53 protein-coding genes (2 of these 53 cut by a window edge) are annotated in these 57,671 nt (G+C 34.1%); 8 read left to right on the top strand and 45 right to left on the bottom strand.

Annotated features, from left to right (window positions below):
* The 13 genes from MHI00_RS05940 to opp3b all read right to left on the bottom strand — a co-directional run.
* A protein-coding gene (locus MHI00_RS05940; protein WP_015076943.1) for a response regulator transcription factor crosses the window boundary here: on the bottom strand, positions 1-396 show its start. It extends 1,092 nt beyond the left edge of the window; only the first 396 of its 1,488 coding nucleotides appear in the window; the start codon lies at positions 394-396; the stop codon falls past the left edge of the window.
* Positions 397-2,112: a sensor histidine kinase gene (locus MHI00_RS05935; protein ID WP_056999595.1), complete on the bottom strand. Its 1,716-nt coding sequence runs from the start codon at positions 2,110-2,112 to the stop codon at positions 397-399.
* 60 nt (positions 2,113-2,172) lie between these two features.
* Positions 2,173-2,790, bottom strand: coding sequence for a YesL family protein (locus MHI00_RS05930; RefSeq protein ID WP_010050735.1), 618 nt, complete (start codon positions 2,788-2,790; stop codon positions 2,173-2,175).
* A gap of 115 nt (positions 2,791-2,905) precedes the next feature.
* The gene (locus MHI00_RS05925; protein ID WP_056999596.1) at positions 2,906-4,378 is read right to left on the bottom strand and encodes an ABC transporter substrate-binding protein; all 1,473 of its coding nucleotides are present in this window, start codon (positions 4,376-4,378) and stop codon (positions 2,906-2,908) included.
* A 23-nt stretch (positions 4,379-4,401) separates the two neighbouring features.
* Complete coding sequence (locus MHI00_RS05920; RefSeq protein ID WP_010050732.1) at positions 4,402-5,319, bottom strand: carbohydrate ABC transporter permease; 918 nt, start codon at positions 5,317-5,319, stop codon at positions 4,402-4,404.
* Positions 5,320-5,337: 18 nt separating this feature from the next.
* The gene (locus MHI00_RS05915) at positions 5,338-6,243 is read right to left on the bottom strand and encodes an ABC transporter permease (RefSeq protein WP_050815396.1); all 906 of its coding nucleotides are present in this window, start codon (positions 6,241-6,243) and stop codon (positions 5,338-5,340) included.
* 243 nt (positions 6,244-6,486) lie between these two features.
* Positions 6,487-7,884, bottom strand: coding sequence for a sensor histidine kinase (locus MHI00_RS05910; protein WP_332489554.1), 1,398 nt, complete (start codon positions 7,882-7,884; stop codon positions 6,487-6,489).
* Positions 7,881-8,564 carry a response regulator transcription factor gene (locus tag MHI00_RS05905; protein ID WP_119906515.1) on the bottom strand — a complete coding sequence of 228 codons (684 nt, stop codon included), beginning with the start codon at positions 8,562-8,564 and terminating at the stop codon, positions 7,881-7,883. The genes MHI00_RS05910 and MHI00_RS05905 overlap by 4 nt, the downstream gene beginning before the upstream one ends.
* 175 nt (positions 8,565-8,739) lie before the next feature.
* Positions 8,740-8,922, bottom strand: a complete 183-nt coding sequence (locus MHI00_RS05900; protein WP_010050725.1) for a hypothetical protein — start codon at positions 8,920-8,922, stop codon at positions 8,740-8,742.
* Positions 8,923-9,096: 174 nt separating this feature from the next.
* Positions 9,097-10,038 carry an ABC transporter ATP-binding protein gene (locus MHI00_RS05895; protein ID WP_010050724.1) on the bottom strand — a complete coding sequence of 314 codons (942 nt, stop codon included), beginning with the start codon at positions 10,036-10,038 and terminating at the stop codon, positions 9,097-9,099.
* Entirely contained in the window at positions 10,028-11,137 is a 1,110-nt protein-coding gene (locus MHI00_RS05890; protein ID WP_010050723.1) for an ABC transporter ATP-binding protein, read from the bottom strand. Before MHI00_RS05890 ends, MHI00_RS05895 begins: the two co-directional genes overlap by 11 nt.
* Positions 11,138-11,151: 14 nt before the next feature.
* The gene (opp3C, locus tag MHI00_RS05885) at positions 11,152-12,192 is read right to left on the bottom strand and encodes an oligopeptide ABC transporter permease (RefSeq protein WP_010050721.1); all 1,041 of its coding nucleotides are present in this window, start codon (positions 12,190-12,192) and stop codon (positions 11,152-11,154) included.
* Positions 12,192-13,133, bottom strand: coding sequence for an oligopeptide ABC transporter permease (gene opp3b, locus MHI00_RS05880; protein WP_010050719.1), 942 nt, complete (start codon positions 13,131-13,133; stop codon positions 12,192-12,194). Before opp3b ends, opp3C begins: the two co-directional genes overlap by 1 nt.
* A 267-nt stretch (positions 13,134-13,400) precedes the next feature.
* Here opp3b and MHI00_RS05875 point away from each other — a divergent pair, with 267 nt between their 5' ends.
* Together MHI00_RS05875 and trpS are read left to right on the top strand one after the other, a co-directional pair.
* The gene (locus MHI00_RS05875; RefSeq protein WP_010050717.1) at positions 13,401-13,754 is read left to right on the top strand and encodes a DUF3899 domain-containing protein; all 354 of its coding nucleotides are present in this window, start codon (positions 13,401-13,403) and stop codon (positions 13,752-13,754) included.
* Positions 13,755-13,860: 106 nt separating this feature from the next.
* Entirely contained in the window at positions 13,861-14,862 is a 1,002-nt protein-coding gene (gene trpS, locus MHI00_RS05870) for a tryptophan--tRNA ligase (RefSeq protein WP_010050716.1), read from the top strand.
* Positions 14,863-14,915: 53 nt separating this feature from the next.
* Here the strand turns inward: trpS and MHI00_RS05865 are convergent, their stop codons facing one another.
* The 3 genes from MHI00_RS05865 to hemG all read right to left on the bottom strand — a co-directional run bounded on the left by MHI00_RS05865 (position 14,916) and on the right by hemG (position 18,228).
* Entirely contained in the window at positions 14,916-15,923 is a 1,008-nt protein-coding gene (locus MHI00_RS05865) for a lipoate--protein ligase (protein WP_057000723.1), read from the bottom strand.
* A 21-nt stretch (positions 15,924-15,944) separates the two neighbouring features.
* Positions 15,945-16,691 (bottom strand): MBL fold metallo-hydrolase, encoded by a 747-nt coding sequence (locus MHI00_RS05860; protein ID WP_341111924.1) that lies wholly within the window; start codon positions 16,689-16,691, stop codon positions 15,945-15,947.
* A gap of 130 nt (positions 16,692-16,821) precedes the next feature.
* On the bottom strand, positions 16,822-18,228 hold the full coding sequence (gene hemG, locus MHI00_RS05855; protein WP_056999602.1) for a protoporphyrinogen oxidase: 1,407 nt from the start codon (positions 18,226-18,228) through the stop codon (positions 16,822-16,824).
* A gap of 457 nt (positions 18,229-18,685) precedes the next feature.
* On the opposite strand from hemG, the gene MHI00_RS05850 reads away from it, so the two are divergent.
* Positions 18,686-19,186, top strand: coding sequence for an antibiotic biosynthesis monooxygenase family protein (locus tag MHI00_RS05850; RefSeq protein ID WP_010050707.1), 501 nt, complete (start codon positions 18,686-18,688; stop codon positions 19,184-19,186).
* 74 nt (positions 19,187-19,260) lie between these two features.
* Here MHI00_RS05850 and MHI00_RS05845 read toward each other — a convergent pair whose 3' ends face one another.
* The 6 genes from MHI00_RS05845 to MHI00_RS05820 form a co-directional block, all read right to left on the bottom strand.
* Entirely contained in the window at positions 19,261-20,028 is a 768-nt protein-coding gene (locus tag MHI00_RS05845; RefSeq protein WP_010050706.1) for a DUF975 family protein, read from the bottom strand.
* 13 nt (positions 20,029-20,041) lie between these two features.
* Positions 20,042-21,124 (bottom strand): M42 family metallopeptidase, encoded by a 1,083-nt coding sequence (locus MHI00_RS05840; RefSeq protein WP_010050705.1) that lies wholly within the window; start codon positions 21,122-21,124, stop codon positions 20,042-20,044.
* Positions 21,125-21,466: 342 nt separating this feature from the next.
* Positions 21,467-21,655, bottom strand: coding sequence for a hypothetical protein (locus MHI00_RS05835; RefSeq protein WP_010050704.1), 189 nt, complete (start codon positions 21,653-21,655; stop codon positions 21,467-21,469).
* 149 nt (positions 21,656-21,804) lie between these two features.
* On the bottom strand, positions 21,805-22,995 hold the full coding sequence (dapG, locus tag MHI00_RS05830) for an aspartate kinase (protein WP_056999603.1): 1,191 nt from the start codon (positions 22,993-22,995) through the stop codon (positions 21,805-21,807).
* Positions 22,996-23,072: 77 nt separating this feature from the next.
* Complete coding sequence (asnB, locus tag MHI00_RS05825; protein ID WP_010050702.1) at positions 23,073-24,968, bottom strand: asparagine synthase (glutamine-hydrolyzing); 1,896 nt, start codon at positions 24,966-24,968, stop codon at positions 23,073-23,075.
* Between the two features lie 196 nt (positions 24,969-25,164).
* Positions 25,165-25,758, bottom strand: coding sequence for a DUF3267 domain-containing protein (locus MHI00_RS05820; protein ID WP_010050700.1), 594 nt, complete (start codon positions 25,756-25,758; stop codon positions 25,165-25,167).
* A 109-nt stretch (positions 25,759-25,867) separates the two neighbouring features.
* On the opposite strand from MHI00_RS05820, the gene MHI00_RS05815 reads away from it, so the two are divergent.
* Complete coding sequence (locus MHI00_RS05815) at positions 25,868-26,509, top strand: copper homeostasis protein CutC (protein ID WP_056999605.1); 642 nt, start codon at positions 25,868-25,870, stop codon at positions 26,507-26,509.
* A 53-nt stretch (positions 26,510-26,562) separates the two neighbouring features.
* Here the strand turns inward: MHI00_RS05815 and MHI00_RS05810 are convergent, their stop codons facing one another.
* From MHI00_RS05810 to MHI00_RS05785, 6 genes are all read right to left on the bottom strand, one after another.
* Positions 26,563-27,615: a polysaccharide deacetylase family protein gene (locus tag MHI00_RS05810; RefSeq protein ID WP_341111910.1), complete on the bottom strand. Its 1,053-nt coding sequence runs from the start codon at positions 27,613-27,615 to the stop codon at positions 26,563-26,565.
* 258 nt (positions 27,616-27,873) lie between these two features.
* A complete protein-coding gene (locus MHI00_RS05805) occupies positions 27,874-28,086 on the bottom strand; it encodes a hypothetical protein (RefSeq protein WP_010050696.1) in 213 nt (70 codons plus the stop codon).
* Between the two features lie 203 nt (positions 28,087-28,289).
* Positions 28,290-30,365 carry an LTA synthase family protein gene (locus tag MHI00_RS05800; protein WP_287430611.1) on the bottom strand — a complete coding sequence of 692 codons (2,076 nt, stop codon included), beginning with the start codon at positions 30,363-30,365 and terminating at the stop codon, positions 28,290-28,292.
* Positions 30,366-30,541: 176 nt separating this feature from the next.
* Positions 30,542-31,414 (bottom strand): homoserine kinase, encoded by an 873-nt coding sequence (thrB, locus tag MHI00_RS05795; protein ID WP_341111901.1) that lies wholly within the window; start codon positions 31,412-31,414, stop codon positions 30,542-30,544.
* Between the two features lie 108 nt (positions 31,415-31,522).
* Positions 31,523-32,809 carry a homoserine dehydrogenase gene (locus MHI00_RS05790; protein ID WP_015076961.1) on the bottom strand — a complete coding sequence of 429 codons (1,287 nt, stop codon included), beginning with the start codon at positions 32,807-32,809 and terminating at the stop codon, positions 31,523-31,525.
* 318 nt (positions 32,810-33,127) lie between these two features.
* Positions 33,128-33,361, bottom strand: a complete 234-nt coding sequence (locus MHI00_RS05785) for a YkuJ family protein (protein WP_010050689.1) — start codon at positions 33,359-33,361, stop codon at positions 33,128-33,130.
* Positions 33,362-33,753: 392 nt separating this feature from the next.
* On the opposite strand from MHI00_RS05785, the gene MHI00_RS05780 reads away from it, so the two are divergent.
* Positions 33,754-34,935 carry a pyridoxal phosphate-dependent aminotransferase gene (locus MHI00_RS05780; RefSeq protein WP_010050688.1) on the top strand — a complete coding sequence of 394 codons (1,182 nt, stop codon included), beginning with the start codon at positions 33,754-33,756 and terminating at the stop codon, positions 34,933-34,935.
* A gap of 65 nt (positions 34,936-35,000) precedes the next feature.
* Here MHI00_RS05780 and MHI00_RS05775 read toward each other — a convergent pair whose 3' ends face one another.
* The 8 genes from MHI00_RS05775 to MHI00_RS05740 form a co-directional block, all read right to left on the bottom strand.
* Positions 35,001-35,894, bottom strand: a complete 894-nt coding sequence (locus MHI00_RS05775) for an NAD(P)-dependent oxidoreductase (protein ID WP_015076962.1) — start codon at positions 35,892-35,894, stop codon at positions 35,001-35,003.
* Between the two features lie 90 nt (positions 35,895-35,984).
* The gene (locus MHI00_RS05770; RefSeq protein ID WP_010050684.1) at positions 35,985-37,013 is read right to left on the bottom strand and encodes a lysylphosphatidylglycerol synthase transmembrane domain-containing protein; all 1,029 of its coding nucleotides are present in this window, start codon (positions 37,011-37,013) and stop codon (positions 35,985-35,987) included.
* Entirely contained in the window at positions 36,986-38,044 is a 1,059-nt protein-coding gene (locus MHI00_RS05765; RefSeq protein ID WP_015076963.1) for a glycosyltransferase family 4 protein, read from the bottom strand. Before MHI00_RS05765 ends, MHI00_RS05770 begins: the two co-directional genes overlap by 28 nt.
* A gap of 18 nt (positions 38,045-38,062) precedes the next feature.
* Positions 38,063-39,238: a glycosyltransferase family 4 protein gene (locus MHI00_RS05760; protein WP_015076964.1), complete on the bottom strand. Its 1,176-nt coding sequence runs from the start codon at positions 39,236-39,238 to the stop codon at positions 38,063-38,065.
* A 395-nt stretch (positions 39,239-39,633) separates the two neighbouring features.
* The gene (gene ptsP / locus MHI00_RS05755; RefSeq protein WP_010050680.1) at positions 39,634-41,355 is read right to left on the bottom strand and encodes a phosphoenolpyruvate--protein phosphotransferase; all 1,722 of its coding nucleotides are present in this window, start codon (positions 41,353-41,355) and stop codon (positions 39,634-39,636) included.
* Positions 41,355-41,621 (bottom strand): phosphocarrier protein HPr, encoded by a 267-nt coding sequence (locus MHI00_RS05750; protein WP_010050677.1) that lies wholly within the window; start codon positions 41,619-41,621, stop codon positions 41,355-41,357. Before MHI00_RS05750 ends, ptsP begins: the two co-directional genes overlap by 1 nt.
* Before the next feature lie 171 nt (positions 41,622-41,792).
* Positions 41,793-41,993, bottom strand: a complete 201-nt coding sequence (locus tag MHI00_RS05745; RefSeq protein WP_010050675.1) for a hypothetical protein — start codon at positions 41,991-41,993, stop codon at positions 41,793-41,795.
* 52 nt (positions 41,994-42,045) lie between these two features.
* On the bottom strand, positions 42,046-42,906 hold the full coding sequence (locus MHI00_RS05740; protein WP_229251432.1) for a hypothetical protein: 861 nt from the start codon (positions 42,904-42,906) through the stop codon (positions 42,046-42,048).
* 192 nt (positions 42,907-43,098) lie between these two features.
* Here MHI00_RS05740 and MHI00_RS05735 point away from each other — a divergent pair, with 192 nt between their 5' ends.
* Positions 43,099-45,345, top strand: a complete 2,247-nt coding sequence (locus MHI00_RS05735; RefSeq protein ID WP_010050670.1) for an ATP-dependent Clp protease ATP-binding subunit — start codon at positions 43,099-43,101, stop codon at positions 45,343-45,345.
* Between the two features lie 49 nt (positions 45,346-45,394).
* On the opposite strand, the gene MHI00_RS05730 is transcribed toward MHI00_RS05735, so the two are convergent.
* Entirely contained in the window at positions 45,395-46,768 is a 1,374-nt protein-coding gene (locus tag MHI00_RS05730) for a TrkH family potassium uptake protein (RefSeq protein WP_332630040.1), read from the bottom strand.
* Between the two features lie 238 nt (positions 46,769-47,006).
* On the opposite strand from MHI00_RS05730, the gene MHI00_RS05725 reads away from it, so the two are divergent.
* Entirely contained in the window at positions 47,007-47,288 is a 282-nt protein-coding gene (locus tag MHI00_RS05725) for a DUF1827 family protein (RefSeq protein ID WP_010050667.1), read from the top strand.
* Positions 47,289-48,038: 750 nt separating this feature from the next.
* On the opposite strand, the gene MHI00_RS05720 is transcribed toward MHI00_RS05725, so the two are convergent.
* From MHI00_RS05720 to MHI00_RS05695, 6 genes are all read right to left on the bottom strand, one after another.
* Positions 48,039-49,616 carry a peptide chain release factor 3 gene (locus tag MHI00_RS05720; RefSeq protein WP_010050666.1) on the bottom strand — a complete coding sequence of 526 codons (1,578 nt, stop codon included), beginning with the start codon at positions 49,614-49,616 and terminating at the stop codon, positions 48,039-48,041.
* 345 nt (positions 49,617-49,961) lie between these two features.
* Entirely contained in the window at positions 49,962-51,272 is a 1,311-nt protein-coding gene (locus tag MHI00_RS05715) for a hemolysin family protein (RefSeq protein ID WP_010050665.1), read from the bottom strand.
* A 138-nt stretch (positions 51,273-51,410) separates the two neighbouring features.
* The gene (locus MHI00_RS05710) at positions 51,411-51,968 is read right to left on the bottom strand and encodes a thermonuclease family protein (protein ID WP_057000710.1); all 558 of its coding nucleotides are present in this window, start codon (positions 51,966-51,968) and stop codon (positions 51,411-51,413) included.
* A 357-nt stretch (positions 51,969-52,325) separates the two neighbouring features.
* Complete coding sequence (locus tag MHI00_RS05705; RefSeq protein WP_010050659.1) at positions 52,326-53,681, bottom strand: FAD-dependent oxidoreductase; 1,356 nt, start codon at positions 53,679-53,681, stop codon at positions 52,326-52,328.
* A gap of 279 nt (positions 53,682-53,960) precedes the next feature.
* Positions 53,961-55,088, bottom strand: a complete 1,128-nt coding sequence (locus tag MHI00_RS05700; RefSeq protein WP_010050658.1) for an AI-2E family transporter — start codon at positions 55,086-55,088, stop codon at positions 53,961-53,963.
* A 165-nt stretch (positions 55,089-55,253) separates the two neighbouring features.
* Positions 55,254-56,291: a M42 family metallopeptidase gene (locus MHI00_RS05695; protein ID WP_010050657.1), complete on the bottom strand. Its 1,038-nt coding sequence runs from the start codon at positions 56,289-56,291 to the stop codon at positions 55,254-55,256.
* Positions 56,292-56,469: 178 nt separating this feature from the next.
* Between MHI00_RS05695 and MHI00_RS05690 the strand changes: the two genes are divergently transcribed.
* Complete coding sequence (locus tag MHI00_RS05690) at positions 56,470-56,904, top strand: GNAT family N-acetyltransferase (RefSeq protein ID WP_315529330.1); 435 nt, start codon at positions 56,470-56,472, stop codon at positions 56,902-56,904.
* Between the two features lie 10 nt (positions 56,905-56,914).
* Here MHI00_RS05690 and MHI00_RS05685 read toward each other — a convergent pair whose 3' ends face one another.
* Both MHI00_RS05685 and MHI00_RS05680 read right to left on the bottom strand, forming a co-directional pair.
* Entirely contained in the window at positions 56,915-57,169 is a 255-nt protein-coding gene (locus MHI00_RS05685) for a hypothetical protein (RefSeq protein ID WP_056999617.1), read from the bottom strand.
* A 5-nt stretch (positions 57,170-57,174) separates the two neighbouring features.
* Positions 57,175-57,671: the 3' end of a ComEC/Rec2 family competence protein gene (locus tag MHI00_RS05680; RefSeq protein WP_056999618.1), read on the bottom strand. The gene runs 505 nt beyond the window's last position; only the last 497 of its 1,002 coding nucleotides appear in the window; its start codon lies beyond the right edge, outside the window — the gene reads right to left on this strand; its stop codon occupies positions 57,175-57,177.

Here is a 57,671-nt window from a genome sequence, read left to right as displayed (position 1 = left end):
GGTTTGTAATTGTTCTGCTTCACTATTTAATTCTTTTATTATTTTCTCTAATGTCTCAATTAATTCAACTTTATCGACAGGTTTAATTAAATAGTTGTCAGCGCCCATTCGTAAGCCTTCTTTGACATAATCAAATTCTTGATAGCCTGAAAGAATTAAAAAATGAAAATAAATATCTTCGCTTTGAGCCTGTCTAATAAATTCTATTCCTGAAAGTAAAGGCATCGTCACATCAGAAATAACAATATCTACAACATTGTTTCTCACAAAATCTAATGCTTCTTGACCATTTTTTGCTGTACCAACTATTTCTATCCCTAATTCTTGCCAAGGAATAAGTTTTTGTAATCCTGCTAAAATCATATACTCATCATCAACTAGCAACATCCGATACATCTAAACTTCCTCCTTTTCTTTTTCAAATGAGATTGAAATGGTAACGCCGTGTGCTTGTGTTTCTTGAATACACATCCGATAACTTTCCCCAAAGTAAGAACGCAAACGTTCATTAACATTTAAAATCCCAATTGATCCTCCAAATTTACTATGGGATTCCATTAAAGATTGGTTCAAATCCTTAATTTTTTCTGAAGACATTCCTTTTCCATTATCACGAATGAGAATCGTAATTTTATCTTCTTCAATATTCGCTTTAACACTGATGACATTATCAATCCGCATATAATCAATACCATGGACAAAATAATTTTCAATTAGTGGTTGGATTGAAAATTTGGGAATAACTAAATTCTCGATGGCTGAATCAATTGCAAAAGAATAGGCGATGTTGCCTGGATACCGCATTTGATAAAGGTAAACATATTTTTCACAAAACTCCAATTCCTTCTTAAGCGTTGTTGTTTTTTCTTGAGATGTATTATTTCGAAGCAACGTTGCAAAAGTATAGACAACGTCTGCTAGCTCTTCAGCCCCCTCACTCACAGCATACATCCGAATATACTCTAGCGTATTGTATAAAAAGTGAGGATTAATTTGTGATTGCAGCGCACGCATATGTGCATCTTTTTGTTTAATCTCTAATGTATAAATATCTTCAATATATTGATTAATTCCATCTAACATTTGATTGATACCCGTTGAAATATCCTTTAATTCAGCTTCTTTGTCTGCAGTTGTAATCCGCCAGTCCAACTTACCACTAGAAACTTGACTAACAGAAGCAACAATATCTTCAACTTGATAAGCATATTTACGGAAGATTCGATATAAAAAATAAAGCAAAAATAAATTAATTAAAGCACTTCCTAATAAAATAAAAAAAATAGCATTAAACGATTGAATAGCCACACTTTTTTTAGATACTGCTGTTAAAACCTGCATACCACTTGCAGTTTCCGAGCCATAAATATAATACTGCTGACTTAAGCTAAGAAAATCAATCTCAGAATTTTTAGTAATCCCCTTTTCGATTTCAGCTTGGAGCATTCCGTTATTACTCGGAATTTTATTTGCATATAACTGTTTCATTCTATCTGAAAAAATAAATGTTTGAAGTTGATTCTTTGCACCAGAATTATCAATAATTGTATTTAATTCTTGCTTTGAAAAGGTAACATATAATGTACCAATTTGTTCCGATGTATTCGGATTCATCAACGTTTTCGAAAGTGTCAGTTGATTCTTCAAATCCGGCATGCGCTTTTCCTTACTCCCCATTTTCTTTTGCTCATTAGAATATAGAATTTCTTGATAGTTTTTCAAATCAATCGCAATAGATTCAATTTTATCATCCGCATAATAAAGATTAGCAATTTTTTGGGGAAGATAAATGCTGCTGATCCCACCTTCAATTCCTTCACGGCTCAAACTTTGACTTAAATAGTCACTATAACTCAACTGAAAATAATCAAATAAATTAGCAACTTTTTCTTGATTATTCGTCAATTCAATTGCAATTCGATTAATTTTATTTTCATTTTCTGATAAAATATCAGCTAAACGACTGGCGGTTTGCTGAGTCACTTTAGCAGTATCCTTGCGATTTCGATCAAATGTTGCATAACTCACCGTAACAGCAAAAGAAGTGATGACTAGAATCATCACTAACGAGTATACTTTTAATAACGAATAAATTAAATTCTTTTGCTTCAACCTTATTCCTCCTTTAATTCACCTAAATTTAACAGAAGAAAAAAGATTATTTCTACATAATCAACTTTCTAAACTCACCAATTGTTCATCTAATTTGGTAAACAGTGGTTGAGAAACATTGGCAACAAAAATAATCCAAAAACCGATGCTACCAAATAAAATCAAACCTGGAAACTTATACGTTATCATAATCAATACCACTCCACCAATTGTTAAAACCAACGTATTTTTAAAACTCATAAACGATAAAATGGCCGCTAATTTAAGCGTGTCTTTTAAAGAACAATCATATTGACTTTGGATCAATATTGCAAACCAAAAAGCACTACTTAAAATAACTAAAGCAAAAATAATTAGGAAATCAATCATTAAAAATAATAGCCCTGTAATTTGTACGGACAAGTATAAATTATAAGCTAAGAAAACACTAATTGCACCAAATATATAAAATAAAATAGTACTTTTTTTAAAGTTTTCTTTATAGATTTTCCACCATGTGGCTTTGTTCATTTGCTTATATTCCCAGCGATATTCTAGAAATAAACTAGCGATTGTTACTAATGCTGGACCAATACCAAAAATTAGCCCACCCGTAAAACTTAATCCCCAAAAAATTAAGCTTAGTTTGATAAATAAATAACAACGATTGAAAAAAGTTTCCAAATATTTTCCTAACATAAAAATCCTCCTCCAACTGCTTGCTTTGCATAATACAAAGCTATGTAAAGAGGCAAGAATAAAAATTCTTAACCTCTTTTATACCTCAATCTAACAGACATTGATAAACGTGCGTTTATTCTTTTCGGAATGCATCATATTGCTTTTGCATTTCAGTTTGAACTTTATCAAGTCCTGCTTTTTCTAACTTCGCATTCATTTCAGGAATTGCTTTATCAGGATCTAATGTACCAGTATTTAAACCATCAATATATTGATTCATTACATTGGCAATATTTGTAATCTCTGATTTCACTGATTCTGTATTGAAGTTAAAACCTAAAATTGGAGATTGTTCTGCTTCACCGATTTTTTTATCACGCTCAGCGATTTGGTCCTCAGTGATTGAATCTTGCACATAAATAATTTTATTGTTTCCTGTATTCCATGCAGACATATGTGTTTTTGGTTGGTAGCCATCTAATAATTTAACTTGATTGTCCCCAACTTTTTCCCATGCCTCGCCTTCAATACCGTAGACTAACCCATTTAATAATTCAGGATTAGAATTGATAAGTCCTAAAACTTCAACTGCTTTTTCTTTGTTTTTCGAGTTACTTGAAACAACAAAATTAGCCATTTGTGCAGCTCCTGTTGTTTTGATTGGTAATGTAACAGGTTTTGATACTAAAGGTTGACCTGCAGCAGTTGTTAAAATTGTATCGCCGTAGTCGTACGGTCCTTGTGTTTCTTGACGAATGAACCACGTTTTACCTTCTAATGGATGATCTGTATTACTTGTTGCTGCATCTTGAGCAATATAACCAGCTTGGTAGTATTCATGCATTGTTTTTAAATTAGCTTTCATACGGTCATTGTCATACTGGTTAATAATTTTTGAATCATCACCTAATAAATCAATCGCAAATGGCATTCCATTTGTAATTGGATAGTCCATATTTGATTCCACTTTAAATCCTTGTCCAGCAGCTAAAGGTGTAACTGTTGGTTCTTTTTCTTTAACAACTTTTAATAATTCTCCAATATCTTGATAAGATTTCACATTTGAAATATCTAAATTGTATTTATCTAAAAATTGTTTATTAAACGTTAGAACTTGTTCAGCAAACACATTGGCGTTAACTGGGAAAGCATATAACTTACCATCAATCAAATTTCCTTTAATATAAGCTGGATCTAACATATCATAAGCATCTTTAGCTAACTTAGGAGCTAACTCTGTTAAATCAGCATACGCACCTTTTTGAGCATTTGTGACATAATTATTAGCTAAAGCGATATCATAGTTCTCGCCTGAAGACGTGATAACGGACATTTTCTTTTCGTAATCACCCCAACCGATATACTGTAAATTCAATTGAACTCCAGTCTCAGCTTCAATTTTTTTATTTGCTACTTTCATTAATTCATCATAATTATCAGGTTTATCACCGATTTGGTACATTAATAAAGTCGGTGCACCTGAATCACTTGCGCCTTCTTTTTTCTTTGTTGCATCACCTTTCAAACCTGAACATCCAGCCAAACTTCCAGCAAGTATTAATCCTAACGCACTACCAACTGCTAACTTTTTCCAGCTTTTCTTCATTTTGAAACCTCCAGTTTATTTTTTTATTCTTTAACTCCACCAATTGTTAATCCACTAACAAAGTATCTTTGGAAGAATGGATAACTACATGCAATTGGTAAAGTTGAAATAACCACCATTGCCATACGTGTTGCTTCTTTTGGAATTGCTGCTGCTCCACCTGATAATTGAGCACTCATGCCAGCATTTTGTGTCATATATTCAATGTTTGATTGAATTTTCATCAATAAATACTGTAATGGGATTAAATTGTCACTTTGAATATAAAGTAAAGCGTTAAACCAATCATTCCAATACCCTAAAGCTGCAAATAGACTGATTGTCGCAATCCCAGGAACAGCCAGCGGTAAAACAATCTGTAAAAAGACTCTTAATTCACTAGCACCATCAATTTTTGCTGATTCAATAATGGCATCTGGAACTGACCGTTTAAAGAACGTTCGCATTACAATAATATTAAAGGGACTTAATGCCATTGGCAATATTAACGCCCATACCGTATCTTTTAATTGAAGCATGTTTGTCATAACAATGTAGTTAGGAACCATCCCAGGACTAAACAACATTGTGATTAATGCAAAAATAGTGAAGAAACGACGATATTTAAATGAAGGTCTTGAAATTGCGTAAGCATAAGTTGATGTAAAGGTAACATTGATTAATGTTCCAACAACCGTTACAAACACAGTGATAAACAACGCTTGTAAAATCTGATCTTTCATTTCTGCCAAATAACGATAGCCATCAAAACTCCATTCTTGAGGAATAAGTGCATAGCCATTAGTTACTAACGATGTTTCACTCGTCAACGAAATGATAATGACGAAAATAAAGGGAAAAACACACGAAAAGGCAAATATTCCAACTAAGAGATTGAATAGAAAATCAGCTTTTTTCCCAAAAGTTCTAACCGTTAATTGTGTCACTTTCTTTTTTTTCATTTGATTGATTCCTTTCTTTTAGAATAAAGCTGATTCTTCATCAAATCTACGAACAAATAAATTGGCTCCTACTACGAGAATACATCCTACAACAGATTGATATAAGCCTGCTGCTGACGCCATTCCAATGTCTCCACTACTTGTTAATCCATTGTAGATATACGTATCTAAAACAGATGTAACTTCATATAGTGCACCTGAATTTCTTGGAATTTGGTAGAACAACCCAAAATCCGCTTTAAAAATATTTCCTACTGCTAAAATAGATAAAATCGTAATTAGTGGAACCAACTGTGGAATCGTAACGTTTTTAATCTGTTGCCACTTAGTTGCTCCATCGACCATTGCAGCTTCATAATAAGTTGGATCAATTCCCATGATGCTTGCAAAGTAAATGATACTGTTATAACCAATTCCCTTCCAAACCCCTAAGAATAGTAAAATAAATGGCCAGAACCTTGGTTCATTGTACCAGTTAATTGCTTCTCCACCATTGCCAGTAATAATTGCATTTAGCAAACCTTTATCTGGGCTTAAGAATGCATACACAAAATAACTGATGATAACCCATGAAATAAAATAAGGTAATAGCATAGATGTTTGATACACTTTAATCATTTTTTTCGAACGAATCTCACTTAAAATAACTGCAAAAACAATTGCAAAGAGTAAGTTGATTAAAATAAATCCAACATTATACAAAACTGTGTTCCGCGTAATTAAGTATGCGTTTGATGAACTAAATAAAAACTTAAAATTTTCAAATCCTACCCAAGGACTTTGACTTAAACTTTTAAAGAAACCTCCATCTGAATACTGAAAGTCTTTAAATGCCACAACGTTTCCTAGTACTGGAATGTAGAAAAATAACACTAACCAAATTGCTCCAGGTAACGCCATTAATAAAAAGGCTTTATTTTTCATAAAGTCTTTCCACAAAGTCTTTTTCTTTGTTTTACCTTTCAAAATTGAACTCCTCCTCTCAAAGAAAACGTTTTCTTCTTACATCTATATTCTAGCTTGTTACGATTTAGAGAGATAGTCACAAATTATAAGAAAGATAGGACAAAATATAGCTGTTAAAATGACTATAACCAACAAAAAGAGGTTGTGAACATTCGTTCCAACCTCTAAGTACGCACCCAACTCATTCGTTATAAGTACATTTTATTTAGTATTTGCCAATGGCAATTGAATTGTAAACCTTGTTCCTAAGTTTACCGAGCTACTAACACTAACTGTTCCATCATGAGCTTTAACAATGCTTTTTACAATAGCTAGCCCAATTCCTTGCCCTTCGTTATTCTGTTTTCTAGAGTCATCTGCCATATAAAAGCGGTCAAAGATATGTTCCAAGTCAGTAGAATCAATACCACAACCAGAGTCCTCTACCATTAAAACAGCAAATTGATCTTTTATTTTAACCTTCACTTGAATCTTACCACCCGATTCAGTAAATTTAAGTGCGTTGCTTAATAGGTTCAAAATAATTTGACTAATTTTATCTTGATCGGCATCAATAAACGTTTTTTCACCAGTTAATTCAAACTGAATGCCCTTTTGAAAGATTAAAGGCTCAAAAGTCAATGCAACTGTTTGGGCTAACTGATAAAGATCAAACCTTGATTTCCGAACAACTTCTTGTTGCGCTTCCAATGCTGTAATCTTATCAATATCGCCAATCAATCGACTTAAGCGGTTAACTTCTTCATAGCAACTTTTTAAACGTTCTGGCGTTGGTTCCCAGACACCATCTAACATTGCTTCTATATGTCCCTTTAAAGTCGTTAAAGGCGTTCTAATTTCATGAGAAATATCACTAGATAGCCGATTTCTCAATTCCTCTTGTTGCTCCAACTGATTAGATAAATCCTGGACAGAAATAATTAACTCATTCACCTCTTTAGTTGAGGATTTTGGTGGTGTTTTTTCATTGTAATGACCTTTTGCAATTGCTTGTGTAAAACGATTAACCTGAATTAATGGCAGACTTAATTTTCGTGCAACCCAAGTCGCAAAAAATAAAGAAAAAGTCAAAGCAAAAATGGCAATTAAGATTAAACTTCTACGCATTGCTGAGATAAAAGCCACATCATGATCACTATAGGTCAATGGTCCATAATACCCAAACTGCACTTGACCGATTGCTTGTTTGCCATCCTTTAGTACAACATTTTTTTCAACATACTCCAAGTCTGTATTTTGATTTTCTTGGTTCATCATTTTATGATGTTTCCCATTCATTCTCATATGTCCCATAGATTGTTTCGTCGTTTGCCAGATTCGTTCATTTTCATTACTGTAAACAGTAATATCAATACCTGAATCTAGTGCAGACTCCCCAATTTTTTCAATCTCAGCTAGGTCCCAATTCCCTTCCTCATTGACAAAACTGAACTCCAAAGAATGTTTGATTTCAGCCAAACGATCTTCTTGTCGTTCAACAATATAGCGGTCAAAATGCCGATTAACTAAAATTAAGGTCGTCAAACTAATCGCTCCAATAATTAAACAAGCAATTAAAATAAACGAAGAAATAAACTGCCCTTTTATTGTACGAATCATTTTTTTCCTCCAAAGCGATAGCCTCTACCATGAACAGTTAAAATAAATTCAGGTTTTTTGGGATTATCTTCAATTTTTTGGCGCAAATTTTTAATATGTGAATCAATCACTCGATCCATCCCATCAAATTCAATCCCTTTAACGTGTTCTATTAATTGCTCTCTTGAAAAAATTTGTTCTGGGGATTCAGCAAAAATATGCAACAAATCGAACTCAGTTCCAGTTAGACAAACTAGCTGATTGCTTTGAAAAACTTGTTTGCCCAATACATCTATCACTAATTTGCCATCATTAAACTTAATTTTCTGCATTTTCGCTTGATAACCCGTCCGCCTTAGCACTGTTTCTACTCTCATAACTAATTCTTTTGGACTAAACGGTTTTACCATGTAATCGTCTGCCCCCATTTTCAATCCAGAAATAATATTTTTTTCACCAGCTTTCGCTGTGAGCATGATAATCGGCACAGAAGATTCCAAGCGGATTTCCTGACAAACCTCCATACCGCTACTATCTGGCAACATCCAGTCTAAAATAATTAAATCAGGACCAACTACACGATATTTTTCCAATGCTTGAGAACCCGTTTCCGCTCGATAAACCAGATGCCCATTCACAACTAAATAAGCTTCAATCACATCTAATATTTTAGGTTCATCATCGACAATTAATATTTTCATTTCCCATTTACTCCTAAATTAAAAAGTTTGGTTGAGTCGGTTAGTTCCGGCAAGAAAATAGGACATCAGCTTCTCAAACTATTTTCTACTAACAAATTTAATTCCACGGCTAACTCATATCATTATACCAAACATTTCTCAAGATAAATCCTTTACGTATGATTATTTTTTGCTTTTAATCTTTTGAGCGGATTCCTTGAACTACTTTAACTACAACAAAAATAAGCAATATGAGTAAAAGAAAATCGATAATGCTTGATGAAAACATCCCCATCCCAAACGAATGACCTAATCTTTCCGTAAAGCCCCCTACTTCCCCAACATTACTATTCCCCATCTGATTGACACAGTGATTCATTTTAATTTCCTCCCATTTTTTCTTGCAACCTTTATTTAAGTTTGTTGCTACCTCATACTTTACAAGTAAATTATGGAGAAAATATGGAGAATTTTTTTAAATCGTTACTATATAAAATCTATATATTTTAAACAAAAAAAATAGGCTGGGACTAAGTCCAACAGCCTATCTTCTTTATTTTTTATAACTAGCAGCTTTCGCTTGTAAAGCTGGAATATCTGCTTCTGTACAATAAACAAAATGTCCAGGAGTAATTTCTCTTAGCTTTTCTTCTGCTCCAGTTGCTTCTCTTGGTTGATACGGAATCCGGATACGGCTACGCTCATAGTTAGGATCTGGTAATGGTACAGCAGATAACAAACTTTCAGTATATGGATGTAACGGATTATTGTAAACTTCATCAGCTGGTGCCAATTCTACTAGACGACCGTAATACATTACACCGATACGATCACTAATATATTTAACCATTGATAAATCATGGGCAATAAATAAATACGTCAAGCCTTTTTCTTTTTGTAATTCCATCAACAAGTTAACAACCTGCGCTTGAATCGATACATCTAAAGCTGAAATTGGCTCATCACAGATGATGAATTTAGGTTGCACAGCTAATGCACGAGCAATCCCAATCCGTTGACGTTGTCCACCAGAGAACTCATGCGGATAACGTGTTGAATGGTCAGGATTTAACCCAACTGTTTTTAGCAATTCATCAACTTGTTTATTACGATCAGCCGTAGATTCTGCTAAGCCATGAATGTCAATACCTTCAGCAATCAGATCGCGAACTTTCATTTTAGGATTTAATGATGCATACGGATCTTGGAAGATCATTTGCATATCACGTCTAAAACTCAACATATCTTTTTTACCTTTGATATCATGAACTTCTTTATCTTGGAAAATAATTTCACCAGATGTTGGATCATATAAACGGATGATGGCACGACCAGTTGTTGACTTTCCACAACCAGACTCACCAACTAATCCAAAAGTTTCCCCTTTAAAAACATCAAAGCTAATATCATTAACTGCTTGAACTTCATTTGATTGACCTACGTTAAAAAATTGTTTTAAACCTTTTACTTGAAGAATTTTTTCTTTACTTGTCATCTAGTTTGACCCCCTTACCTGCATCTGCATCATTAATGGGCTCAAAAGTGGCCTCTGAGGCTGTATTCGTTGCATCCTTAGCGAATAACTCACGACGTGCTCTAATCTCGCCTGGCGGCGTTACAGAAGGAGCATCTGGATGAAGCAACCACGTTGCTGCATAATGCGTATCTGATACTTTAAAGAAAGGTGGTTCTAACTCTGTATCAATTTTCATAGCAAATTCATTCCGAGGTGCAAATGCATCGCCTTTTGGTGGATCTAATAAATCTGGTGGTGTTCCTGGAATAGCGTACAATGACTTCCCTTTAATATCTAAAGTCGGCATTGAACTAATCAGGCCCCAAGTGTATGGATGTTGAGGATTATAAAAAATCTCATCAACCGTTCCAACTTCGACAATTTTACCAGCATACATAACCGCTACACGATCAGCTACATTCGCTACTACACCTAAATCATGTGTGATAAAAATAATCGATGTTGCAATTTTCTTTTGTAATTGTTTCATCAAATCTAAAATTTGAGCTTGAATCGTTACATCAAGTGCCGTCGTTGGCTCATCTGCAATCAAAACTTCTGGGTTACATGCCAAAGCAATAGCAATAACAATCCGTTGGCGTTGACCACCAGAAAATTGATGAGGATATTGTTTCATACGACGCTCTGGATCAGGTAAACCTACAAGTTTTAATAACTCAAGAGCTCTTTCTAAAGCTTCTTTTTTACTGACTTTTTGATGTTTAATAATCGGTTCAGCAATTTGTTTACCGATTGTCATCGTTGGATTTAAAGAAGTCATTGGATCTTGAAAGATCATTGCGATTTCTTTTCCGCGAATCCCTTGCATCTCTTTTTCAGTTCTTTTATTGATATCTTTCCCGTTAAATAAAATTTCGCCTTTTTCAACATTGGCATTCTTAGCTAATAAACGCATGATACTACGACTCGTTACTGATTTACCTGAGCCTGATTCACCCACAATAGCTAATGTTTCACCTTTTTTCAAATCAAAACTAACACCACGAATTGCTTGAACAGTTCCAGCAAAGGTGTCAAATGTAATGGTTAAGTCTTTAACTTCTAATATATTGCTCATTCATATCTACCTCGCTAATCTTTCATTTTTGGATCAAACGCATCGCGTAAACCGTCAGCTAATAAGTTAAATGAAATCATTAAAATACACATAACCGCAGCTGGGTACCACATCAAATGTGGTAAGAAACGGAAAGTTTTATACCCATCACTTAAAAGTGTACCAAGTGATGCTTGTGGAGCTGGGATTCCGATTCCAATGAAACTTAAGAAGGCTTCAAAGAAAATAGCTGCTGGGATCGTAAACATCGTATTGATAATGATTACTCCAGAAAGGTTTGGAATTAGGTGTTTAATTGCAATTTTTAAATTGGATTCACCTAGTGTTTTTGCAGCAAGAATATACTCTTGATTTTTTAATTTTAGTGTCTGAGCCCGCACAACACGCGCCATCGTAATCCAACCAGTAATCGCCAAAGCAATACCAATTGATAAAATACCTGGTTGTAATACTAGAAGCATTAAAATTAAGACAACCAAGTTAGGAATCCCACCAATAATTTCTAAGATACGTTGCATAAAGTTGTCGACACGACCACCGCTCATACCTGAAATCAATCCGTAAGAAACTCCAATAGTTAAATCAAAAAAGGCAGCAATTAAAGCAATTAAAAGTGACACGCGCATTCCAGCTAAGATCCGTGAAAATAAATCACGTCCTAAACCGTCTGTTCCAAAAATGTAATTCACATCGTCAGGAACATTTTTCTGAGCGTATTTATCAACTCTTTTATCTGTATTTCCAATTTTAGCAGTTCCATTTAAGCCATTAATATTTACTCCTTTAATACGTGGAGGTAAATTAGCATAGGCAACAGTTTGTTTATTTGGATCATGTGGTGAAATTAGTGGTGCAGCAATACTTGCACTAATCATAAAGATTAAAATAAACAAACAGATTACAGCTGCTTTATTTTTCTTCAGACGACGCCAAGAATCTTGGAAGAAGTTTAAAGAAGGTGCAGCAATTTTTTCTCTATCTACTAATCCTGAATCCTGTGCCGGTTCAAACATTTCAGGAGACAAATTTTTTAATTCTTCGTTTAAATTACTCATTAATTGCTCCCTCCCGCTACACGAATTCTTGGATCGATGATTCCATATAGAATATCAACTAATAAAATAATGGCTACAAGCATTGCAGAGTACAACATTGTTACACCCATAATAGTTGGATAGTCATTGGTCATGATTGATTTAACAAATTGTTCTCCGATTCCAGGAATTGAGAAAATATTTTCAACTACTAATGAACCTGTCATTAAACCAACAGCCATTGGTCCTAATAATGTTACTAAAGGAATTAATGCATTACGAACTCCATGCTTAAAGGAAACAACCCAACGAGCTAGACCTTTGGCACGAGCTAATTCAATATAATCACTACTTAAAACTTCGACCATTTCAGTTCGAATAAAACGTGCTGAATCTGCTAGCGGCGAAATGGCCAATGCGATTGTCGGTAAAACCGATGAAGCAAAGCCGTCTTTCCACATAGCAATTGGGAACCATTTTAAATACACGCCGAAAATTAATTGTAACAACACGGCAAAAACAAAGTTAGGAATAGAGCGACCTAATATTGCGGCAAATGTAGCCGAAGTATCAATCCACGTATTTTGATTCATTGCGGCGATAACCCCTAAGATTATTCCTAAAAATGTCCCTAGAATAACCGCCTGCAGACCTAGCTGGAGCGAGGGTCCGACTCTTGCTGAAAGTAAAGTAGATACAGGTGTATTGTTGAATTGGAAAGAAGTTCCTAAATCACCTTTCAATAACCCCGTTATATAGACCCAATATTGCTCGATCACGGGTTTATTGAGACCATACTTTTCATTCATAATATAAATTTGTTCTTGCGATAGTTTTTCCTGGTTACTGTATGGCGTACCTGGTAAAAGCTTCAGTAAAAAAAATGTAATCGATGCTATTAGTAAAAGCGTGATTAACATAAAAAAGATTCGCTTTCCCAAAAACTTAGCATAGTTTTTCATCGATACAAGCACCTCCATGATAAATTTTAATCATTTTCTTAAAAATGAATATACTATATAGAATAGCTCGTTAAGACGAATAAAGCAAAAGTTTTTTACTAATTATTAACTTTTTTTTCATAATTATTAAAAAACAGCCATAAAATCTTCAAATTCCGCCTAAAATTTCTCATTTTTTTCTCATTGTACTAGATATTATTGTAATTGAATTTAATTTGAGGTAAATTAAATTCAGCACAATAGTCTTGTTGAAAGGAGAAATATAACATGAAACCTAAAAAAATTGTATCTTTTCTAATTATATTGCCACTTTCCGTTGTTTTCCTCTGGCAAGTCATCAAATTTCAAAAAGTCACTTTTTTAGAAACATCAAATTTAAGCTTTATAGCTGCTGGAATTTTATTAATTATTGGAATTTTTTGGTATACACTATCTTCTGGAGTTTTTGATTTTTTTAACTATAGCCTAAAAAAAAGCGCTCAAGCCTTAAAACGAAATACATCTGATGCTGAAATCGAGCCTCTATCAAAAGCAGTTGGTAAAGGTTATCGCTCCCCCTTAGTAGCGGGTGCCGTTTTACTAATTTTTAGTTTAATCACTCTTTTTGGTTACTATTTATAAAATTTCACGTATAATAATGAAGTAGCTTTGTCTAAAAAGACAACATGATAGATTGAGCCTATTTAGTTTCAAGATAATTTATTAATTAAGTAAGGGAGTTTTTGATATGGAAACAATTTTTTCTGGAATTCAACCTAGTGGAATTCCAACAATCGGCAATTATATTGGCGCCATGAAACAATTTATTGCACTACAAGAGAATTACGATTGCTACTACTGTATTGTAGATGAACATGCAATCACTGTCCCACAGGATCGCATTAAACTTAGAGAGCAAATTCGCGGTTTAACAGCACTCTACTTAGCCGTTGGCTTGGATCCTGCTAAATCAACTATTTTTATCCAATCTGAAGTTCCAGCACACACTCAGGCAGCATGGATTGTTCAATGTAACATCTCTTTGGGAGAATTGGAACGCATGACGCAATTTAAAGATAAATCTGCTAAATCAAATCGTGCAGGTGTAAGCGCAGGTCTGCTGACTTACCCACCTTTGATGGTTGCAGATATTATTCTCTATCAAAGTAATTTTGTGCCTGTTGGAGAAGATCAAAAGCAGCATTTAGAGCTGACACGTGACTTCGTAGATCGTTTTAACAATAAATACGGAAATGGCAACCAAGTTTTAACACTACCAGAAGTCAAGATTCCAAAATTTGGTGGTCGAATCATGAGTTTACAAGAACCCACTAAAAAAATGAGTAAATCTGACGACAATCAAAAAGGGTTCATTTCTATGTTAGATGATCCTGCTAGTATTCGTAAGAAAATTAAAAGTGCTGTTACCGATTCAAGTGGTGTCATCGAATTTGATGTTGAAAACAAACCAGGTATTTCTAATCTACTAACAATTTACTCTGCCTTTTCAGGCGAAACAATTGAAAGTATCACCCCTCGTTATGAAGGTGTAGGATACGGAAAGTTTAAAGAAGATTTAGCAGAAGCTGTCATAGCCGTTATGGAGCCAATTCAAGAACGCTACTACGCCCTTCTAAAATCAGATGAACTGGATGAGATTTTAGATGCTGGTGCAAAACACGCCAATGCAGTCGCAAATAAAACCTTGAAAAAAATGCAAAATGCAGTTGGCCTAGGCCGAAAACGCTAAAAATAAATAAGAAAACCTGAAATCCATTGTGATTTCAGGTTTTCTTATTAGTATTAGTAGATTAGATTTAAAAGATCTTCTTTTTCAATGTTTCCAAAATAGTTCTGCACATCAACGTCTTCTAAAGCTTTTTCAATTTCTGAACGGTCATATTTGATTCCTTCTAAACGTTTCTCAACATCTGAAATTTCTCCTAGGCCAAAGAAATCACCAAAGATTCGAACATCTTTGATATAGCCTTTTTCAACATTCATTTTAAATTCAACTGACCCAATTGGGAAACGCTGACGACGATTTAATTCAAACTTAGGTGATTTTCCATAGTTCCAATCCCAATTTCCATAATATTCAGCAGAAATTTCATGAATTTTTTCCCAATCACTTTCAGTTAAATGATACTCTTTCACTTGACTTCGATCTGTCACATTAAAAATACTCAATAATAATTGATCGCGAAACTCCTTAATTGAAATATACTGATAAGCATCACTTAAAAACGGTTTAATATTAGTTACTCGACTACGAATCGATTTAATTCCTTTAGACTCAATCTTATCTTTACGTACTTTTAATGCACCCACAACGGCTTCTATATCACTATCAAACATAATTGTTCCGTGAGCAAACATCCGACCACTAGTCGCATACATCGCATTTCCTGAGAACTTTTTATCATCAATCACTAAATCGTTACGACCTTTTAATTCTGCTCCTTCAACGCCCATTTTGTGAAGTGAAGCAATTACAGGTTCTGTAAATTTAGCAAAGTCACGGAAAGAATTGCCATCATCCGGCATAATAAAACTAAAAGATAGGTTACCAAAATCATGGTAAACTGCTCCTCCCCCAGATAAGCGGCGCACAACGTGAATCTTTTTTTCTTCAACATAATCGATATTAATTTCTTCAATTGTGTTTTGATTACGTCCGATAATAATGGAAGGCTCGTTAATGTAAAAAAGTAAAATTGGTTCATCTAACGTTAAATTTTTCAATAAAAAAGTTTCAATTGCTAAGTTAATTCGTGGATCTGTGATTTCATTATTATTTACAAAATACATATAGTCATCCTCTTTTCAAATTTATAAATCGATTACTAAGTCTTTTTTAGCTAGTAAAACCTCAATTCCCTCTGCATGGTTAATCGCTTGAGCTTTTAATAATTCCAAGTCTCCAATTTGTGGTAAATGAGTTAAGACTAAGGTTTTAACTTCAGCTTTTTTGGCAATTCGTGCGACTTCAAGAGAAGTCATATGCACTTGGTGATTCTCCATACCTTCAAAAAAATTAGTGTCAGCTAAAAGAAGATCTGCTTTCTCACTAAAAGGTACAAAATCAGGGAGAAATCCAGAATCCGCCGTATAAACCAAAACTTTTCCTGTTTTGACTTCTTTAATCCGCATCGCAAAACAAGGGACTGGATGGAGAGTCCGCATAAAAGTAATTTCAAATGGACCAATATTCAACTTGTCTGTATCTTTGTAGGCCACGCCCTCACTAACACGTTCTAAGGTCAATGCAGCAAATCCGGCTGCGTTTTCTGTGTGAGCATGAATAGGTAATAAAGAAGCGCGATCCTCACCATTATTTTTCCGTTTTAACAAGCGCATAAATTGCAATACTCCAATATCAGCCACATGATCGTGATGATAATGAGAAAGGATAACAGCATCTAGTTCAAGTGGATCCAAGTGATTTTCTAACGAGATTAAAGAAGCGCTCCCTGCATCAATTAATAAATGATAACCCTCCGATTCAACTAAATAAGAACTCGTTCCTTCATTATTAATTGGATAACCGCCCCAATAGCCTAAAATGGTTAATTTCACATTAATCAGCCCTTTCTTAATTTTTCACTATGCATTTACCATACACCACTACCACTAAAAATAAAATAAAAAAGCTTCTTTTTTTTTAGAACATTTTATTTAACAGCAAATTTCAGATCATATACGCAGTCTAAATACAATTTTGTTTTTTCATATACTCAATCGTCGCTTTAGAAATTCGATTTGCTTGTGCGACACATTGATTAATTCCAAAGCCGCCAAAACCATTTCCACCAATATAAATCCCGGGAAAATCAGCACGTAAAATAGCTACTAGCTTTTGCTTACGCTCTTCGTGATGAATCGTATATTGTGGGATTGCATTCGGCCACCTAGCAATTTTCGAGTAATTCGGAGGAACTTCGATGCCCAAGATTTGGTTTAAATCCTTTAGAATGTATTCTTCAATCTCTAAATTGCTCAAAGAAACTAACGATTCTTCCCCACGCCTACCAAAATTAGCTCCAATCAATACTTCTTCATCATTTTGCTTTAATGTTGGCCATTTTTTATCCAATAGAATGACCGAGGTAACATGAGAGTCATTTCGACGCGGTGTTACAAAACCAAAACCTTTAGGTTCATTTTTAATTGCACCTTTGGGAAAGCTTAATAAAATAAATCCGATTGAGGCAGTCACAGTTTTATTGAAAAAAGAAGTAAGTTTCTCGTCCTTAAATAAGCGGGAGTATTCAGTTGCAGGTGTTGCAACAATCACAGCTCCAACACGCATTTGTTCTTTCCGATTGATATCGATAACATACGTTCCTTCTTGACCTTTACTGATTTCAAAAACTTTTTTCCCATATTGGATATGGGGTTCAATTGTTTCAGCTAATTTTTTCGGCAAGACTTCTAATCCCTTTTCAAAAGTGACATAATTTCCATCACCATCAAAAAATTCAGGATAATTGCTTAGCCCTTTAGATAGACGTCGATGATTTTGCTCGACATCATAAATAAATTCATTAGAACTTCTAACGCCCATTTCATCTAAATCCCCTGCATATATCTTAGAAAAGAAAGGTTCAACTACATGTTCAACCTGCTCTTCTCCAAGACGACGCTTTAAAAAGCTACTGACCGTCAAATCTTCTTCTATTTTTGTTTTAGGAACAACCAAATCTTTGTAACTTGCCAGTTTGCCATGGAACGTCAATAATTTATTTTTCCAAATATCGGTACGGTGGATAGGAATACCTTTATAAGTTGGATAGGTTAATTGGTGCAACTGATTATAAAAATAAACATCTGGCTTGTCGCCAGAACTATAAACTAATTCTTCTTCCAATCCTAATTCTTTGATTAAAGTCATGGCACCAGAATATCTTACATCAATAGATTCTGCTCCCGTATCAAAAAAACGGGTACCAATTTGAAGGGTATGTATTTTCCCACCTACTCTAGTAGAACCTTCTAATAGAATCAATTCAAAAGGTAACTGTTCTTTTTCAATAAATTTTTTTATTTCATAAGCAGCTGTTAAACCTGTGATTCCACCACCAACAATCGCAATTCTTTTTTTTGCTCGCTCCATCCAAGTTCCACCTCCATTATCAACTCTCTTATGTTCATTTTACTTGTTATCTCAAAAAAAAGAAACTACCTTTTCTATTTTTGTGATTCTTTTTATTAAATCTAACTATTTACAGGCATATTTAAGCTATGAATGGAAAGTTAAAAGACTAATTTTATTCAAGCATGAGGGATAACGTTTAATATAAAATTATGGATAACATTAGATTTTTCAGTTTTCAGTTATTTTTTAGTCTCTCCTTTAGGATTTTGATACACTTATCTGAAAAGAAGGTGTATACTAAATTAGAATGTATCATTAAAGTTCTCAACATATTATATTAGGTTAGTTTCGAGCTTCAGCCCTTTGAAAAGAAGATACAATCCCTCAAAGTAAAAAGATGCTTTGTGTGTGTATTTTCCTATCTTTTTGTCAAGGTCAGCTCTCAACATATTTTATTAGGAGGAATTGAATTATTATGAGTTTATACGTTTACACAACCACTGGTACCCGCCCTTATTTAACAAAATACTTACACGATGAGCATCCTATGCATAATTTTACTTTAATGCAAAAAACAACTGCTAGTGATATTTATTTACTGCTAGATGAAAGCAATGCTGCCTCTGTTTTTAATGCTCCTTTTGGTTACGAGAATCGCTTTCAATATGGATTGAAACCTCATGATGGGATTGCTGTCTTTGAACATATTGGACTAGCTCCAGAAAATGAAAAAAGTTTCCTTCTACAATTTGATCGCATTAAAGAAGATTTAGATGCTCAACCAGGTCTAGAAGCTTTGTATTTACTGCGCTCAGAAAAAAAAGTCGCTTATGTTATCCTCACTTTTTGGAAAGATGATAGCTATTTCAACAAATGGACCAAATCTGCACATTTCAGACCTTTGGTACCTTACATTACCGATCATCAAACCCGCTCTTCTGATATTACTTATGCGGATATCTTCCAATTACGTTAACAAATAGCACAATTTTTCAGATAAAAAAAGACAGATTTGACGACTTCCATCATCAAATCTGTCTTTTTTACTTTTTAAATCAATTCTTTTAGTTCATTGTTTTCTTTAGCAACATCATAAAATTCTGAAATCGCAACAATTTTATAAGGTACAATCCACAATAATGGAATGACGAATATTCCTAAAAGGTACCAACCTATAAATGAGAGTTGCAACACAAACAAATCCCATAAACGACCTTTTAATAGTGTAAATGCATAGCTAAATACATCACCAAGTTTCATTTCTGGAAAATCCAAACGAATCAGAACTACTATTTGAAAATAACCATCTACTAATGTACCAACACCAGCAATAATCACTACAAAAAGTAAAGTTAATAGAGCAATCGCACTAAAACCTCCAAAACCAACCACGCTTGAAACTAAATTGCCACTTCCACCTGTTAACAACATAGTTGAAATAACACCAAATCCTAAAATACCAATAAAAGGTAAAGCTAAGACAAAACTAGAAATAAGTCCTACTAACCATTCAACTAAGTTTACTAGTAGTAATGGTAAGTAACGTCCACCATTAAATATACTAAAAATCATACCCACTTCGGCTTTTCCGCCTCTGACTGCATATAAACTTGCATAAAAAATACCATAACCAAAAGCAAAGGTTAGCAACAATTCAGTTAAGGTTGAAACAAATGAATTGTCGCTTCCAAAAATCGAACCAATTCCTCCTGCAACGAGCATAGATAAAATTCCAGAACTTAACATTAACAATGCAAAAGTTCCCCATTGCCCTTCTAAACTTTTTCTAGCTGCTGCTCGATAATCACTACTACGCATATTTATCCTCCTTTTAACCAAATTTAATTTTTTCAACTGTCTTACGATCCAAACGTTTGACAACTTCTGTTACTAACTTCACTGTATTTAAATAGTCATCTTCATGAATCACTGAAGTATGGGAATGTAAATAGCGCGTCGCAACTGTAATAGCTAATGCTGGCATTCCATTTCTCGTAACATGTTGACTTCCTGCATCTGTTCCGCCTCTAGCAATAACAGTATACTGGAATGGAATGTCTAACTCTTCCGCAACAGAAACGACAAAATCACGAAGTTCTTTATGAGCCACCATAGATGCATCATAGATAATAATTTGTGGACCTTGACCTAGTTTTGAATCTGCTTCTTTAGCTGTCATACCTGGTGTATCTCCAGCTGTCCCAGTATCTAAAGCAAAAGCAATATCTGGATCTACCAAATAAGTTGCTGTTTTAGCACCACGTAATCCAACTTCTTCTTGAACATTACCTGCTCCAAAAGCAATATTTGGGTGTCCGCTAGCTTTTAGATTTTCTAAGACTCTTAAAGTTACAGCTAAACCGATTCTATTATCCCAAGCCTTAGCTAAAAGGAATTTTGAATCGTTTAATCGTTTAAATTCAATATATGGAGTCACCATATCACCAGGTTTAACTCCCCACTCCATCGCTTCATCCTTAGATGTTGCACCAATATCAATAAACATATCTTGGATATCATACGCTTTATTGCGAACTTCTACTGTCAATACATGAGGTGGTTTACAGCCAATTACACCATGTATGACTTTGTTTTTTCCAGTCGTAATCTCAACTTGTTGAGCTAACATAACTTGCGACCACCAGCCACCTAATGTTTGGAATTTAAGAAAACCTTCTTCTGTAATTCCAGTAACCATAAAACCAACTTCATCTAAATGACCTGCAAATAAAACTTTAGGACCTTCTTTGTCTCCAACTTGTTTGGCAATCACACTACCTAAACCGTCATAAAAAACTTTATCTGCGTTCTTTTCAGCATATTTTACAAAAACATCACGCACTTGTCCTTCATTACCAGGTACACCTTTTGCATCTGTTAAATCTTTTAATAATTGCAATTCTTTCTTGTCCATTCCTATTACCTCCCATATCCATCAGCTATCTTATTTGAAAAGCTGTTTCTTAAAAATAATCATGCTTAAACCCATCAATAAGTATACCATTATTCATCTATTTTTTAAATTTATTCTGAATTTATCTGAAAAAAAGATCGTTGAGCCCGTTCAGCTCCGACAAGAAAATAGGGGAATTTGATATGACATTTTTTTGTCACCTCGAAATTCCATCTTTTTCTCGAAGAGTTGGCTCATAAGAGCTAGCCTGATAAAAAAACTCGCTTAGCTATTTAGACCTTGTAGAAAAAAAAGATTAAAAAGGCACTGGCCTCTCTAATCCCACTTTCCTTTTACATTAAATTAACGACGATTTCGATCATTCACTTGACGACTAATAAAATTAATCAACCAAACGACTAAAGCGATTGGTACTAAAATTTTAATAATTAAAAATAGAATCGCACTAAATGCTGCTGCAAGAAAACCAAATACCATAATAAACCCGACTGCTGCTAATATATATATCCAAATTGAATTTGTTTGTCTCATGTCGCTCTCCCCTTTTCATTAACTTTATATACCTATAGTAACATAGTGGATTACTGCTGTCCTACATCTAAAGCAGTAACTTTTCATCCGTCTACAGGCTAAAACAAAAAATACCATCTCTAAAACACTAAATTAGAGATGGAGAACTTTTATAAAAAGACATCATGTAATGTACAAACAGCGTTTTGTAAGTTTTCACCAGATACTAAAATCCAAATTGTAGTATAACTATCTGCTGATTGTAATATAGCTATATCTTCTGCCGCTAATGAAGTTACTATTTTAGCTGTAACACCTGGTACGCCTGTAATCCCCGCACCAACAACAGCTACTTTCGCACAATCTTCCAATGTAGAAATAGCTATGTTGTTTTCACTGAAAATAATTTTTGCCAACTCAGCTTCATGTTTCACTAATGTAAATACCACTTGATGTGGAAAAATATTAATGAAATCAACACTTATACCTGCATTTGCTAACAAACTAAAAATAGTTTCTGGCGATTGTTTCGTAGTTTCAATAGTAAATTGAACTAGATTAGATACATGAGCAATTCCTGTCACCAAACGATAATGACCTACCTGCAACTCTGAGTGAGTTACCAAGGTTCCAAGATCTGTAACAGGCAAATAAGTGGAACGAATTCGCAATGGGATTGTAGCTTGCATTGCCAATTCAACTGCTCGTGGATGAATAACCTTTGCTCCTTCATGAGCCATATTACTGACTTCTTGATAACTAACAACCTCTAAAAACTTTGCTTGTTCTACTAACCGAGGATCAGCTGTCATCATCCCTGATACATCTGTGAAAATATCAATGCGCTCAGCTTTAAAAGCTTTACCTAACAATGCAGCTGTAGTGTCACTTCCACCACGACCTATCGTAGTTATATGGCCCGTTTCTGTAACACCCTGAAAACCAGTTACAACCACAACATCTACTTTTTTGAAAAATTCAAAAATAGGTTCTGTTTCGACTCTCAAAACTTTGGCGTTACTGAAATCATCATTTGTAATAATCCCAGCATCTTGCCCAGTTAAAGCCGCGGCAGGCAAACCATTTTTTTTCAGCTGATTTGTAAAGACTGTTGCCGAAATTGTTTCTCCCACAGATAAAAGTAAATCTTTTTCACGTAAATCTAATTGACTTTCATCACCATCAATTAACGACAACAAAGAATCAGTAGCATATGGATCGCCTAAACGCCCAATTGCAGATACAACTACAATTACTTTATATCCGTCTTTAACAGCTTGAACAATATGTTTCTCTGCTGCTGCTCGGCTTTCATCATCTTTTACTGACGTACCACCAAATTTTTGTACTAAAATTTTCATGTTTAGGAACCATCCTTCTATTTAAAAGAAGTACTTTAAGTAGGTATACTTAAGTACTTCTCATCAAATTTATCAGTCTATTGAATCACAGCTTTGCTATTTGGTAAAACTAAAAATTGCTCCCCTGTCTCAACATATAACTTATGCCAAACCATAAATGTGATTACTGTCCAAATTTTACGTGAATTATCAAGTTTTCCAGCACAGTGATCTTCTAAAAGTCCTAGAACATAACTTTTATTGATTAAATGATCTGTTTGAGAGTCAGCAATAATGCCTTTCACCCAACTATTCATCTCATCTTTTAACCAGTGGCGAATCGGAACTGGGAAACCAAGTTTTTTACGATATAAAACATTATCTGGCACAAAACTTTCAGCCGCTTTACGTAAAATATATTTAGTTGTTCCATTTGCAATTCGGATATCAGAAGGCAATTCGCGAGCCACTTTAAAGACTTCCTTATCTAAAAATGGTGTGCGTAGTTCTAGTGAAGCCGCCATTGTTGTTCGATCTGCATTTAATAGTAAATCACCATTTAGCCAAGTATGAATATCAATATACTGCATCCGATCGATTGGATCATAGCCTTTTGAACGATCATAAAAAGGTTTGGTAACATTTTGGTAAGGATGACCAGCTAAATAATTTACCATTAATTTTTTCTTTTCAGCCTCTTCAAAAATTTTAGCATTTCCGACATATCGTTGTTCCATCGGAGTTGTTCCACGTTGGATAAAACTTTTACCACGCATTCCTTCTGGCATAATTTTAGCTAATTGATTTAACCCTTTTTTCAATCCACTTGGTAAACTATCAATGCGTTTTAATGAATTTGGCTCATTATAAATCGTATAACCACCAAAAACTTCATCTGCACCTTCACCAGAGAGTGCAACTTTAACATGTTTACGAGCAATCTCAGCTAAGAAAAATTGTGGTACAGCTGCCGGATCGGCTAGTGGGTCATCCATATGCCAAACAAATCGTGGAAACTCATCCATAAATTGTTGTGCGGTAATAATCTCGCTAATATTTTCAACATTTAAACGATCAGCCGTTTCTTTAGCCACATCAATTTCACTGTAGCCTTCACGTTCAAATCCAACTGAAATAGTTTTAATTTTAGGATTGAATTCTCTAGCAATTGCAACGATAATTGATGAGTCAACACCACCAGATAAAAAGGAACCTACCGTCACATCACTACGCATATGTTTTTCAACTGAATCATACAGGACATCTTTAATTGCCTTAGCAAATTCATCCTCTGATTTTTGAATTGGAGCAAAAGTAGCTTCCCAATAGCGTGTAATTTCCATTTCCCCATTTAATGGTTTTGTAAAATAATGACCTGGTGGTAAACGGTGAATATTTTCTGTTAATGTTTCAGGATCTGGTACAAATTGGAATGTTAAATAATTTTGCAAAGCAACTGGATTGATTTCTTTCTTTTTCAAAATTTCATAAATTGATTTTTTCTCAGAAGCAAAATAGATATTTCCATCTTCTTCTGCGTAATGGAAAGGTTTGATTCCAAAATGGTCTCTAGCCCCATAAACCGATTTTTCAACTTTATCCCAAATTACAAATCCGAACATGCCACGTAAACGTTCTGCTGTTTTTTCTTTGTATTTTGCATAAGTCGCAATGATTACTTCTGTATCGCTGTCTGTTTCAAACGTCAATCCATCAGCAATTAACTCATCACGTAGTTCAATATAATTGTATACTTCACCATTAAAAACAATCCAATAGCGTTCATTTTCATAAGAAAGAGGTTGATGTCCTTTTTCAACGTCAATAATACTTAAGCGTCTAAAGCCAAAACTAATATGGTCGTCAAAAAAGAAACCTTCATCATCTGGTCCGCGATGAACAATTAATTTATTCATTTCTTTAATTTTCTTTTCATAATCTAGGTCATGGTCATTTAAATCGCTCCCATGAATACACCCTACAAATCCACACATACATTGGTTCCTCTTTTCCTTCATTTCTCGGTATAAATTCTCGTGTCCTTATATTTACTTGTCTTATTATAACTAACAACGGCTGTCGGTTCAACCAATTAAGACGGATTCTTTACATTAAACTTTTGTTAAGTTTTATTCACGAATAGTCTATTTCCATATTTTTCAAAATGTAACAATTGTATTTAAAAATTGACTAATTTTTTTTATATAAATTGATTCCTGTTTCTGTATCTTCAATCCAGTCAATTTCTTTGAATTTAATAAGCAGATAGATAAAATAAAAATCACCTACACACCCCGATGTATGTAGAGCAAATAACAGGAATGCACTAATGGGAATATATTGGGCAAGAATAAAATAAAGTAAAGACAGTCCTACAAATGGGCTCAGAGCAATCACTTTAAATTGCCAAGCTCGAAAATAACTCCCTGAGGCTTCAGCATAGGCCATACCTCTTTTAAAACCAAAAGTCACTTTTTTGGCACCAAAGACTTTAAAAAAAAGCCCATGTATCGCTTCATGAAGAACTAGAGAAATAAAAAATAGCAAAATAATACTGATTAATTTCTCACTAAGAAGCAAAATAATTCTAACCAAACTAGTTTCAGCGTTGAAATCCAAAAAGCTTAACTCATTTTTTAAAACAGAGTCATTCATCGCAATATAGCCTACTGGAACTAATAATAATAGCAAAAAAATAATCAAGGAGAGACGACTTAACAATTGAAGCAATGGTCTGTTTTCGATTAAGTTCACTTTTTTGTATAAGATTAATTCTTTTTTCATATTTACTCCCTCCTCTGTTCGTATTATAACAGATTAAATCTGTTTTTTTCAGTAGTCAAAACCTTATCTATGTTATAATAAGCTATCTTTATATTGGAGAGTGATTGTTTTGTTATTAAAAGAAGTCTGTGTTGAAAATTTCACCTTGATTCCAGAAGCATTGTCTCGCGGAGCAAATCGTGTTGAATTATGTGATAATTTAACTGTTGGAGGCACAACAGTAAGTACGGGCGTAATGGAAGAGACCATTCATTATTGTGGAGAAAAGCATGTCCCTGTCATGGCGATTATTCGACCTCGAGGCGGAAATTTTGTTTTTCATGATACCGAGCTTAAAATTATGAAAACAGATTTAATGGAAGCCAAAAAGTTAGGCGTGGATGGTGTTGTAATCGGTTGTTTAACAGCAGATAATTGGATTGACGAAGACGCCATTACAGATTTATTAGATGAAGCAAGTGGTTTACAAGTAACATTTCACATGGCTTTTGATGAAATTCCAGCAGATAAACAATTTGCTGCTATTGATTGGTTAGTAGAGCAAGGTGTTGAGCGTATCCTAACCCATGGAGGACCTAGTCACTTGGCTATTGAGAGCACCCTACCTCGATTAAAAGAACTAGTTGCATACGCTGATAAGCGTATTATTATTTTACCTGGTGGCGGAATTACAAATGAAAATGCTGATTTTATCGCACAAGAACTAGGTGTTAATGAAATCCATGGTACCAAAATAGTTGGCACACTGTAAAATAAAAAATGCGGTTTTCCTTTGCTGGAAAATCGCATTTTCAAATTAAACTACTAACGAACATCACTCGCTTGATAATATTGTTTCTCACCACTTAATACTCCACCATATAAGTCACTTATCGAGACAAAACTATAACCCTGTTTTTTCAAAGAAATGATTGTAGTTTCTAATGCATCTGCTGTCGTCGGATGGATGTCGTGCATTAGCACAATCGCTCCCGACGTTGAACTACGCATAACTTCTTGATAAATCATATCCGCATTTTTAGATTTCCAATCTTCTGTATCAACTGACCATTCTATAATCGGCATCTGGTAGACTGCGATTAATTTATCATCAATCAATCCATAAGGCGGACGTAATAATTTAATTTGATAATTAGCGATATTTTGAATAATTTCATTTGTTGCGGAAACTTGATATTGGGCTTCCTCTATCGAGAGTGATGTTAATTTTGGGTGAGATAAGGTATGATTCCCAATCTCATGTCCCTCTGAAATTTCACGTCTAATCAATTCTGGATTGGCTTTAGCACTTTGACCCGTAACAAAAAAAGTAGCCTTTACATCTTGTTTTTTTAAGATATCTAAAACTCTAGGTGTCACACTCGCGCTAGGTCCATCATCAAAGGTTAGAGCAATCACTTTATTTTTGACAACAGGTGGAATTCCCACTTGTTTTTTTATCTTTAATATCTGACCATCCTTAATTTTGTCTGATGATAACTGGTTCCAGCTTTTGATTTCATCTACCGTCATTTTATTACGCGTTGCAATCCGCCAAAGAGTTTCACCAGGCTGCACTATATACTCCATTTGATTTTCAAGAATAACTGAACCTGTTTTAGGTAGTTCCTTAGCAGTTAATGTTGGATTTTTCACTTTTATTATTTGGCCTGCATAAACTGTATCTGATTCCATATCATTCCATTCTTTTAATTCAGCAATAGTTATTCCATAACTCTTAGCAATCCGCCAAACTGTTTCCCCTTTTTGAATTTTGTGGGTTTCACTATTTCCAGCTTGAGCATCAACTGATTTCATGGACAGATTTATAAATTGTATTATTAGTAAAAAAAATAGAACTCGTTTCCATTTTCGCATAAAAAACTCCTCACAATTCTTTTAAGAATCACACCTCGCGAACTATGCTTAGCGTAAACACGAGTGCATATATATCTATTATCATATGCTAAAAACAAGTAATTTTCTTTTCTATTTTTCCCATTAAAATAGGTCATTTTAGAAAAAATAACAAAAAAAATAACCATCCAAACAACTTATCTTATACAGTGTTTGGATAATTATACCTATTTTCATAAAACAGATAACAAAAAAAGTGTCTGTTTTTTATTTTTAAAATTAGTCTAATGAATTTAAAAAGGTTGAATATTTTTCTACTTCTAAAGAATAATGAATCTCAGGTCGATCAATTAATGCAGCGATTAGAGATAAATCATGGAGACATAGCACACGATAATTAGCAATTAGCCAGCATAAAGCAGATACTCGATCAACTTCTTGATTTTTTATTTTTTGAACATATTTTTTTATTTCTTCACCAGTTATTTCCATATGTTTTCCCCATCCTCCTTATCCGCTTCTTTAATAAACCTATATTCAGAAAACGTTTTCTTAAAGTATAACGAAATTAATTATTTTTTCAAGCGTTTTCACTTATATTCAGTATTAATCTTTTTTTTTTGTATAGGTTGCCAAAATTAATTGTCTAATAAAAAAAGGTAAGCACTGAGAGTGCCTACCTTTTTTTGCGCATGCTATTTCAGTTCAGGGGCATCCGTTTGATAAAGATTAACCGTTGACTGATTGTTATGTTCTTGCAATAATGTTTTACTCTTCACTTCTTTTGCAGCTTCTTCTAATTGTTTTATACCACTTTTAAACGTATAGCTATATTTTTCTTTATCTACGACATTAAAACCTTTCGGGGTATAAAAACGCAATAGATCCCCAGTTATTACTCGATCTGATAAAGCTAATTCTTTTTCTACATGTTGTTTTTCTTGATCAAAAATAACTTTTTGCTCCTCTGTTAAATCAGTTATTTCCTCACCAGTTGCTGTGTTATAAATAGTACCATGAACTTTTGTAAAATTTTTGGAAACAAAATCGCCATTTCTAAATGGTACTATTTGTTGATTATCAGTAGCTAATAAATCACTACCAAATTGAATATAATCTGTTGTTTGTTCTCCAAGTAAATGAAGTAAGGTTGGCAAGACATCAATTTCTCCACCATAGGTATGATTGATACCCCCTTTTAAACCTGGAGCATGGATCATAAATGGAACTTTTTGAAACATTGCATCATCAAAATCAGTATATTCTTTGGTCCCTAATAATTGACTAACTGCATTTCCATGATTACTGGAGATTCCATAATGGTCACCATACATTAAAATCAAACTATCATCATACAATCCTGAATCTTTTAAATATGCTAAAAATTCCTTAATTGCTTCATCTAAATAACGTGCTGTTTGTACATACCCATCAACAGTACTATCCCCCGTTGTTGTTTTAGGAATGGTTGCATTTGCTTCATCTAATGGATATGGATAATGATTGGTTACCGTAATCATTTTCGCATAAAAAGGTTGTGGCAGTTGCTCTAAATATTTAGCAGATTGGCTTAAAAATATTTTATCTTTCAATCCATAGCCTAAATCATAATCCTTACCTTTTGGATAATAACTAGAATCAAAGAAATAATTATATCCCCACGATTTATAGGTATTATCCCGATTCCAAAAACTAGCTACATCACCATGAAAAGCTGCAGTTGTGTAGCCTTTTTGGTTTAAAATAGCGGGTGCAGCTTGAAAAGTATTTTCAGTTCCATTAGAAACCATTGCCGAACCTTCTGAAAGGCCATACAACGAATTTTCTAACATCATTTCAGCATCACTTGTTTTTCCTTGCCCTACTTGATGGAAAAAATTATCAAAAGAAACGGTGTTTGAATCATGATAAAACTCATTCAACGTAGGTGTAACTTCTACGCCATTTGATTTATAATCAATCATAAACTGTTGAAAACTTTCTAAATGAATCACAAATACATTTTTTCCAGCAGCTTTTCCAAAATAATCAACATTTGGTGTGAGTTGTTTTGATTGAATGTATTCTTTGACCTCATCCATCTGACTGCCATCTGCGTTCGCCTTAGTTGCGTTTGCTTGGGCCGTTTTGATTCCATCATAGACAGTGTAGGCATTTAAGCCTAAATATTTAATAATATAATTGCGGTCAAAAGTTCGAGTTAATAATTGAGGACGATCCATCTCAGCTAGACTTAAATTTGTAGCAAATAAAGCCATTGCTATAGCCGTTACTGAAAAGGCCACTCTTTTCTTTATCACTGTTTGATCAATTTTAACAATTTTAAAAATCAATAGACTTGCTAATAGCAGCAAATCAAGGAAAACAAAGAAATCCGAAATATGTACTAAGCTTTTAAAACTTGAATCCATATTCCCTGAGACAGCTGACGCACTTTTAATAATGTTAATAGTCATAAAATCTGAGAACTCACGATAGTAAACCACATTAGCAAACAGCCAAAGTGTCATAATGAAATCAGTTACTAAAAGCACAATGTAAGATTTTCGACCATTTGAGAATAAAGAAATCCCAAAAAGTAACAATGTAAAACTAATCGGATTTACGAAAAGTAAAACTTGCTGAAAACTCCCTGAAACGCCTAATGAAAATTTAGTTTTATAGACTACGTACGTTTTTAACCAAAATAATAGAACTGCAACTAAAAAGAACCCCATTCGTTTATTTAGTATCCGTGAAATAATTGTCATATTTTTTCGTTTTTCTTTCATACTGACTTGCCTCCATAAAACTTTTTTTTCAATACTTTTTGCTAACTAATCCTACTACCATTTAAAAAAAGATACAATATAAATAATAGAGAATTAATACAACTTAAGAAAGTTTTAATAAAATAGACACTTACAAAAAAACTCAGACCTAAAATGGTCTGAGTCTAACATACTAGTTACTGATGACTGATTTGGACACCAAAACGATCAATATCAAAGGCTTCAATCTTTGCTTCATTGTCTACTTCTTTCAGCAAGCTCATGAGAAGTTTTAATTTATCTTTAGGAACCAATACTAAAACTGTTGGTCCTGCTCCACTTAAAAAGGTACCATAAGCGCCATTTTCTTGACTAATCTCTCGAATTTTTTCCAAATGAGGAATCAATTTTTTTCGATAGATTTCATGCCATAAATCTTGTTCCATCATTTGACCAGCTAAAAATAAATTTCCTTCTAAAACAGACGCAATCATTACATTGGCAATTGAGCTGGCTTTGACAGATTCAGAGTAACTCAATTCACTCGGTAAGACTGTTCGGCTTTCGCTAGTTAACAATTCCTTTTGAGGAATAAAAGCGATAATCCCAGTTTCGGGAAAAGCATGTTTAACAGCGAAGACCTCTTGATTTATTTTTGTTGCAACAACAAAATCACCTAAAATAGCAGGTGCAACATTATCTGGATGACCTTCAATCAAGGTAGCTATTTCAACTTTTTTAGCAGCAGTTAATTGTAAATCAGCTAATTGATTCGCTAATTCAATCCCAGCAACTATAGCAGCCGAACTACTACCTAGACCTCTTGTTGATGGTACATCAGAAGTCATTTTTAATTTTCTAGGCGCTAAATCTGGAGCTAAAGATAGAGCTGTCGTGACAATCACATTTTTAGAATCGGTTGGAATTCCCGAACCTAATTGATGTTCCACTTCCCAACTATCTTGTTCCGCTCCCACCTCTAAAGTTAAGTAAAGTTGTAAAGCTAACCCACAAGAATCAAACCCAGGACCTAAATTAGCCGTTGTCCCAGGAACTTTAATCCGTAACACATCGATCACCTCTTAATAAAAAGTTTTAGGAAATTCTCAAAAAATATCTATTTTCTTTTTTGGGAATTTATCTTTTTCCGAATAGTTGGCTCATATGAAAAAGCTTACTTAGCCTTCCATTACTTTAAAATGAACTAACAAGTCCATATCTTTTGCTTGTTCCACTTGTTTTAAAATTTCTTTTTGTTGTTTCTTATTCATTTTATGGGTAATAATAACGACTTTAGATGTTTGACTAGCTTGCGGTTCTTGGATAATCTTATCAAATCCAACATCACTCGCTGCAAAAATCTTAGTTAATTCTAAAAATAATCCCGTTTTGTCTAACATTTCAATTGCTAAATAATATTTTGCATAAACTTCTTCATCTGGAGTCAATTTAGTCTCTAACTGATAAGAGTTAAATACATTTCCCGTTGTACCTAAACGAATATTTTTAGCTACAGTAATCAAATCACTTACGACACTCGTTGCCGTTGGCAATTCTCCTGCTCCTGGACCATAAAACATCGTTTCACCTACAGCTGCTCCTTGAACAACTACTGCATTATTCTCATTATGCACCCCTGCTAGAGGATGATCTTGTGGAACCAATACAGGCCCTACATCAACAACAACACTGCCATTGGCCTCTTCAGCTGAACCAATTAACTTGATTTTATAACCCAATTGTTTAGCAGTCTCAATGTCAATTGATTTCACATGACGGATTCCTCGAGTTTCGATTTGGTCTAAATCAACATGCATCCCAAAAGCTAACCGTGTTAAAATAACCATCTTACGAGCAGCATCAATCCCATCGACATCATTTGTAGGATCGCTCTCAGCAAAACCTAAATCTTGAGCCTCTTTTAGAACCTCTTCATACGATTTATTTTCAGCTGTCATTTTAGTCAACATAAAATTAGTTGTTCCATTTACAATACCCAAAACTTTTTTGATATTATCTGAAGCTAGACTATCCACAATTGTTCTTAAAATGGGAATTCCTCCAGCAACACTTGCTTCATAATAAAGGTCACATTGATTTTCTTTAGCTAAAGCCACTAATTCCTTGCCATGTAAAGCAATTAAATCCTTATTGGCTGTGACAACATGTTTTCCAGCTTTTAATGCTCGACTAATATACTCTTTAGCAACATCTATACTTCCCATCACTTCTAATACAACTGCAATTTCAGAATCATTTAAAATGTCATCTGCATTTGTCGTTAATTCGATCCCTTCAGAAATTAATCCTCGATTTTTTTCAATATTTCGGACTAAGACCTTTTTTATCGAAATTTCTTCACCTGTTACTTGACCAATTTTTTCATTATGATCTTTTAAAATGCGAATCACACCACTACCTACTGTTCCAAAACCTAATATACCTACTTGAATTTGTTTTTTCATACGCTTAAGCTCCTCCTTCACACAGTTTCATTTCATATTTCTTCAATTTTGCTTCAGAAATCTTATTGTCTTATTTAATTTCAACTTGTAATTATAAAATAAAACACATTGAACTTTCATGTGTTTTTAATCAACTATTGTAAACTAGTATACCGAATTATCTACCTTTCCACCAGTCTAAATTAAAAATATAAAAAAAAGAGCCCAATTTCTGACATTTTTTATTCATAAAAAAACAAACAGTTTTTTGTTTTAGTATTCTAACTGCATTTGACTGTACAAAAAAAGGAAAGACGCATTTGCCTCTTCCCATCATTATTAATCTTGTAACAATTCGTAAATTTCAATTGCAATTAGATCAATGTCATCAAATTGATAAACTGAATGATCTGATACTTCCTCTAATTCATAAGTTTCTGCTTTAGGATCATAGCTAATTAAGCAACGTTCTTGACCTTCTTTTTCAAATCGACGAACTTGAACTTCACTGTCCGTATTTTCTTGCATTGCTTCTAATCTGTGGATAATAGCCACTAATTGGGAAGATTTCATTGTTTTGTGCCCCTTTCAAACTTGACTCTTTATTATTCTAACAGATTTTATTGTAAAACGCATTAATCAAACTCCATTCTCATTAAAAAAAAAGAATTTAACACAGCTTTCTAGCAAATCTTTTTTCATAATAAAATAACCGAATTCATTATACAACGTTCAGTGAGCATTGTATAGTTTAATTTAATTGAATAAATCATTGTCTCAATAAAACTACATACCCTTTCAAAAAGCGGACTATTTTGAGTTAGCTAAGTAGTTAACCTCGTCTATACTCAGTTAGTGAAAAAAGATTATTTACCTATTTTCAACAGAAATAGGATACTTGCTTTTCATTTTATGGTAAAATAGCTTAAATTAGAGTAAGAGTTAAGGAATAGGGGGAACTATGAATGACAGTATTATCAGAAAAATTTAATCAACAAACCTATAAAATCGAGGTTTCAGATATTCGTAGATTTGACGAAAGAGTCTCTGTAATTGAAGACATGCTGAAACTAACCTTAGGTGAACCAGACTTCAACACACCAGAACATGTAAAATTAGCTGGTATCTCTGCAATTGAAAACAATGACTCCCATTATACTGGAATGGCTGGTGATTTAGAATTACGTAAAGCTGTCGCTACTTTTATGCAAAAAAAATATCAGGTTTCTTTTGCCCCTGAAAATGAAATTTTGGTCACTGTCGGAGCTACTGAAGCTCTTTCAGCAAGTCTTTTGGCTGTTTTAAATCCAGGAGATAAAATTATTGTTCCAACACCCATTTACCCTGGGTATGAACCATTGATTACGCTAGCTCGAGCTGAGCCTATCTATATAGACACTACGTCTAATGGCTTTGTTTTAACTCCAGAAATGATTGAAGCAGCAATGCTTGAACACGGAGACCAGGTTAAAGCGATCATTCTAAATTATCCCAGCAACCCAACCGGAGTGACTTACAACCGTGAAGAAGTGAAAGCAATTGCAGATGCTGTTAAAAAATATAGTATTTTTGTGATCAGTGATGAAATTTATAGTGAGTTAACCTACGGAGAAACGCATGTTTCAATTGCTGAATTTGCTAGAGACCAAACCATTCTAATTAATGGACTTTCAAAATCCCATGCCATGACTGGTTGGAGAATTGGTTTTATCTTAGCTCCACAAGAGCTAATTGGTCAAATTGTTAAAGTCCATCAATACCTGGTTACTAGCGCAACTACTATGGCTCAAAAAGCTGCGATTGCTGCTTTAACTGCTGGAGCGGATGATGCTTTACCAATGAAAATTGAATACATGAAACGCCGTGATTTCCTTTATGAAAAAATGAAAAATCTGGGCTTCGAAATTGCCAGACCAAATGGTGCATTTTATATTTTCGCTAAAATTCCAGATGGCTATACTCAAAATAGTATGAACTTCTGTGTGGATTTAGCTGAAAAGAACAAACTAGCTATTATTCCTGGATCTGCATTTGGAGCCGCTGGTGAAGGCTTTGTCCGTTTAAGCTACGCTGCAAGCATGGAAAAATTAGAACTGGCAATGGAGCGCTTAACAGCCTATATGGCAACAAATAAGTCAACTCCTTAACTAAGGCATAAGCAAAAGCCGTTTACACCATATGATACTTGGTGTAAACGGCTTTTTAAATTCCCTTAGTTTCTTTTTGGTTGAACGCCAGCAGGCCACCATAATTTAATTAAGGCTTGTGTTCCATCGTTGCCATGACCTTGATTTTCCAATTTTTCATATAATTCTTTTGCTAAGCTTGTACCTGGTAATTGAATATCCATTTTTTCAGCTTCAGCTAATGCAATCTTTAAATCTTTGACAAAATGTTTCACAAAAAAACCAGCAGTGAAATCTTCTCTTAAAATTCTAGGCGCATAATTTGTTAAAGACCAGTTTTGGGCACTTCCTCCACCAACAGTATCCAAGACACTTTCCAATTCTAAGCCAGCAGCATTTGCATAAACTAGTAATTCAGACATGCCCACCATTGTACCAGCTATCATAATTTGATTAGCCATTTTAGTATGCTGTCCGCTTCCAGCTGCCCCTTGTAGCTTAACTTTTCCAGAAAATACATTGAAAATAGGTTCAACGATTTGATAAGCCTCTTTCGTGCCGCCTACCATAATCGTTAAAGTGCCGTTTTTAGCTCCTAGATCGCCTCCTGAGACTGGAGCATCTAGAACCTCAATTTTTCTTTCTCTACCTGTAGCAAAGATTTTTTGTGCTAATGAAGGCGTGCTAGTAGTCATATCAACTAAAATCTTCTCACTAGTCGCTCCAGCAAAAATTCCATCTTCACTATAGTAGACTTCCTCAACGTCTTTAGGATAGCCAACAATCGTAAAAACAATATCACTTTCTATAGTCACTGCCTTCGGTGTATCTTGCCAAATTGCCCCAAGACTAACAACCTCATCTGCTTTGCTCTTAGTTCGGTTATAAATATTTACTTCATATCCGTCTTTTAATAAATGTTTGACAATAGACGCCCCCATAACCCCTACGCCAATAAAACCAATCTTTTGTTTACTCATGCAACCCATCCTCTCTTAATCCTCTATCATTAAGTATAGGTCAATTTATAAAAAAATACCACTGAATCCAATTGGATCCAGTGGTATTTTTTAGGTTCGTACTTTTGCAACAGCTATCTTCGTATCTTTTATACCTAAAGCCACAACACCCATAAAAATCCCTGTATAATGAGTGATCAAACGCCAAAGTATAAGTGCAATAATTAGCTTTTCAGGACTAAGGATAAAACTTCCAAATAACAAAGTAAAACTATATTCGGCTCCCCCAGCTCCGCCCGGAATTGGAAATAGCGAGACAATTAAAATGATAAAAGCATGTAAACTAATAATTGTCAAAATACTAATATCCGTTAATCCTAAACTTCTTAAAATAAAGTACGGAACAACAAAGTAAAAGACGAGCTGAATGAAGGTTAAAATACTGGTTTTAATCAATAGAGAACGTTGACTCCGAATATATAAACTTTCCTCATAAAAAGTATCCACTTTTTCTAATAAAGAAATTTCAAATTTTCCAAGCTTATCTGAAGAAATAAATCGACTCAACCAACCGATCACCCAATGAATCACTTTTTTTAACCAACTAGCTTTAAATGTAATTAAAAGTAAAATAGTAATCACACCTAGATTAACTGCTAAGCCAATAAATACAAAGGTTGATAATTTAGATAATTCAGCACTTAATGCTTGATAACCAAAAAAGACACAACAAACAAAATTTAAAACAATCATCCCTTGATAAACAACAAATTTCATCAAGAGCACAGAGCTTCCAACGCCAAAATCGACACCGGTTTTCTTCAAGGCCATTAATTGTGCAGGTTGCCCGCCACTTGAAAAAGGCGTAATCGCATTAAATAAATGTTCAATTAAAGGAATTCGATAGGCATTGATAAAACTATAATTTGAATTCCTTCGTTGCAAGAGACCTTGAATAATTTTAGCCTCAATTCCCCAGTGAATCAGCATACATCCCAAGGCCGCAAGTAACCAAAACCAATTCAATTGAAGTAGTTCTTGATAAACTTGAGCAAAAGAAAGTTTTCTAAATTCCCAGGCAAAAATAGCGAGTCCGACAACAAGAATTGCTCCTAAAGCCCATTTGTTCCTTCTATCCATTTATTTTCTCCTTTAAGAGCTTGTTCCTGATAAAAACGAATCCAAATAGTCGTCAAGCGCTCCTCTGAATAGGCTGCATTTCCAGCAATAGCTCGTTCTTTTAATTTTTGATAATCTTCTTGATTGTCTTTTAATTTTCTAATTTCTGCAGCCATTGCTTGGCGATCTTCACAAGCCGCATAATAACCATCAATAACAGGTTTGTATAAAGGTAAGTCTCTTAACAAGACTGGCGTTTCTGTTCCAAAAGCTTCTAAAATACACATAGGAAATAATTCATTATATGATGGCAATAAAAATACATTGGCTAAATTATAATAGTCTACCATTTTTTTTCGGTCAATAATCCCAACAAACTTTAAGTTTTCTGGAGGATGATCCATTAATTTTTTATAACGTTCATACCCGTCAGTAATTTTTCCAAAAGAAAAACCACCAGCCCAGATAAACTGAACATCTGGCATTTCTTCAGCCAAAGTTGCAAAATCAAAAACACCTTTACGCTCTTGAACTTGACCTGCTCCAAAAACAACAAATTTATCATCTGCTAAACCTTCTTCTTTGCGTAATTCTACAATCTCATTTGGAGAATAGGCATAAAAAGTCGATTGAGCAACAAAGTTAGGAATATACGTTATATTCGCTTCATCAATTCCTAGCGCAACTAATTCAGGAATAAAACTAGGATTTACGACAACTAAATGATCCATTCGTTTATAAAATGAAACAACATACCAATCCAGAATCTTTTCAGCAAATTTGGGTATTTTAATACTTTCTTTTAAAGTATTGGGAACAAAATGAACATAACCAATGCGACGACCAAAACGTTTTCTAAAAAAAGTCGTTAAATAGAATAGTGGATCAATTGTATGATAGTGACTAAGTTGTGTTTTTTGATAGCGATTAATCGTCATCTCAATCTCATCCCTAGCTTGCTCTTGGAGCAATCTAATTAATTCTAAATAGGCACTTCCAACCCCTTGCCCTTTGACTTTATCCGCCGAAGAAAACATATTGACTTTAATCATTGTCTCACGTCCTATTTCTTATTTTGCGACATTTAAATGTGTCGCAGTTTCAACTTGGTATTTTCGATTACTATCTTCATAAAACTGAAGCACACGTTCACCAAAAGCTGTTGCTGAAATATCATACAACAGTTCTTGTCGCTTCCATTCATTATTTTTTTGATCATTTAAGGTTGCTAATGTGCTGATAATTGTTTCAGCTAGTTCTTCATCTTGGTTAAAAAGTGCTCCAAACTCATTAGCGCCAACTAAGCCACGGGTATAGGCATTATCCTTAGCGATAATACTTGTTCCACTAGCGAGTGCTTCAATATAGGTTAAGCCTTGCGATTCTGATTCAGAGGCACTAACAAATAAATCAGCCATTTGGTAATAACCTGCCACTTCTTCACTAGGTTTCTCGCCTAAAAATTGCACATATTCTTCGATTTCTAATTCTGCAGCAAGAGCGTCTAATGTTGGACGCTGAGGACCTTTTCCAACAATAATTAATTTAGCATTGGGCTCATTTTTTATGATTTCAGGCATTGCCAGTAAAATAGCTTCAGTATTTTTCTCCTTAGACAAACGACTTAGTGACAATATCACTTTGTCTTCTTGAGTCAAACCTAATTCTGTTCGGATATTCCGATTCTCAAGCCTTTCAAATTTCTGTAATTTTACTCCTGTAGGAATGACCTCAATACTTTCGGTTACACCATAATCAGCTAATTGATTTAAAACACGTTCACTTGGAGCAATCACACCAACGGTTTGATTACAAAAATAACGTGATAACAGCTTAACATGATTGGGACGTAAAATTTTGCCTTTTGCAATATAATGTAAATAATCTTCATACATTGTGTGATACGTATGAACAAGTGGAATGTCTAATTGATTTGCCACGTATTTCCCTGTAAAGCCTACGCTAAATTCTGTATGAGTATGAATAATATCTAAATTTAATTTTTTAGCTTTTCTTAAGGCTACATATGCTCCACTAACTGCAATTCGACGATCTTTAAATGATAAAAAAGGAATACTTGTTAAGCGTATAATAGTTGGTTCATCTTCTTCCGCATTAGGGTCGGTAGTGGTAAATATAGTCACTTGATGCCCCTTATGCTCCAACTCTTCCTTCAAGGTTTTGATTGACGTTGCCACTCCACTAACTTGTGGAAAATACGTATCTGTAAATAGTCCAATATTCATGATACACCCTCCTTTTTACTCTTTAATCTACTTAATAGGTTTGCAAACAACTTGATTGAACCAACTAAACTGATTTTTCAATACAACTTTATACTACTATTGTATAGGTATCTCGTTTATTTCGTATCCATCTAAGGTTGTATTTCTTTTTTATCTAAAGTCCTATTTTTTGGTAGGACTAGCCTATTTTTCCATAAAAGAATTCGTTTAGTGTATGTCAAAATAAAGGCATTTACTCTACTTATAGACTAACATAAATTATGTATCTTTTCATTTATTAGCCTAATTATTCACGATTTCTTAACGACTATTGAAAGAAAAAATGAGTAAATCATCCTATTTTACATAAAAAAATGGCTATAAGTGATGACCACCTATAACCATTTTGACTTTGCTTATTTAGTGTAAGATTCAACTAGTGCAACGACTTCTTCAGCTGTATCACAATCATTGATTGCTTTATCTGCTAATTCTGCCATCTTAGTTGTGTCTAAACGTTTCATTAAGCTACGAGTTTTTAAAATACTTGAAGCACTCATAGAAAACTCATCTAAACCAAGACCCATTAATAATGGTACAGCCGTTTGATCTCCAGCCATTTCACCACACATACCAGTCCATTTACCTTCTTTATGAGAAGCATCAATAACATTTTTAATTAAACGTAAAATTGATGGGTTGTAAGGTTGGTATAAATATGAAACGCGTTCGTTCATACGATCCGCTGCCATTGTATATTGAATCAAGTCATTTGTTCCAATACTAAAGAAATCAACTTCCTTAGCAAATTTATCAGCAATAACGGCTGCAGCTGGAATTTCAATCATGATACCCACTTCGATATCATTAGAAACTTCAACACCTTCACTAACTAATTTAGCTTTTTCTTCAAGTAACATTGACTTAGCTTGACGGAATTCGCCAAGTGTTGCAATCATTGGGAACATGATACGTAATTGACCGAAAACAGAAGCACGTAATAATGCGCGCAATTGAGTTCTGAACATATCAGGTTGTGCTAAACAAATACGGATTGCGCGGTAGCCTAAGAAAGGATTCATTTCATGTGGTAAAGTTAAATAAGGTAACTCTTTATCTCCACCAATATCCATAGTCCGAACGACAACTGCTTTGCCTTCCATACCTTCAAGAACTGCCTTGTATGCTTCAAATTGAGCTTCTTCTGTTGGGAAATCTGGTGAATCCATGTAAAGGAATTCAGTACGATATAGTCCAACTGCTTCACCACCATTATTTTTCACTCCAACTAAATCTTTTGGAGTTCCAATATTAGCAGCTAACTCAATGTGTTTACCATCAGCAGTTAATGTTTTTTCATTTTTCAACTTGTCCCACTCAGCTTTTTGAGCTGCGAAAGCAGTTGCTTTTTCTTCATACTTCGTCACGTCACTAGCTTCAGGGTGGATGATAACATCCCCTTCAAGACCATCAACGATGATTGAATCATTTTCTTTAACCTTAGCTGTAATTTCTTTTGTTCCTACAATTGCAGGAATTTCAAGAGAACGAGCCATGATTGCAGAATGTGACGTACGTCCACCAATATCTGTTACAAAAGCTTTAACAAATTGACGATTTAATTGTGCTGTGTCACTTGGTGTTAAATCATGAGCCACAACGATAACTTCTTCATCAATCATTGAAGGATTTGGTAACTTCACGCCTAGTAAATGGCTCATTACGCGTTTAGTAACATCTTTAATGTCAGCTGCACGTTCTTGCATGTAAGGATTATCTTCCATGCCTTCAAACATGCTAATAAACATGTCCGTAACTTCTTTCAAGCCGCTTTCAGCGTTCACTTTATTATCTTTTATGTTGCCTTCAATACTCCCGATTAATTCTGGATCAGAAAGAACCATTAAGTGTGCATCAAATACCTGAGCTTCTTCTTCACCTAAGCTTTCAGCAGCTTTTTGACGAATCAGTTCAAGTTCTTGTTTCGCTTTATTTAATGCATTTGCAAGACGTTCATTTTCTGAAGCAGAATCCTCAACTGTAATTTTGTTGAATGATAAATCAGGTTCGATCAGCATATAAACTTTAGCAATAGCTACGCCATCACTAGCCGCAATCCCCTTTAACATTTCAACCATTATTCAGCTAAGCCTTCTTTCTTCATTGTTTCTTCGATTCCAGCGATAGCTTCAGCTTCGTCAGCACCTTCAGCAGTAATCACAACATCAGCACCTTGGCCAACACCAAGTGACATAACGCCCATGATTGATTTTAAGTTTACTGATTTACCTTTGTATTCTAAGTTAATATCTGAATTGAATTTGCTTGCTGTTTGCACTAATAATGTAGCTGGACGTGCATGGATCCCTGTATCTGCTACTACATGAAATTCGCGTTTTTCCATAATAATAAGTCTCCCTCAAAAAAAGTATTTTTTTTTTAGAATTACCTTCAAAACCGACTTAAAAACCTATTAAAATAACGATTTTTAAATAAGGAATCAAAAATAACCCTTTCATCTTTACAGATTAACATTTTTTGCAACATTCTACAACTATTTTTTGCTTTTCTTTACTTACATATTCGATTTTTCTATTGGAACCAACCGATAAACAACTTCACCATGTAGTTTTGCTTCCCCTATAATTTCATCTTTTCTAGGGTGGCTTAACCAAATTGTTCTGAAAGTCATAAAATCTTCTTTCTTCACAAGCAACTCTTGAATTTGACCATCGACTAATTCTGTAACTTGTTTTTCCATTTCTTCATGTGACATGGGCAAGTCTCCTTCCTATATAATCTATTAAATTAACATAATTTCCTGATAGTTAAAACAATTTTTTCTTAAAAAAAGATGGCATTAACTGATTTAAATCAATTTCGTATCCCATTTTTGACTGGGTAAAAAGAAAATAGGTGAAACCATTAAAAAGGATATAGAGGAATACTGTCAACCAATTTAATGTATAAAACCCAACAATCATTGTACAAAATACAATGAGGCTATAAACACTAAGCGTTTGATAACTATATTCAGCACTAATTGTTTGTTTCCAATTTTCTGAAAGGACAAGGACGGACCAAATAAATAAATGCAGTAGCCCAACAATAAGTAGCCAGTTGAAATAAAAACGATAAGACCCTTCTCCGTAAATAAAAGACTCTCCTTGGAACCAACTATACCGTTTAAGATTTAGTAAACTTGGGGTTAATAAACGATGAATACTCATGGATGCCATAGTTGCACCCACAACATATATGACACCTTGACTTTTCAAACCGCGGATATAACGCGTAATTTGCTTCCATAAAAGATGACAGCTAACTATATTTATTAGCCAAAAAATAGCTAAATTAAAAGGAAGTAAATAGATTGTTGCTTCTCTTATGAAAAATGAATCTGCATGTACTGCAGAGCTTTCTAATAAGCCTACTCGTGAATTAAAAAGACTGAAGCGTTCAATCACAAAATTAATTCCTATCACAATACTTATAATGAATAAAGCTAGCCAAGTTGGGTACACAAGTAATAAGAAACCACTGACACAAAGTCCTCCTATTAAGATTATTCCTATGATATATAAAATGAAATAGGTTCTATTATCTGATGAAAATAATTGAAAAAGCAGTCCAATACTAGTCCAAAATATAAATAAACTAAATAAAATAGTTACTAACTTTTCTTTCATCTTTTACCCACTTCCTAATTTTGTTATCTCTAGTGTAGTAGATTTTAATGAAAAAGTAAAAGAGTTAAGCAAAGAACTTGAAAGTCAGTAAAGGTCAGTGTATAATATTAATCAGTAAGGTCAGTATTGGTCAACAAAAAAACTGACTTTCATTACATGGTTAATTAAACTACTGAAAGGTTGTGACTTTTTATGTTATGTCAAAACTGTAATCAACACGATGCCACAATTCATTTATATACAAGTATGAACGGCCAAAGAGGCCAGATAGATTTATGTCAAAATTGCTATCAAGAATTAAAAGCAGCTAAAGAACGAGGTGACTTAAAAATGAATCGCTCAAATAATACTCCTGATCCTTTTGGTCTAGGTGGCTTAGACGAATTATTTAAAGCTTTCCAAGCTGGCCAATCGCCACAAGGTCAACCTAATCCACAAATGATTCCTCCAACTCAATCAGGCGGAGGCGGAAAACGCCCTAATGGTCGTCAAGGTGGATTATTAGCCGAATACGGTACAAATTTAACGGATATGGCAAAAAACGGAGCTATTGATCCAGTTATTGGACGAGATAATGAAATTAAACGTGTGATTGAAATCTTAAATCGCCGTACTAAAAATAATCCTGTTTTAATCGGAGAACCCGGTGTTGGTAAAACAGCTGTGGTTGAAGGTCTTGCTCAAAAAATCATTGAAGGCGATGTTCCTCAAAAACTGATGGATAAAGAGGTTATACGTTTAGATGTGGCTAGTTTAGTCCAAGGAACAGGAATTCGTGGTCAATTTGAAGAACGGATGCAACAGCTGATGGATGAATTAAAGAAAAATCCACAAATTATTTTATTTATTGACGAAGTTCATGAAATTGTTGGCGCTGGTAGCGCTGAAGGTAGTATGGATGCAGGCAATATGTTAAAACCAGCATTAGCTCGAGGTGAACTTCAAATGGTAGGAGCAACAACTCTAAAAGAGTACCGGACCATTGAAAAAGATGCAGCACTAGAAAGACGTATGCAACCTGTTCGAGTGGATGAACCAACCGCCGAAGAAACGATTACGATTCTAAAAGGAATTCAAAAGAAATATGAAGATTACCATCAAGTTGGGTATACAGATGCAGCGATTGAAAGTGCAGTAACATTATCAAGTCGTTACATTCAAGATCGTTTCTTGCCTGATAAAGCCATCGATTTACTTGATGAAGCTGGTTCTAAGAAAAATTTGACTATTCAAACAGTCGATCCAAAAATCATTGAAGACAAAATTGCTGATGCAGCATCTCAAAAACAAGCTGCCTTACAACAAGAAGACTATGAAAAAGCCGCTTATTATCGTGATCAAGCTGCTAAATTAGCTGCAATGCGTGATCAACAACAACCGGATACTGAAAAACCGATTGTTACTGAAAAAGATATGGAACAAATTATCGAAATGAAAACAAATATTCCGGTCGGGGATATTAAAGAAAAAGAACAAGCTCAGTTGCGCAATTTAGCTGAAGATTTACAACAACATGTTATTGGTCAAAACGAAGCGGTGGAAAAAGTTTCCAAAGCCATTCGTCGTAGCCGAATCGGTCTCAATAAGAAAAATCGCCCAATTGGATCTTTCCTATTTGTAGGACCTACTGGAGTTGGGAAAACTGAATTAGCTAAGCAATTAGCTGTTGAACTATTTGGGACTGCTGATTCCATCATTCGTTTTGATATGAGTGAGTATATGGAAAAACACAGTGTCGCTAAACTTATCGGTTCACCACCAGGTTATGTGGGTTATGATGAAGCTGGTCAGTTAACAGAAAAAGTGCGCCGCAATCCATATAGTATCGTTTTACTAGATGAAATTGAAAAAGCACATCCTGATGTCATGCACATGTTCCTTCAAATTTTAGATGATGGACGTTTAACAGATGCACAAGGAAGAACAGTCAGCTTTAAAGACACCATCATTATTATGACTAGTAATGCTGGAACAGGTAACGTTGAAGCCAGTGTTGGATTTGGTGCAACCAATAATGCCACACAAAATTCTGTTTTAGATCAACTTACTAACTACTTTAAACCAGAATTCATCAATCGCTTTGATGCAATCGTTGAATTTAATCAACTAGACAAAACACATTTGATTAAAATTGTCGATTTGTTACTACTTGATGTTAATCATATGCTTGTGGATCAAGGAATTTCAATTGTCGTTGATGAAGCAGCCAAAGAAAAACTAGTCGAATTGGGCTATGATCCTAAGATGGGGGCACGTCCATTACGTCGTGTGATTCAAGAACAAATTGAAGATAAGATTGCTGATTTCTATCTTGATCATCCTGAGATTAAAGAATTAGCTGCAACAACAGATGCAAATGGTGATTTAATCGTAACTGAGAAAAGCAACGAACCTGTTGTTTCTGAAGAAGTTGTTCTAACTAAAAAAGAAGACGAATAAGCTGAAAAAGGGTCAGGACAAAAATTGTCCTGACCCTTTTTCTATCTGGCTAACCGATAATAATTTTTTCTGTTGGGTACAAATAATTTGCATCTCTTTTTTCTTTCGGAACAAGTAACATTAACATATAGAGCATACCAACACGACCAATAAACATTAAAATCATGATCATTATTTTTCCGAAAATAGATAAACTTGGTGTAATACCCATTGATAATCCTGTCGTTCCAAAAGCAGATGCAACTTCAACAACTAACGAAACTAAACTATGTTTTTCTGTGACGCTTAAAACTAAGACACTAAAAAAACATAACGCAATTGAAAGATTTAGAACTACAATTGATTTTTTTACATCGTCATTATGAATACGTCGTCCGAATATATTAATATTTTCTCGACTACGAATAAAAGAAAAGAGATATAAAACCACAATAGCCAAAGTAGTAGTTCGAATCCCCCCTCCGACTGAACTAGGACTAGCTCCTACAAACATCAGTGCTGCAAAAAGTAATAATGTCCCATCACTAAAATTACCCAAAGGAGTCGTTAATAGGCCAGCATTACGCGTACTAACAGAGAAAAACATGGAGTAAAACGCACTTTCAGTAAAATTCATTCCTTTAAAAAAATCATCAAATTCTAGTAACCAAATTAAGACGCTACCAACAACAAATAAAATTAAGAACGCCCACATAGAAAGTTTAGCAAATAAAGAAAAACGAAAAGGCAAATCGTGTTTCTTTTTCTTGTAGTTAAAAAAAGCCTTTAATTCAATCAAAACGGGAAAACCTATTCCACCAACTACAATTAGAAACATCACAATCGTTTGAATAAAATAATCTTGCGAAAAGTCTATCAATGAGGTACCCGTAATATCCGCCCCTGAATTAGTTACTGCGGAAACAGCTGTGTAAAATCCATAAAATAAGGCATCATGAACAGTATAGTAATTGTAATAAAAGTACACACTCAAAATCAAACCACCAATGAGTTGAAACCAAATAATAATAGCTAAAGCATTTCTAATTAGCCGAACAATTCCACTTAAATTAGGCTGATTCATATCCACCATAATTAATTGCCGCTGTTTTAAAGAGATTTTTCGTTTTGAAAGAATAAAAAAAGATGTTGAAATCATCATAATCCCTAAACTACCTAACTGAAATAAGACCATTAATAATCCGACTCCTGCTCGATTATAGGTTGAACCTAAATCAATCGTAGTTAAACCTGTCACACTAACTGTGCTGACTGCAGTAAACATCAAATCTAGAAAAGAAAGTTCTTGGCCAGGTATTCTAAAAATAGGTAGCGAGAGCAAAATAGCCGCAACTACGACAGCTATAAAATAAAAAATGACAATCATTTGAATTGAAGAAAAGCGCCCCACTAATTGACGCATTATTTTTTTGAGTTTCTGCATGTTTTAATCCCTCTGTTTCATGTATTCTAACTTTAAATTTTCAGTATGCTATATTTAGCAAGGCAAATTTCACTAAAAAAATTTAATCCTTGAAACCTATCATATCATATTTACGAAATTAGAAAAGAATCAGCCAATCTTATTTTAATAGGATATATTCTTTGATAAAGTCTGACTTTCATTATATAATAAACTTATGTAAAAACGTACTATATTTATTTAGAAGAGGTGATGACAAATGAAATTAATTGATGTAACCAATAGCCACTCATCTTTAGTCGCTGAGCAGCTAGGCAATACAGATGCTGTTTTTATCAAAGTCTATTCTTTAGGACAAACCACAGTCATATTTTCTGGCGCCGCTACACACAAAGATGTTGTTCTAACAAATAAGCTACGAAACATTAAAAATAATGAAATCAACTATGCAATTACTGAAGTCTTGAAAACGACTCCTGATCAAGTTGATATTTTGAAAGCGCCTAATTTGGTTGAAATATCTGTTAATCTAACGGATTGATTTTCTCATGCGCTTCTGACCAAATGAAAAAATTATTTACAAATAGTTAAACATAACTCTATTTTCTAGCTATTCGTAAAGGCTTTTTCCATTTGCTCTGACTCTATTTATTTTAAATATAAAATACCGTGACTTGCCTGTAAATAAAAGCAAGTCACGGTATTTTTTTATTACTAATTCAAAAAAATTATCTCAGCATATTTTTAATGTAAACATTAATAATTATAGTAATTTGTTTTAGGATGCATATTTGCTTCTATTCCAGATGTAACAACTTTCTCTTCTATTGCTCGATAAATTCACAAAAAACTAGGTACTTCCAAATTAGATTTTCCAATTCTTGTATCCTTCGTAAATTTTACCAAATCCTTTGCCTTTAGCGAATATAAAGGATAAAAGCTCATTATCCCTTTAAAATTTAATCGTTTATATGATCCCGAAACATAATTACGTAATATTTTTTTCGTTTAAATTCCCATATAAGTATCTTCTAATTTGCATAATCGCACTAATAAATGACCTATCTTCATTTTGATTCGGAACATCAACATTTATATAAATATATTGAAAAATGGTTATGTCGTTAATATTTGATTCGTTTTATATTTGTAATGCTTACTGTTGAATAAAACAAGGTATATATTTAAGAACAACTACTTTCAGTTTCTGTTAATTATATATTCTTTTCTTAAAATAAAAAAAGTTCCTTTTTATCAAAAATCGATAAAAAGGAACTTTTATTTTTTTATTTTATAGTAAAGCTGTCAATTCAATATCTGGGTACTTATCATGGAACCAACGCATTGCAAATTGATTTTCAAATAAGAACAGAGGCTGATCATAACGATCTCTTACGAGTAAATTACGACTAGATGACATATTCTCATCTAAATCTTCTGGTCTAATCCAACGAGCAATTTTAGAACCCATCGGCGTCATAATAACTTCAGCATTGTATTCCCCTAACATTCGGTGTTGGAAGACTTCAAATTGAAGTTGTCCGACTGCACCTAAGATATAATCCTCTGTGTGGTATGTCTTATACAATTGGATAGCACCCTCTTGAACAAGTTGATTCATACCTTTATGGAAAGACTTTTGCTTCATGACATTTTTCGCGCTAACTTTCATAAACATTTCTGGAGTAAATTGTGGCAATTTCTCATAGGATACATTCATTTTTCCACTGAAAAGAGTATCTCCAATTTGGAAGTTTCCTGTATCATATAGCCCAATAATATCTCCAGCAACTGCATGTTGAACTGTTTCACGACTTTCTGCCATAAATTGAGTAGAATTCGACAATTTCATTTTGCGGGCTGTACGCGACAAAGTAACATCCATACCACGCTCAAATTCGCCTGAACAGATTCTTAGAAAAGCAATCCGATCACGGTGAGCCGGATCCATATTCGCTTGAATCTTAAAGACAAATCCAGAAAACTCTTCAGTGTAAGGACTAATTTTTTCTCCATCGTCTGTTTTATGAGCAGTTGGACTTGGAGCAAATTTTAAATAGGTGTCTAAAAAGGTTTGTACACCAAAATTTGTTAAAGCTGATCCAAAAAAGACAGGTGTCAATTCGCCATTCGCAATTCGTTCTTCTGAAAATTCATTGCCGGCTTCATTAAGAAGTTCAATGTCTTCTAAAGCCTGATCATAGACATTTGAAATTTTAATTGGGTGATCTCCCTCAATTTGACCTTCCGCATTTAACTCAATAAAACGTTCGCCACCAAGTTGTTCAGGACGGTGAATTTCAATACGCTTATTGTAGTTATCATAAAGTCCCATTAAGCCTTTTCCCATACCAATTGGCCAGTTCATTGGGTAAGAATCAATTTCTAAGACTTCTTCCAATTCAGCTAATAAATCAATCGGTTCTTTTCCATCTCGATCTAACTTATTAATAAAAGTGAAAATGGGAATACCACGCATACGACAAACCTTAAATAATTTCTTTGTTTGTGGTTCGATTCCTTTAGCACTATCGATAACCATGACCGCACTATCAACAGCCATCAAAGTTCGATACGTATCCTCAGAAAAATCCTCATGCCCTGGGGTATCTAGAATATTTACACGCTTACCTTGGTAATCAAATTGCATCACAGAACTAGTAACAGAAATTCCACGTTGTTTTTCAATTTCCATCCAATCTGATTTAGCAAATTTGCCACTTTTTTTTCCTTTTACTGTTCCGGCTTGGCGAATTGCTCCACCAAATAATAATAATTGCTCAGTAATCGTCGTTTTCCCAGCATCTGGATGGGAAATAATTGCAAACGTCTTACGTGAAGCAACTTCTTCTTTTAATGTTTGTTTCATTCGTATCAGTCCTCATTCGGTTAAATTTTAAGTTCATTATTTATATTAATGGCATGTAAACTACACAGCTCCACCTAATTTCCTCGTTTTTAGTTTTAACTCAACTAAAAAAAATCATTATCTAAATTATTATAGCATTTTGAGAGGTCTTTTTAAATCTTATTTTAAAAGTTTATCGGAATGTGCCTATTCTCGTTCTGCTTTGCATTTATAGCACCCTTAGATTCTACCTAAACGCTATCTAGTCCAGCATAGCACAGATAATCAAAACTGTACTACTCAGGCTTTAAGACAGTAAAAGACTGAACTCCACTATTCATAGAATTCAGTCTTCTCTATACTTGATTAACTTGTTAGAACTTTTACCTCTATATTCATTAAACGAGTATTCTCTACCTCTTTAGAAATTAACTCAACAGAATCAACTTTTAATGAAAGGTTTTCATTATTCTCAGGGATTGTGCCTAATTCTGTTAGCATATATCCAGCAATTGTATCGACATCTTTGCCTTCAACATTTAGATGGAAGAGTTCATTAAATTTATCAATCGGCATACGACCTTGGACTAGATAAGTCGACTCGTCAATTTTCTGATATAAATCAGAGATTTCGTCATACTCATCTTCAATTTCGCCAACGATTTCCTCTACTAAATCTTCTAAAGTAACAATACCAACTACTCCGCCATATTCATCTAGCAAGATAGCCATTTGATTTTGCGTTTTCTTCAATTCAAAAAGCAAATCATCAATAAAAATAGTTTCAGGTACAAATAAAGCTGCATTCAAAATTTCTTTTAAGTTTATTTGTTCAAAACCAACACGTTTTGCTTCTTTCAAAACATCTTTTAAATGGATAATCCCAATAATATTGTCTTTGTCTTCTTCATATATTGGTACACGCGAATAACGACAATCCAATAATAAATCAATGTTTTCATCGTAACTATCTTCTAAATCGATCATAAACGTATCTGTTCTAGGTACCATAATTTCTCGTGCCATTTTCGTGTCTAATGAAAAGACACCATTTAACATATGAACTTCTGAAGCTTCAAGAATACCGTCCTTTTGACCGCTTTCTAACATAAAACGCATTTCTTCTCGTGTTAATTTTTCTTCTTCTGCATCAATTTCCATTGGTGTTAATTTAACCAATACATCCGTTGAAAAAGATAACAAAAATACAAAAGGTTTCATTAGTTTTTCAATGATTGAGATAAAGCCCACACTGAACTTAGAAACTTCTTCGGCTTTTTGCATGGCTATTCTTTTTGGATACAGTTCTCCGAAAACTAACGTTACATAAGACAAGATAAGCGTCACCACAATAATTGAAACTTCTTTCGCCCAGCTTACATCTCCAAATACTGGTTGTAATTTGGTAGCAATACTTGTTGCTGCTGATGCACTTGAGAAAAAACCTGCTAACGTAATTCCAACTTGGATTGTTGCTAAAAATCCATTTGGGTTTTCAAGTAATTTTACAAGTCTGCGCGCTTTTCTATCTCCATCATTAGCTTGGCTTTCCATTCTTCCCTTATTAAGAGAAACTAGTGCAATTTCTGCCGAAGCAAAAAAAGCATTTAATAGCGTTAAAGCTAAAATTAAAATCAATTGTCCAACAATCGACTGACTTTCAGGGTCAGGGGTCATTCAAACATCCACTCCTCATTCTTTTCAATTTAATTTTTATTAGTGAATTTAATAATAGCATATTCACTAGTTCTTGACAATATTTTATAAAGTATTGTTGTTATATTTCAAGTTCCTACTATAATATGGGAGCTATTTTTATTGGTTGTCTTTAAACCCTTTTTCTCCAACATAATTTGTTAATGACCAAATGTGTTTCTTCGCTTTTTTTGCTTCGGACTCAGATTGTTTTAGTTCATTAAAATAAAGTTCTTTTTCATTATAGTAGCCTAAACGAGCCAGCCCTTCTTTTAATAAAACTTCCTCCACTAGCTGATCATTCGCATACAAATAAGCTAAGGTTCGATCATATTGATCCACTTTTTCATGGTTTTCATCATAAACAATCGATAATTCTTTCCCTTTAAGATAATCCGTTAGAAATTCTTTCGCTTCCTTACCAAAAGGTTGCGTTTTTCCTGTTTTATTTGTATTGCTTTCAGGGGTATCTATTAATAATAAGCGCATGCGTTTTCGTTCGCCGTTTTCCTTCATAATAATGGTATCCCCATCAACAACTCGTTCCAATTCAATAGCTATTCTCTGAGTATCTTTGGCAGGTTCTGTTATTTGCTGATTTTCTGCGACAAAAAAAGTCCCTATCAGTAAAACAACTAATGCACCAATACCTGACATAATCTTCTTACTATTTTTCACTTTTTTAAATCCTCCTTATAATAAAAAGCTCGTTGAGCCGATTAGCTCCGGCAAGAAAATAGGAAAAATTGATAGGGCGCTTTTTGCCCTCTCGAATTTTTATCTTTTTCTCGAGGAGTTGGCTCATAAGAGCTAGCCTAATAGAAAGCTCGTTGAGCCGGTCAGCTCCGGTAAGAAAATAGGAAAAATTGATAGGGCGCTTTTTGCCCTCTCGAATTTTTATCTTTTTCTCGAGGAGTTGGCTCATAAGAGCTAGCCTAACCTATTCTTCTACTTTAGCATAATTTGACAAAAGAATAAATTTTTTTATAAAAAAAACTAGCCAACTTCATTTCAGAAGTGGCTAGTTTCGTTTTGTTACTTAGCTAGCTTGCGCTCTTGTTCAAGAGCAGCTTGTGCTAAGATATTTAGATAGTTCCAAGGGCGATCAAAATGTGGTTGGAAGAAGAAATCAACATAAGCTAAATCTTCAATTGTCATTTTATTTTGAATACATAATGACAATGAGTTCGCTGATTGAGTAATGTCATATTTAGACATTAGTTGTCCACCAACAATTCGATTCGTACCTACTTCATAAACTAACTGCATTAAGACTTCTTCAGTCGTTGGCATGAATTCTGGACGGTAATTATCTTTAACAATAACCGAACGAACATTTAAGCCAAAGTGATGAGCTCCGCTTACAGTAACTCCTGTTGATCCAATATTAAAACCAAATAGATACAAACCAGATGTTGCTTGTGTTCCACGGTATTTCACTTTTTCACTTACAATATTTTTTCCAACTAAACTTCCCATGCGAACAGCATTCGTTGCTAAAGGAATGTATGCAGAACCGCCATTTGGATTATAATGCACCGCACAGCTGTCTCCTGCTGCAAAAATTGAAGGATCGCTAGTTCTCATATACTCATCAACAACGATTGCACCGTTACCCAACATTTTTACTTTTCCAGTTAACAATTCAGTGTTTGGTTTAAATCCAACACATAAAATAACTAAATCAGCATCATATTCACCAACTGGTGTTTTAACAGATTTCACTGCACCACTTGCATCTGGTACGAAAGCTTCAACTGATTGATTTAAGGCTAACGTCACGCCACGTTCTTGTAAGTCATGCTCTAGAATATCAGTAAATTCTTTATCTAAATATTTATTTAAAATACGATCTAAGCCATCAATTAGAGTTACTTTTTTACCTGATTCCGCAAAAGCTTCCACTAATTCGATTCCAATATAACCTCCACCAACAATCACGATTTTTTCAGCATTTTCAGCTTCTTTAATAATCTCGTTTGCTTGGTTATAGTTTTTGCATAGTAAAACATTTTTACTTTTAATTCCTTCAATTGGAGGAATTATTGGCCAAGAGCCTGTAGTCATTACTAATTTATCGTAACTTACATCAAAGGCTTCTCCGCTCTTAATATCTTCAACTAATACAGTTTTATTTTCTGTATCAATATTTTTAACATTGTGTTCCATTTTAACTTTTGCGCCCATAGAAGCTAATTCTTCTGGATTTGAATAAAACAAACCTGCGGGATCTTTCACAACTCCACCGACATATAGTGCAATACCACACGAAAGGAAAGAAACATTATCGTTTCGCTCAAAAACGAACACTTCTGCTTCTGGATGTTCTGTTAAAATGGTTTTAACTGCTGCTGTTCCAGCATGGGTACAGCCTACTACTACTACTTTCATCAATAAAATCCCCCTATATATTAGACTAATCTTCTGACAATCTAATTGATAATAATAATCATTACTACAAAGTAACTATATCACATGAGATTTAAAATTACTATAATTTAAACTATGGTTTTGATAACTTTTTTTAAATAGTTATCGTCTTTTTATTTTTTTCACAAACTTTTAAAATCAAAAAAGCCTACTCACTATAGCTTCACTAGTCAAAAATCAAAAAACTTAGTGAAACCAGATTGAGTAGACCATTTGAAAATTTAATCATTTTTTAATCATTTATTTTCCTACTTGATTCTCGCTAGAATTTCCAATAGTTGCTAAATGATCTTTCCGTAATTTTAGTATATCGCGAATATACAGAATAATTGTTTTACTTACTGCATAGAATGGTACACCTAATATCATCCCAATTAATCCAGCAATATTTCCGGCAACTAATAGAATCGTAATAATTGTTAACGGATGAATCGCTAACGATTTACCAATTACATTTGGCGAAATTAGATTTCCATCAATCTGTTGCACAACAAGTACCACAACACAAACTAAAATAGCTTGTAACGGTGACACAGTTAATCCAATAATAATGGCTGGTGCCATTCCAATATATGGTCCAATAAAAGGAATAATATTTGTAACTCCTGCAATAAACCCAAGTAAAAAGCCATAAGGTAAGCCAATAATTAGGTAGCCAATAAAGGTAAAGGTTCCTACAAACAAGCAAACTAGCGCTTGTCCACTAATGTAAGAAGCAATTGTATTACTCATTTGTCCAAGTAGTTCCAACACTTTACCACGGTAATCCTCTGGGAAAAACTTTGTTGCTGAAGGTCCAAATTTATGCCCGTCTTTAAACATATAAAAAAGAACAACTGGTACGGTCAAAACAACTAAAGTAGTATTTGTTACTGCACCAATGATAGAACCTAAACTTTTGGTTACGCCACTAAAAACATTTGTAGCAATCGCACCAATCGAAATGTCTGAACTTTTAAACTTGTCCTCTATCCCTAATTCTTTCAACCATTGTTGATTAAAAATATCATTTGACATTTTTTCTAATTCTTTTAAATAAGTCGGTAAACTATTCATTAATTCACTAATTTGTTCAACTAAATTAGGAATAACTGTCACTGCTAAAAAGATAATAGCACCTATTAACAATAAAAACACAATGCCAATCGCGTATTTACGCTTCACATTGAATTTACCTAGCAGATTAATCACTGGATTAAGCATATAAAAGAAAAAACCGGCAATCACTAATGGGGCAAAAATAGTTGAGATAAACGTTCCTACTGGTGCAAATAAAAAATCGATTTTCGTGCACATAAAAATAAAAACAGCAATGACTAATAGCCATACGCTCCAAAACATCAATTTTGATTTTTTGAAAACTTCCATGTTAATCAAACAACTCCTTCTAAAATAGTATCTTGAACTCGCAGTTTTAGCCACGTCAGAAAAATAGGAAATTCCAATAAAAGAGTCTCTTTACTTTTTAGGATTTTGCCTTTTTTTCGAGTAGTTTGCAAGTATAACTAGCCTGATATTGTAGCCTTAATTTCATTACTCACATAACTCGCTTAACAAATAGGCTTCAACTAATTGCTCTGTTGCTTGAATAGATTCAACATGGCTACGTTCATAAGCATGGCTGGATTCAACTCCAGCTCCAATCAACGCATGGCGAACATCAGCTCCTGCACGCATCGCTGCCGAAGCATCGCTGGCATAAAATGGATAAATATCTAATTTATAAGGAATTCCATTGGTTTCACATAACTCCGTTAATTGTTTTCTTAGATGATAATGATACGGACCACTTCCATCTTTTACACAAATAGAAACAGTGTACTCATCTGTTTGCTGATCATCTCCCATTGCACCCATATCAACTGCCAAATAATCAACAACTTTTGAGGAAATATTAGAATTGCCCCCGTATCCAATCTCCTCATTTGTTGAAATAAAAAAATGAGTGGTATAAGGTAATTCAATCTTTTCATTCTTTATTTTTTCTAAAAACTTTATTAATACTGCTACGCTAATTTTATCATCTAAATGACGAGATTTAATAAAACCGCTCGCTGTTATTTCCGTTCTTGGATTAAAGCTAATAAAGTCGCCTACTTGAATCCCTAATGCAGCTGTTTCTTCAGCAGTTGTTACTTTCTCATCAATTCTAATTTCCATATTTTCTTGATTTCTTTCTGCTGTTCCAGCATCTTTATAGACATGAACACTGGTTTGATGCATTAGAATTGTTCCCGTATACGTTTTTCCAGTACTTGTTTGAATAGTACAATATTCGCCCTCTATAGCATTAAAACGAAAACCACCGATTAAATCAAGTTTAAGGCGACCATCAGGTTTGATGCCTCGAACCATCGCTCCTAATGTATCTACATGAGCTGTCACAAATCTTTGTTCCTCATGATTATGGCCTTTAACGGTAACCATCAATGAACCTTTACGATTTTTCTGTGGACTATATCCGAACCCCTCTAGTATATTTTTAAGATAGGCGATAATTTCATAGGTATTGCCGGTTGGTGAAGCAATATTTGTTAAATCTGATACGAACTCAATGGTGCTTTTGGACATTATTTTAGCTCCTATCTTTTTATTTGTATATTTAGTATACCTTGTAAATTCTTTTTTTTAAAGCAATAAAACATAGATTTTTTTTCAATGGAAAAATTCGTTATTTTTATAGCTTAATGTTTAAAATTATGCTACCCTAATCTTTAGTTAATCGATTCTTAATTTGGGGGATAATTTTATGAATTTTATATGGACAACTGATTTAACTTCAACTACCTATCATGATGCTTTAGCTGTTCGCAAAGAGGTTTTCATTGTAGGACAAGGTGTTGACGCAGCAATTGAAATTGATGCGTTAGAATCATCAACTGAGCATGTTACTGGTTATTTAAATGGCGAACCCGTTGCTGCAGCCAGACTCAATCGAATTCAAAATGACACCTATAAAGTACAACGTGTAGCTGTTTTATCAACCTATCGAGGACAACATTTAGGTGAAAAATTAATGCAAGAAATCGAACGTTATGCGATTGAAAATGATGTTGCAAATTTGGTTTTAGGAGCTCAAGATCACGCTATCGGTTTTTATGAAAAATTGGGTTACAAAGTTGATGGAGATGGATTTATGGAAGCAAATATTCCACATCATATGATGCGCAAACAAAAAAACTAAACAAAATTGTTTAGTTTTTTTGTTTCCTTTTTAATAGAGCTTCACGTTTGGCTTTCATTAAAGCTAAACGTTGTTCTCCTTCATTAGGAATTTTCTCAATCAAACGCCTTGTTTGATTATTTTCCTTTTGATAATAAACATTTAAAACATCGCCTAGCTGACACTTTTCTGGTAAATACTTGAGTTCAAGGTAAAAAGGCGCTGCTCCCGAATCTGGAATTAAACGTGCTATATTTCCCTCAATTTCTTCTAGTACCATTTTCATGTCACTCACTCCTCTGTTTTCACTGAATAAGTCCCATCCTTAGCTACTGATACAGTAATTGTACCACTCTTATCTGTCCCATAAAAAGGAATATCCAGACTTGTTAAGCGCTCAATTGTCTCACTACTTGGATGGTGATAACTATTATTGATTCCCGCTGAATAAATGGCAATTTTAGGATTCACTGCAGCCAACCATTCAGGACTGTTACTTTCTTTTGAGCCATGATGCCCAACATGTAATAAAGTTGATTCTAGAGGAATATTTTTGGCCAACATTTCTTTTTCCACCCGTGAAGCAGCATCACCAGTAAACATGCTACTAAAATTACTCGTTGAAATCCTAGTAACGATTGAATCATCATTTTGATTGCTTTTACTTTCTTCCGTGGGATTCAGCACTTCTATTGAAAAGGGACCTATTTTTCTAACCTCGCCACTTTTTGGCTCTTCATAAAGACTATCTTTAGCAGCAATAGAATCTAATAATTTTTCATATACTT

The organism is Carnobacterium sp. FSL E2-0243, assembly GCF_038003605.1.
Taxonomy (GTDB): domain Bacteria; phylum Bacillota; class Bacilli; order Lactobacillales; family Carnobacteriaceae; genus Carnobacterium; species Carnobacterium maltaromaticum.
The sequence above is the reverse complement of the archived record's forward strand: the minus strand, read 5'-3'. Positions and strand labels throughout refer to the sequence as shown.

What these genes read in the sequence shown, in the direction of transcription:
- MHI00_RS05930 (WP_010050735.1), bottom strand. Translation starts at nt 2,790, where the DNA reads ATGTTAGGAAAATATTTGGAAACTTTTTTCAATCGTTGTTATTTATTT.
- MHI00_RS05925 (WP_056999596.1), bottom strand. Translation starts at nt 4,378, where the DNA reads ATGAAGAAAAGCTGGAAAAAGTTAGCAGTTGGTAGTGCGTTAGGATTA.
- MHI00_RS05920 (WP_010050732.1), bottom strand. Translation starts at nt 5,319, where the DNA reads ATGAAAAAAAAGAAAGTGACACAATTAACGGTTAGAACTTTTGGGAAA.
- MHI00_RS05915 (WP_050815396.1), bottom strand. Translation starts at nt 6,243, where the DNA reads ATGAAAAATAAAGCCTTTTTATTAATGGCGTTACCTGGAGCAATTTGG.
- MHI00_RS05910 (WP_332489554.1), bottom strand. Translation starts at nt 7,884, where the DNA reads ATGATTCGTACAATAAAAGGGCAGTTTATTTCTTCGTTTATTTTAATT.
- MHI00_RS05905 (WP_119906515.1), bottom strand. Translation starts at nt 8,564, where the DNA reads ATGAAAATATTAATTGTCGATGATGAACCTAAAATATTAGATGTGATT.
- MHI00_RS05900 (WP_010050725.1), bottom strand. Translation starts at nt 8,922, where the DNA reads ATGAATCACTGTGTCAATCAGATGGGGAATAGTAATGTTGGGGAAGTA.
- MHI00_RS05895 (WP_010050724.1), bottom strand. Translation starts at nt 10,038, where the DNA reads ATGACAAGTAAAGAAAAAATTCTTCAAGTAAAAGGTTTAAAACAATTT.
- MHI00_RS05890 (WP_010050723.1), bottom strand. Translation starts at nt 11,137, where the DNA reads ATGAGCAATATATTAGAAGTTAAAGACTTAACCATTACATTTGACACC.
- opp3C (WP_010050721.1), bottom strand. Translation starts at nt 12,192, where the DNA reads ATGAGTAATTTAAACGAAGAATTAAAAAATTTGTCTCCTGAAATGTTT.
- opp3b (WP_010050719.1), bottom strand. Translation starts at nt 13,133, where the DNA reads ATGAAAAACTATGCTAAGTTTTTGGGAAAGCGAATCTTTTTTATGTTA.
- MHI00_RS05875 (WP_010050717.1), top strand. Translation starts at nt 13,401, where the DNA reads ATGAAACCTAAAAAAATTGTATCTTTTCTAATTATATTGCCACTTTCC.
- trpS (WP_010050716.1), top strand. Translation starts at nt 13,861, where the DNA reads ATGGAAACAATTTTTTCTGGAATTCAACCTAGTGGAATTCCAACAATC.
- MHI00_RS05865 (WP_057000723.1), bottom strand. Translation starts at nt 15,923, where the DNA reads ATGTATTTTGTAAATAATAATGAAATCACAGATCCACGAATTAACTTA.
- hemG (WP_056999602.1), bottom strand. Translation starts at nt 18,228, where the DNA reads ATGGAGCGAGCAAAAAAAAGAATTGCGATTGTTGGTGGTGGAATCACA.
- MHI00_RS05850 (WP_010050707.1), top strand. Translation starts at nt 18,686, where the DNA reads ATGAGTTTATACGTTTACACAACCACTGGTACCCGCCCTTATTTAACA.
- MHI00_RS05845 (WP_010050706.1), bottom strand. Translation starts at nt 20,028, where the DNA reads ATGCGTAGTAGTGATTATCGAGCAGCAGCTAGAAAAAGTTTAGAAGGG.
- MHI00_RS05840 (WP_010050705.1), bottom strand. Translation starts at nt 21,124, where the DNA reads ATGGACAAGAAAGAATTGCAATTATTAAAAGATTTAACAGATGCAAAA.
- MHI00_RS05835 (WP_010050704.1), bottom strand. Translation starts at nt 21,655, where the DNA reads ATGAGACAAACAAATTCAATTTGGATATATATATTAGCAGCAGTCGGG.
- dapG (WP_056999603.1), bottom strand. Translation starts at nt 22,995, where the DNA reads ATGAAAATTTTAGTACAAAAATTTGGTGGTACGTCAGTAAAAGATGAT.
- asnB (WP_010050702.1), bottom strand. Translation starts at nt 24,968, where the DNA reads ATGTGTGGATTTGTAGGGTGTATTCATGGGAGCGATTTAAATGACCAT.
- MHI00_RS05820 (WP_010050700.1), bottom strand. Translation starts at nt 25,758, where the DNA reads ATGAAAAAAGAATTAATCTTATACAAAAAAGTGAACTTAATCGAAAAC.
- MHI00_RS05810 (WP_341111910.1), bottom strand. Translation starts at nt 27,615, where the DNA reads ATGCGAAAATGGAAACGAGTTCTATTTTTTTTACTAATAATACAATTT.
- MHI00_RS05805 (WP_010050696.1), bottom strand. Translation starts at nt 28,086, where the DNA reads ATGGAAATAACTGGTGAAGAAATAAAAAAATATGTTCAAAAAATAAAA.
- MHI00_RS05800 (WP_287430611.1), bottom strand. Translation starts at nt 30,365, where the DNA reads ATGAAAGAAAAACGAAAAAATATGACAATTATTTCACGGATACTAAAT.
- MHI00_RS05790 (WP_015076961.1), bottom strand. Translation starts at nt 32,809, where the DNA reads ATGAAAAAACAAATTCAAGTAGGTATATTAGGTTTTGGAACAGTAGGT.
- MHI00_RS05785 (WP_010050689.1), bottom strand. Translation starts at nt 33,361, where the DNA reads ATGAAATCTTCCCAATTAGTGGCTATTATCCACAGATTAGAAGCAATG.
- MHI00_RS05780 (WP_010050688.1), top strand. Translation starts at nt 33,754, where the DNA reads ATGACAGTATTATCAGAAAAATTTAATCAACAAACCTATAAAATCGAG.
- MHI00_RS05775 (WP_015076962.1), bottom strand. Translation starts at nt 35,894, where the DNA reads ATGAGTAAACAAAAGATTGGTTTTATTGGCGTAGGGGTTATGGGGGCG.
- MHI00_RS05770 (WP_010050684.1), bottom strand. Translation starts at nt 37,013, where the DNA reads ATGGATAGAAGGAACAAATGGGCTTTAGGAGCAATTCTTGTTGTCGGA.
- MHI00_RS05765 (WP_015076963.1), bottom strand. Translation starts at nt 38,044, where the DNA reads ATGATTAAAGTCAATATGTTTTCTTCGGCGGATAAAGTCAAAGGGCAA.
- MHI00_RS05760 (WP_015076964.1), bottom strand. Translation starts at nt 39,238, where the DNA reads ATGAATATTGGACTATTTACAGATACGTATTTTCCACAAGTTAGTGGA.
- ptsP (WP_010050680.1), bottom strand. Translation starts at nt 41,355, where the DNA reads ATGGTTGAAATGTTAAAGGGGATTGCGGCTAGTGATGGCGTAGCTATT.
- MHI00_RS05750 (WP_010050677.1), bottom strand. Translation starts at nt 41,621, where the DNA reads ATGGAAAAACGCGAATTTCATGTAGTAGCAGATACAGGGATCCATGCA.
- MHI00_RS05745 (WP_010050675.1), bottom strand. Translation starts at nt 41,993, where the DNA reads ATGTCACATGAAGAAATGGAAAAACAAGTTACAGAATTAGTCGATGGT.
- MHI00_RS05740 (WP_229251432.1), bottom strand. Translation starts at nt 42,906, where the DNA reads ATGAAAGAAAAGTTAGTAACTATTTTATTTAGTTTATTTATATTTTGG.
- MHI00_RS05735 (WP_010050670.1), top strand. Translation starts at nt 43,099, where the DNA reads ATGTTATGTCAAAACTGTAATCAACACGATGCCACAATTCATTTATAT.
- MHI00_RS05730 (WP_332630040.1), bottom strand. Translation starts at nt 46,768, where the DNA reads ATGCAGAAACTCAAAAAAATAATGCGTCAATTAGTGGGGCGCTTTTCT.
- MHI00_RS05725 (WP_010050667.1), top strand. Translation starts at nt 47,007, where the DNA reads ATGAAATTAATTGATGTAACCAATAGCCACTCATCTTTAGTCGCTGAG.
- MHI00_RS05720 (WP_010050666.1), bottom strand. Translation starts at nt 49,616, where the DNA reads ATGAAACAAACATTAAAAGAAGAAGTTGCTTCACGTAAGACGTTTGCA.
- MHI00_RS05715 (WP_010050665.1), bottom strand. Translation starts at nt 51,272, where the DNA reads ATGACCCCTGACCCTGAAAGTCAGTCGATTGTTGGACAATTGATTTTA.
- MHI00_RS05705 (WP_010050659.1), bottom strand. Translation starts at nt 53,681, where the DNA reads ATGAAAGTAGTAGTAGTAGGCTGTACCCATGCTGGAACAGCAGCAGTT.
- MHI00_RS05700 (WP_010050658.1), bottom strand. Translation starts at nt 55,088, where the DNA reads ATGGAAGTTTTCAAAAAATCAAAATTGATGTTTTGGAGCGTATGGCTA.
- MHI00_RS05695 (WP_010050657.1), bottom strand. Translation starts at nt 56,291, where the DNA reads ATGTCCAAAAGCACCATTGAGTTCGTATCAGATTTAACAAATATTGCT.
- MHI00_RS05690 (WP_315529330.1), top strand. Translation starts at nt 56,470, where the DNA reads ATGAATTTTATATGGACAACTGATTTAACTTCAACTACCTATCATGAT.
- MHI00_RS05685 (WP_056999617.1), bottom strand. Translation starts at nt 57,169, where the DNA reads ATGAAAATGGTACTAGAAGAAATTGAGGGAAATATAGCACGTTTAATT.